56 protein-coding genes (1 of these 56 only partly in view) are annotated in these 56,562 nt (G+C 63.8%); 40 read left to right on the top strand and 16 right to left on the bottom strand.

Annotated elements, in window-relative coordinates; all coding sequences use genetic code 11:
• The 3 genes in view from larC to larB are tightly spaced (at most 20 nt apart) and all read left to right on the top strand, a layout consistent with a single transcriptional unit that may run on beyond the window.
• On the top strand, positions 1-574 hold the final stretch of the coding sequence (gene larC, locus NY78_RS18680) for a nickel pincer cofactor biosynthesis protein LarC (protein WP_043639460.1). The gene continues 749 nt to the left of window position 1, outside the view; 574 of the gene's 1,323 nt are visible here — the last part of the coding sequence; its start codon lies beyond the left edge, outside the window; its stop codon occupies positions 572-574.
• Between the two features lie 11 nt (positions 575-585).
• Positions 586-1,395: an ATP-dependent sacrificial sulfur transferase LarE gene (gene larE / locus NY78_RS18675; protein ID WP_043639457.1), complete on the top strand. Its 810-nt coding sequence runs from the start codon at positions 586-588 to the stop codon at positions 1,393-1,395.
• A 20-nt stretch (positions 1,396-1,415) separates the two neighbouring features.
• Positions 1,416-2,171 carry a nickel pincer cofactor biosynthesis protein LarB gene (gene larB, locus NY78_RS18670; RefSeq protein ID WP_043639454.1) on the top strand — a complete coding sequence of 252 codons (756 nt, stop codon included), beginning with the start codon at positions 1,416-1,418 and terminating at the stop codon, positions 2,169-2,171.
• A 145-nt stretch (positions 2,172-2,316) separates the two neighbouring features.
• Here larB and NY78_RS18665 read toward each other — a convergent pair whose 3' ends face one another.
• Positions 2,317-2,625 carry a Dabb family protein gene (locus tag NY78_RS18665; RefSeq protein WP_043639451.1) on the bottom strand — a complete coding sequence of 103 codons (309 nt, stop codon included), beginning with the start codon at positions 2,623-2,625 and terminating at the stop codon, positions 2,317-2,319.
• 312 nt (positions 2,626-2,937) lie between these two features.
• Between NY78_RS18665 and NY78_RS18660 the strand changes: the two genes are divergently transcribed.
• From NY78_RS18660 to NY78_RS18595, 15 genes are all read left to right on the top strand, one after another.
• Positions 2,938-3,633, top strand: coding sequence for a FadR/GntR family transcriptional regulator (locus tag NY78_RS18660; RefSeq protein WP_043639448.1), 696 nt, complete (start codon positions 2,938-2,940; stop codon positions 3,631-3,633).
• Positions 3,634-3,843, top strand: coding sequence for a hypothetical protein (locus tag NY78_RS24875; protein ID WP_156180990.1), 210 nt, complete (start codon positions 3,634-3,636; stop codon positions 3,841-3,843).
• A 181-nt stretch (positions 3,844-4,024) separates the two neighbouring features.
• Positions 4,025-4,387, top strand: a complete 363-nt coding sequence (locus NY78_RS18655; protein WP_043639446.1) for a hypothetical protein — start codon at positions 4,025-4,027, stop codon at positions 4,385-4,387.
• Between the two features lie 146 nt (positions 4,388-4,533).
• Positions 4,534-5,571: a heat-inducible transcriptional repressor HrcA gene (gene hrcA, locus NY78_RS18650; protein WP_043639443.1), complete on the top strand. Its 1,038-nt coding sequence runs from the start codon at positions 4,534-4,536 to the stop codon at positions 5,569-5,571.
• A gap of 76 nt (positions 5,572-5,647) precedes the next feature.
• Positions 5,648-6,178 (top strand): nucleotide exchange factor GrpE, encoded by a 531-nt coding sequence (locus tag NY78_RS18645; protein WP_043639440.1) that lies wholly within the window; start codon positions 5,648-5,650, stop codon positions 6,176-6,178.
• Positions 6,179-6,298: 120 nt separating this feature from the next.
• Positions 6,299-8,206 (top strand): molecular chaperone DnaK, encoded by a 1,908-nt coding sequence (gene dnaK, locus NY78_RS18640; RefSeq protein ID WP_043639437.1) that lies wholly within the window; start codon positions 6,299-6,301, stop codon positions 8,204-8,206.
• Between the two features lie 161 nt (positions 8,207-8,367).
• Positions 8,368-9,819: a penicillin-binding protein activator gene (locus tag NY78_RS18635; RefSeq protein ID WP_231584041.1), complete on the top strand. Its 1,452-nt coding sequence runs from the start codon at positions 8,368-8,370 to the stop codon at positions 9,817-9,819.
• A 20-nt stretch (positions 9,820-9,839) separates the two neighbouring features.
• Entirely contained in the window at positions 9,840-10,124 is a 285-nt protein-coding gene (gatC, locus tag NY78_RS18630) for an Asp-tRNA(Asn)/Glu-tRNA(Gln) amidotransferase subunit GatC (protein WP_043639431.1), read from the top strand.
• An 88-nt stretch (positions 10,125-10,212) separates the two neighbouring features.
• A complete protein-coding gene (gene gatA / locus NY78_RS18625) occupies positions 10,213-11,679 on the top strand; it encodes an Asp-tRNA(Asn)/Glu-tRNA(Gln) amidotransferase subunit GatA (protein ID WP_043639428.1) in 1,467 nt (488 codons plus the stop codon).
• 232 nt (positions 11,680-11,911) lie between these two features.
• Positions 11,912-12,979, top strand: coding sequence for a tRNA-specific 2-thiouridylase (locus NY78_RS18620; RefSeq protein WP_043639426.1), 1,068 nt, complete (start codon positions 11,912-11,914; stop codon positions 12,977-12,979).
• Positions 12,980-13,021: 42 nt separating this feature from the next.
• On the top strand, positions 13,022-16,021 hold the full coding sequence (locus NY78_RS18615) for a glycosyltransferase family 39 protein (RefSeq protein WP_043639423.1): 3,000 nt from the start codon (positions 13,022-13,024) through the stop codon (positions 16,019-16,021).
• Positions 16,021-16,650, top strand: coding sequence for a D-glycero-alpha-D-manno-heptose-1,7-bisphosphate 7-phosphatase (locus NY78_RS18610; protein ID WP_043639421.1), 630 nt, complete (start codon positions 16,021-16,023; stop codon positions 16,648-16,650). The genes NY78_RS18615 and NY78_RS18610 overlap by 1 nt, the downstream gene beginning before the upstream one ends.
• Positions 16,647-17,864, top strand: coding sequence for a flippase (locus tag NY78_RS18605; RefSeq protein WP_043639418.1), 1,218 nt, complete (start codon positions 16,647-16,649; stop codon positions 17,862-17,864). The genes NY78_RS18610 and NY78_RS18605 overlap by 4 nt, the downstream gene beginning before the upstream one ends.
• A 184-nt stretch (positions 17,865-18,048) precedes the next feature.
• Positions 18,049-19,161 (top strand): phosphotransferase family protein, encoded by a 1,113-nt coding sequence (locus NY78_RS18600; protein WP_043639415.1) that lies wholly within the window; start codon positions 18,049-18,051, stop codon positions 19,159-19,161.
• 1 nt (position 19,162) lies between these two features.
• Positions 19,163-19,741 (top strand): adenylyl-sulfate kinase, encoded by a 579-nt coding sequence (locus NY78_RS18595; RefSeq protein ID WP_043639412.1) that lies wholly within the window; start codon positions 19,163-19,165, stop codon positions 19,739-19,741.
• Between the two features lie 48 nt (positions 19,742-19,789).
• Here the strand turns inward: NY78_RS18595 and NY78_RS24870 are convergent, their stop codons facing one another.
• Complete coding sequence (locus tag NY78_RS24870; RefSeq protein ID WP_156180988.1) at positions 19,790-19,939, bottom strand: hypothetical protein; 150 nt, start codon at positions 19,937-19,939, stop codon at positions 19,790-19,792.
• A gap of 10 nt (positions 19,940-19,949) precedes the next feature.
• Between NY78_RS24870 and NY78_RS18590 the strand changes: the two genes are divergently transcribed.
• Positions 19,950-20,276 (top strand): hypothetical protein, encoded by a 327-nt coding sequence (locus tag NY78_RS18590; protein WP_043639409.1) that lies wholly within the window; start codon positions 19,950-19,952, stop codon positions 20,274-20,276.
• A gap of 285 nt (positions 20,277-20,561) precedes the next feature.
• Here NY78_RS18590 and NY78_RS18585 read toward each other — a convergent pair whose 3' ends face one another.
• From NY78_RS18585 to fumC, 3 genes are read right to left on the bottom strand one after another with little or no spacing between them, the layout of a single operon-like run.
• Positions 20,562-21,434: a DUF1848 domain-containing protein gene (locus tag NY78_RS18585; protein ID WP_043639406.1), complete on the bottom strand. Its 873-nt coding sequence runs from the start codon at positions 21,432-21,434 to the stop codon at positions 20,562-20,564.
• Entirely contained in the window at positions 21,431-22,717 is a 1,287-nt protein-coding gene (locus tag NY78_RS18580) for a D-serine ammonia-lyase (RefSeq protein WP_043639403.1), read from the bottom strand. The genes NY78_RS18585 and NY78_RS18580 overlap by 4 nt, the downstream gene beginning before the upstream one ends.
• Before the next feature lie 48 nt (positions 22,718-22,765).
• Positions 22,766-24,166 (bottom strand): class II fumarate hydratase, encoded by a 1,401-nt coding sequence (gene fumC / locus NY78_RS18575; protein WP_043639400.1) that lies wholly within the window; start codon positions 24,164-24,166, stop codon positions 22,766-22,768.
• Between the two features lie 180 nt (positions 24,167-24,346).
• Between fumC and miaB the strand changes: the two genes are divergently transcribed.
• From miaB to NY78_RS18520, 11 genes are all read left to right on the top strand, one after another.
• Complete coding sequence (miaB, locus tag NY78_RS18570; protein WP_043639397.1) at positions 24,347-25,687, top strand: tRNA (N6-isopentenyl adenosine(37)-C2)-methylthiotransferase MiaB; 1,341 nt, start codon at positions 24,347-24,349, stop codon at positions 25,685-25,687.
• Complete coding sequence (locus NY78_RS18565; protein WP_043639395.1) at positions 25,680-26,174, top strand: bifunctional nuclease family protein; 495 nt, start codon at positions 25,680-25,682, stop codon at positions 26,172-26,174. Before miaB ends, NY78_RS18565 begins: the two co-directional genes overlap by 8 nt.
• Before the next feature lie 2 nt (positions 26,175-26,176).
• A complete protein-coding gene (locus NY78_RS18560) occupies positions 26,177-26,842 on the top strand; it encodes a histidinol phosphate phosphatase domain-containing protein (protein ID WP_043639392.1) in 666 nt (221 codons plus the stop codon).
• A gap of 593 nt (positions 26,843-27,435) precedes the next feature.
• Complete coding sequence (locus NY78_RS18555; protein WP_043639389.1) at positions 27,436-29,493, top strand: hypothetical protein; 2,058 nt, start codon at positions 27,436-27,438, stop codon at positions 29,491-29,493.
• 129 nt (positions 29,494-29,622) lie between these two features.
• Positions 29,623-30,207 (top strand): LemA family protein, encoded by a 585-nt coding sequence (locus NY78_RS18550; protein ID WP_043639387.1) that lies wholly within the window; start codon positions 29,623-29,625, stop codon positions 30,205-30,207.
• Positions 30,208-30,263: 56 nt separating this feature from the next.
• Positions 30,264-31,196, top strand: a complete 933-nt coding sequence (locus NY78_RS18545) for a TPM domain-containing protein (RefSeq protein WP_231584040.1) — start codon at positions 30,264-30,266, stop codon at positions 31,194-31,196.
• 9 nt (positions 31,197-31,205) lie between these two features.
• On the top strand, positions 31,206-31,838 hold the full coding sequence (locus NY78_RS18540) for a TPM domain-containing protein (RefSeq protein ID WP_043639384.1): 633 nt from the start codon (positions 31,206-31,208) through the stop codon (positions 31,836-31,838).
• Between the two features lie 129 nt (positions 31,839-31,967).
• On the top strand, positions 31,968-32,351 hold the full coding sequence (locus tag NY78_RS18535) for an encapsulin-associated ferritin-like protein (RefSeq protein ID WP_043639381.1): 384 nt from the start codon (positions 31,968-31,970) through the stop codon (positions 32,349-32,351).
• Between the two features lie 139 nt (positions 32,352-32,490).
• Positions 32,491-33,300: a family 1 encapsulin nanocompartment shell protein gene (locus NY78_RS18530; RefSeq protein WP_043639379.1), complete on the top strand. Its 810-nt coding sequence runs from the start codon at positions 32,491-32,493 to the stop codon at positions 33,298-33,300.
• A 582-nt stretch (positions 33,301-33,882) separates the two neighbouring features.
• Positions 33,883-34,092, top strand: a complete 210-nt coding sequence (locus NY78_RS18525; protein ID WP_043639376.1) for a TOBE domain-containing protein — start codon at positions 33,883-33,885, stop codon at positions 34,090-34,092.
• Positions 34,093-34,123: 31 nt separating this feature from the next.
• Positions 34,124-34,333, top strand: coding sequence for a TOBE domain-containing protein (locus NY78_RS18520; RefSeq protein ID WP_043639373.1), 210 nt, complete (start codon positions 34,124-34,126; stop codon positions 34,331-34,333).
• A gap of 88 nt (positions 34,334-34,421) precedes the next feature.
• Here the strand turns inward: NY78_RS18520 and epsC are convergent, their stop codons facing one another.
• The 4 genes from epsC to nifU are packed head-to-tail and all read right to left on the bottom strand — an operon-like array spanning position 34,422 to position 38,385.
• Positions 34,422-35,369: a serine O-acetyltransferase EpsC gene (epsC, locus tag NY78_RS18515; RefSeq protein WP_043639370.1), complete on the bottom strand. Its 948-nt coding sequence runs from the start codon at positions 35,367-35,369 to the stop codon at positions 34,422-34,424.
• Positions 35,369-36,298: a cysteine synthase A gene (gene cysK / locus NY78_RS18510; RefSeq protein ID WP_043639367.1), complete on the bottom strand. Its 930-nt coding sequence runs from the start codon at positions 36,296-36,298 to the stop codon at positions 35,369-35,371. The genes epsC and cysK overlap by 1 nt, the downstream gene beginning before the upstream one ends.
• A gap of 57 nt (positions 36,299-36,355) precedes the next feature.
• Complete coding sequence (nifS, locus tag NY78_RS18505; protein ID WP_043639365.1) at positions 36,356-37,540, bottom strand: cysteine desulfurase NifS; 1,185 nt, start codon at positions 37,538-37,540, stop codon at positions 36,356-36,358.
• Complete coding sequence (nifU, locus tag NY78_RS18500; protein WP_043639486.1) at positions 37,537-38,385, bottom strand: Fe-S cluster assembly protein NifU; 849 nt, start codon at positions 38,383-38,385, stop codon at positions 37,537-37,539. Before nifU ends, nifS begins: the two co-directional genes overlap by 4 nt.
• A 249-nt stretch (positions 38,386-38,634) precedes the next feature.
• Between nifU and NY78_RS18495 the strand changes: the two genes are divergently transcribed.
• From NY78_RS18495 to proC, 4 genes are all read left to right on the top strand, one after another.
• A complete protein-coding gene (locus NY78_RS18495; RefSeq protein ID WP_043639362.1) occupies positions 38,635-39,012 on the top strand; it encodes a fluoride efflux transporter FluC in 378 nt (125 codons plus the stop codon).
• 112 nt (positions 39,013-39,124) lie between these two features.
• Complete coding sequence (locus NY78_RS18490) at positions 39,125-40,360, top strand: DUF190 domain-containing protein (RefSeq protein ID WP_043639359.1); 1,236 nt, start codon at positions 39,125-39,127, stop codon at positions 40,358-40,360.
• 84 nt (positions 40,361-40,444) lie between these two features.
• Positions 40,445-40,861, top strand: coding sequence for a nucleoside-diphosphate kinase (gene ndk / locus NY78_RS18485; protein WP_043639356.1), 417 nt, complete (start codon positions 40,445-40,447; stop codon positions 40,859-40,861).
• A 4-nt stretch (positions 40,862-40,865) separates the two neighbouring features.
• Positions 40,866-41,666, top strand: coding sequence for a pyrroline-5-carboxylate reductase (gene proC, locus NY78_RS18480; protein ID WP_043639353.1), 801 nt, complete (start codon positions 40,866-40,868; stop codon positions 41,664-41,666).
• A 76-nt stretch (positions 41,667-41,742) separates the two neighbouring features.
• On the opposite strand, the gene NY78_RS18475 is transcribed toward proC, so the two are convergent.
• The 5 genes from NY78_RS18475 to NY78_RS18455 form a co-directional block, all read right to left on the bottom strand.
• Positions 41,743-41,949 carry a cold shock domain-containing protein gene (locus tag NY78_RS18475; RefSeq protein WP_043639350.1) on the bottom strand — a complete coding sequence of 69 codons (207 nt, stop codon included), beginning with the start codon at positions 41,947-41,949 and terminating at the stop codon, positions 41,743-41,745.
• Positions 41,950-42,096: 147 nt separating this feature from the next.
• Positions 42,097-43,035 carry an adenosylcobinamide-phosphate synthase CbiB gene (cbiB, locus tag NY78_RS18470; RefSeq protein ID WP_043639347.1) on the bottom strand — a complete coding sequence of 313 codons (939 nt, stop codon included), beginning with the start codon at positions 43,033-43,035 and terminating at the stop codon, positions 42,097-42,099.
• A 503-nt stretch (positions 43,036-43,538) separates the two neighbouring features.
• A complete protein-coding gene (locus NY78_RS18465) occupies positions 43,539-44,096 on the bottom strand; it encodes an epoxyqueuosine reductase QueH (RefSeq protein WP_043639484.1) in 558 nt (185 codons plus the stop codon).
• A 14-nt stretch (positions 44,097-44,110) separates the two neighbouring features.
• Positions 44,111-45,574 (bottom strand): Rne/Rng family ribonuclease, encoded by a 1,464-nt coding sequence (locus NY78_RS18460; protein ID WP_043639481.1) that lies wholly within the window; start codon positions 45,572-45,574, stop codon positions 44,111-44,113.
• Positions 45,575-45,630: 56 nt separating this feature from the next.
• The gene (locus NY78_RS18455; protein WP_231584039.1) at positions 45,631-46,533 is read right to left on the bottom strand and encodes a radical SAM protein; all 903 of its coding nucleotides are present in this window, start codon (positions 46,531-46,533) and stop codon (positions 45,631-45,633) included.
• Between the two features lie 141 nt (positions 46,534-46,674).
• On the opposite strand from NY78_RS18455, the gene NY78_RS18450 reads away from it, so the two are divergent.
• From NY78_RS18450 to murJ, 6 genes are all read left to right on the top strand, one after another.
• Positions 46,675-47,580 carry a tRNA (adenine-N1)-methyltransferase gene (locus NY78_RS18450; protein WP_043639341.1) on the top strand — a complete coding sequence of 302 codons (906 nt, stop codon included), beginning with the start codon at positions 46,675-46,677 and terminating at the stop codon, positions 47,578-47,580.
• Between the two features lie 32 nt (positions 47,581-47,612).
• Entirely contained in the window at positions 47,613-49,256 is a 1,644-nt protein-coding gene (locus NY78_RS18445; protein ID WP_043639338.1) for an ATP-binding protein, read from the top strand.
• Between the two features lie 71 nt (positions 49,257-49,327).
• Positions 49,328-50,593 carry a phenylacetate--CoA ligase family protein gene (locus NY78_RS18440; RefSeq protein WP_043639336.1) on the top strand — a complete coding sequence of 422 codons (1,266 nt, stop codon included), beginning with the start codon at positions 49,328-49,330 and terminating at the stop codon, positions 50,591-50,593.
• Between the two features lie 25 nt (positions 50,594-50,618).
• Positions 50,619-51,878, top strand: a complete 1,260-nt coding sequence (locus tag NY78_RS18435) for a ChaN family lipoprotein (protein ID WP_043639334.1) — start codon at positions 50,619-50,621, stop codon at positions 51,876-51,878.
• Between the two features lie 5 nt (positions 51,879-51,883).
• Positions 51,884-52,729, top strand: a complete 846-nt coding sequence (gene mutM, locus NY78_RS18430; protein ID WP_043639332.1) for a bifunctional DNA-formamidopyrimidine glycosylase/DNA-(apurinic or apyrimidinic site) lyase — start codon at positions 51,884-51,886, stop codon at positions 52,727-52,729.
• 76 nt (positions 52,730-52,805) lie between these two features.
• Complete coding sequence (gene murJ, locus NY78_RS18425; protein ID WP_043639329.1) at positions 52,806-54,341, top strand: murein biosynthesis integral membrane protein MurJ; 1,536 nt, start codon at positions 52,806-52,808, stop codon at positions 54,339-54,341.
• A 1-nt stretch (position 54,342) separates the two neighbouring features.
• Here murJ and NY78_RS18420 read toward each other — a convergent pair whose 3' ends face one another.
• Together NY78_RS18420 and NY78_RS18415 are read right to left on the bottom strand one after the other, a co-directional pair.
• The gene (locus tag NY78_RS18420; RefSeq protein ID WP_043639326.1) at positions 54,343-55,296 is read right to left on the bottom strand and encodes a sialate O-acetylesterase; all 954 of its coding nucleotides are present in this window, start codon (positions 55,294-55,296) and stop codon (positions 54,343-54,345) included.
• Positions 55,297-55,348: 52 nt separating this feature from the next.
• Positions 55,349-56,356: an acyltransferase family protein gene (locus tag NY78_RS18415; protein WP_043639324.1), complete on the bottom strand. Its 1,008-nt coding sequence runs from the start codon at positions 56,354-56,356 to the stop codon at positions 55,349-55,351.
• Positions 56,357-56,562 lie beyond the last annotated feature (206 nt).

The raw sequence follows: 56,562 nt of genomic DNA, 5'->3' as shown, positions 1-56,562 counted from the left end.
CACCCTGGTCGACGAATTCACCGACACGCCGGCCCTGGCGACGGAAAAGACCGGCTACGGCATCGGCCACCGGGACTCGGCCATTCCCAATGTCCTGCGGGTGCATTTGGCCCGGCCGGCCTCTTCCCCGACCACCGGTTCGACTGCGCCGGCCCGCCTGCTCCAGTGCAACATCGACGACATGACTGCCGAGATGCTTGGCGTGGCCATGGACGTCCTCATGGAGAGCGGAGCCATGGACGTGCATTTCATCCCGATCCTGATGAAAAAAAACCGCCCGGCCACCTGTTTGTCGCTGTTGTGTTCCGTTGCCGATGAGGAGCGTTTCAAGGAACTGCTTTTCCGCCACACCACCACGCTTGGCGTCAAAAGCTTTCCCCTGGACAAGACCGTGCTGGCCATCGCCTTTGAGCGCCTGGACACCCCGCTTGGGACCGTGACCATGAAACACGCCATGAAAGACGGCCAGGTGCTGCGCTCCAAGCCGGAGCTGGAAGATTGCCGCGAGCTGGCCAGACGTCACGACCTGCCTCTGACCGAAGTCTACGCCCGCATCGCCAAAAGCGGGAAATAGCGGAGCACACCATGTCGTTAGTCCTGACCACCGATCAAAAATACCAGGCCCTACTCGAGGCGCTGCGCGAGATGGGCTCAGCCGTGATCGCGTTCTCTGGCGGGCTGGACAGCACCCTTTTGCTCCATGCCGCCCGGCAGGCCCTGGCCGACAAGGTCCTGGCCGTCACCGTGGTCGCCGCCTATACGCCCGAACACGAGCGTGAAGAGGCCAAGACCACGGCCCAAACCATGCAGGCCCGCCACCTGCTGCTGAACGTCCCTTTTCCCGAGGCCATACGCAACAATCCGCCGGAGCGTTGCTACCTGTGCAAGCTCAGCCTCTTTACGCGCCTTACGGCCGTGGCCAGGGCCGAGGGCATCCCCTACGTCCTGGACGGCACCAATCTGGACGATCTGGACGACTACCGTCCGGGCCGCAAGGCCCTGGGCGAACTGGGCATCCTAAGCCCCCTGCTGGCCGCGGGCCTGACCAAACAGGACATCCGGGACCTGTCCCGGGTCCAGGGTCTGGCCTGGGACAAGCCGGCCGGGGCCTGCCTGCTCTCGCGCCTGCCCCACGGCACACGCATCGAAGAGGCCGAACTGCGGCGCATCGATCAGGCCGAAGGTTTTCTACGGGAGTTGGGGTTCACGGCCGTACGGCTTCGCAGCCACGGCGACCTCGCCCGCATCGAAGTGCCCCGCGACCAGGTGGCCGTAGTGATCGAAGCCGACCGGCAGCACGGCATACAGGCCCGATTGACAGCGCTCGGCTACCGCTACGTGGCCGTGGATCTGGCCGGCTACCGCATGGGCAGCTTGAACGAACCCGCCTCGTAGGCGTAAAGCAAGAGAAGAGCATGGATACGCAAGAGACGTTAAAGCAACTGCTGACCGCCGTGAAAGACGGCAGCCTGGATGTGGAACAGGGGATGGAGCAGTTGCGCGATTTTCCCTGCCTGGACCTGGGGCACAGCCGGATCGACCTGCACCGGAGCCTCCGAAACGGCTTCCCCGAAGTGATCTACGGCGAGGGCAAGACCCCGCAGCAGGTGGGCGAAATCTTCCTGCGCATGCGTGAACACGCAAACGTCCTGGCCACCCGCGTTTCGCCGGAGATGGCCGAACATGTGCAATCCGTCTGTCCCCAGGCCGACTACGATCCATTGGCCCGCACCCTGACCCTCGTTCAGGGCGAGATCACGTTTCGGGAAGGGGAAATCGCCATCGTTACCGCCGGCACCTCCGATCTGCCCGTGGCCGAGGAGGCCCGGGTGACCTGCCGGATGCTCGGCAGCCGGGCCTTTGTCATTTCTGATGTGGGCGTGGCCGGCATCCACCGGCTGCTGGACCGGCTCGATACGATTCGCCAGGCCCGGGTGATCATCGTGGTGGCCGGCATGGAAGGCGCGTTGGCCAGCGTCGTCGGCGGACTGGTGTCCCAGCCCATTGTGGCGGTGCCCACTTCGGTTGGCTACGGCGCATCCCTGTCCGGGCTTTCGGCCCTGCTGGGCATGCTCACGTCCTGCGCCAGCGGGGTGACCGTGGTCAACATCGACAACGGCTTTGGCGCGGCCTGCGCCGCCTGCAAGATCAACAACCTCTTCCCGGCCTGACGCCGGGACGGCCACAAGAAAAGGGCCAGGGGGCACGCCGGCCCTGGCCCTTTTCCTTTTGGCCGGCCGCGCTGCCCCGGCCAAAGCGCGGCAACACGCCGGCCGGTCCCAGCCCGTCCCCGCGCCCTGCGGGACGCCCCGAGCCCTAGGACTCGAAATCCACGACGCGACGCTCGGCCACCACCTTCTTGACGAATTCGACCACTTCCAGATGCAAGGGATCGACGGCGTAGGCGTTCAAGTCTTCCTTGGTCTTAAACGTGGTGTAGAGCACAAGGTCCGTGGCCGGCACGGCCGCGAAAATCTCCTGCCCCTCGGCCACCCGCATGTCCAACACGAGGGGCAGCTTGGCCGGCAGCGCCAGGAGCCGGGCCTTCATTTCTGCGGCATTGGCGGCTTTGTCCCGGCCTTCGGCCGTGTCCTTGAGGGTCCACATAACAATATGCGTGATCATGCCTGTCTCCTGGATCGGTTTTTTTCCACCCTACCGGGAAAACGCCCGGGAATCCAGGGCCGTTTCCCTAGGCCGCCCTCCACGGCGGCCAGCAAACACATCAGTGGCGGCCGAACCCAGAAGCGCTTTGCCGGGGGCTGCGGCCAACGTGCCTGACAGCGCCCTCAGGCTTTCGATGCCCTCTAGCCCGCGCAGCACGAAGAGGGTGCCCCTTGCCCCCAGCCGCCTTGCGCGCAAAAATGGTCCCAGCCCTCTTGACAGCGACCCGGGGCGGTCCTAAAAACCAACAGCCATTGAGGAGATCATCAGACGATGCCTTCCCGCTTAAGTCCCGTGCGCTCGCGGAAACTCTGCGACCTCGTCATCCAGCAGATCCAGGAAAAAATCTCCCTGGGGGTCTTTGCGCCGGGGACCAAGATTCCCACCGAACCGACCCTCATGACCCAGCTTGGCGTCGGCCGTTCCACCGTGCGCGAGGCCATCCGCGTGCTGGTCAGCGCCGGGTTGCTTGAAGTGCGCCAGGGCGACGGCACCTACGTGCTGCGCGGCTCCTCGGGCAAGGAGCCCCTGGAATACCGCCTGCGCCGGGCAACCGCCCGGGAAATTCGCGAAGTGCGCCGCATTATCGAAGTGGAGACGGCCAGACTGGCCGCCGCCAACCGCACCGAGACCGACCTCGACACCATGCGCGACTGCCTGGTCCGCAAGAAAGCCGCCGTGGCCGCCAGCGACACCCATGGCTATGTGGCGGCCGACATCGCCTTTCATTCCGCCGTGGCCGCAGCCAGCGGCAACAGCCTGCTGGCTGATCTTTACCGCAGCTTCTGCATGGTTTTCCAGGATTTTCTCGATCACCTGATCGCCGACGTCGGCGTCAACCGCTACCAGGACCATATCCACAACGGTCTGCTCGACGCCATCACCAATCAGGATGCAGACGCCGCCGCCCGCTTCGCCATGGACGGCATCGACCACTTCACCAGCGATATCACGGCCCTGGAGAAATAAGTGGCAACACTGTTTTTCATGGCTGACAATCATCAGATGATATGCTGGAATGCGATGCGGGTAGAAGAACCTCCGGCGGCCAAAGGGGTAGACCCCTTTGGAAACCCACCTGGGGTTTGTTTGTTTGGCCTTGGCGCGTTGCCCGGTCACTGCACGAACATTGCGCCGGAAAAGACGGGAAAAGGCTGGAGCCAGGAAGAGACCTCGTGAAAATACGCAAGGAATTTCTGACGCCTACCGCCATTCCGGTCAACCGAGGCCCGCAGCGGCCTCAAAACGCTGTTTTTTGCTTTGTTCATAATCGTCAGATGATATGACTTTAGCCGATCTTCGGCCGCCCATGCCATTCCCGAACCGGCGTTGTCGCCTGTTCATACATAACGGAGTTCCCATGCGTCTTTCCAGGTCCCTTGTTGTACTCCTGTTCACGGCCTGTCTGGGGTATTATGCCGTCCTGGCCAATGCCGCGCCGTCACGCCGCGCCCTGGCCGAGACATCCTCCTCCCTGGCCGATCTGGGCCGGATGCTGCCCCGGTTGTCCCTGCCGGCCACGGCCGTGCTGACGGCCCGGGAGGGACTGTCCGAACTGCGCCGGGTGGTCCAGGCCTCGCCGCTTATGCACGACACCCGCCCGGCTGAAGATGTCGCTCGCAAAGCGCACGCCGCCCTGTGGGCTGAGCTGGATTCCGTGCTGCGCACCGGCCGCGACGAAATCCACCCCGATCCGGCCGGTCTGCTGCCCGGCCAGGACTGACCCCGGCCCGGCAAGAGGGCGTTTTAAAAATCGGATAGTATTTCCGTGCGATAGCACTCATTTCTCCGCCTCTCCCTTGACACGCCCCCCTTCGGTTGTTACCCGTTTGGCACTCGAATGCGACGAGTGCCAAACAGGGAAACGCCATGCCTCTTGCCGAACGCGAACGGGAAGTCCTGACCACCATCATCGAAGCGTATATCACTTCGGCCGCTCCCGTTGGCTCCAGGGTCGTGTCCAAGCTCAGTTCTCTGGGCTTGTCGGCCGCCTCCATCCGCAACATCATGGCCGACCTCACCGAGACCGGCTATCTGGAACAGCCCCATACCTCGGCCGGACGCATCCCCACGGCCAAGGCCTTTCGCCTCTATCTCGACCAGGTCATGCGCCTGTCGCCGCTCGGCGACGACCAGAAGCGGCGCATTATCGACAACCTGACCCTGGCCGGCCTCGAACTCGACGACGTCCTGCGCCAGGCCTCGCGCCTGCTGTCCGGCCTGTCGCTCCAGGTGTCCATGGTCATTGCCCCCAACCCGGCCGGAGCGCGGTTTAAGCGCATCGATTTCTCCCTGCTCAATCCCGGGCTGGTCATGGTGCTGTTGGTGCTCCAGGGCGGTCTGGTGCGAAAGCGCGTCATCGAGACCGCGCCGGATGTCACGCCCGACGATCTCGTGGCCTGCTCCAATTATTTGAACCATCTGTTCACCGACCGGACCCTGGACGAAGTCCGCACCCGCATCGTGCGCGAGATGGACGAGGCCCGGCGTTCGCTCAATGCCCTGTGCCTGCGCGCCCTGACCATGGCCCGCTCGGCCTTTGAGCAGGAACGCGCCCCGGCCAGCGAAGTCATTGTGGACGGGACGCCCAATATCCTGTCCCAGCCCGAATTCACCGACGCCGAGCACATGCGCGAACTCATGCGCGTCCTTGAAGAACGCACCATTCTGCTCGATCTGCTGGACAAAACCGTAAACGGTCTTAAAACGGTCATCATAATCGGCGACGAGTCGGATCAGGCTGCCCTGTCCGAACTGGGGGTCATCACCGCCCCCTACGGCACAGGTTCGCGCACCTTGGGGGCCATCGGCCTTATCGGTCCCCGGCGCATGGATTACGCCAAGCTTGTGCCGGTGGTGAACTACACCGCCAGCACCCTGACCCGGCTGCTCGACCGGCATTTTTAACAAGCACCATCCGCGTCGCGACGCCCCGGCGCAGGCCGGCCTTTTGTTGCGCCCAAACGCTCGTTGTGGAGGAATCATGGTCCCTGAGGAAAAACTGCCCGACACCGAAACCGCGTCCGAAACCCCGGCCGAGGCTGCCCCGGCCAGCCCGGAGGAAGCCATCGAACGCCTGCGCGCCGAACTTGCCGCCGAGGCCGACAAGCGCCTGCGCGCCTTCGCTGAAACGGAAAATCTCAAGAAGCGGCTCATCAAGGAAAAGGAAGAGTTCCAGAAATACGCCACCGAGAGCCTGGTTTCGGAACTGCTCCCCGTCCTCGACCACCTCGATCTGGCCCTGGCCCACGGCCGCACCAGCGAAGTCTGCAAGGACTTCATGGTCGGGGTGGATATGACCCGAAAGGCGTTCGTCGATATCCTGGCCCGACACGGCGTGACGGAATTCGGCACGGCCGGCGAGCCGTTTAATCCCGAATCCCACGAGGCCCTCGGCGTCGCCACCGTCGCCGGACTGCCCGACGATGCCGTGGCCCAGGTGGTCCAACGCGGCTACATGCTGCGCGGCCGCTTGTTGCGCCCGGCCAAGGTCATGGTCAACAAAGCGCAATGAAACGTTTTTTCAAATAGCCCCTTTACTCAGGCAAATCGGGCCTTATATTTTCGCAGTCCAGCCAAAACATTCGCCTAGCGGCGCAATATCATACATGAAATTCAAGGAGGAAAGGCTGTTATGGGTAAAATAATCGGGATCGACCTCGGGACCACCAACTCCTGCGTCTACGTTATGGAGGGCAAGGACCCGAAGTGCGTCACCAACCCCGAAGGCGGCCGGACCACCCCGTCCATCGTGGCCTTTACCAAGGAACGGCTGGTGGGTGAAATCGCCAAACGTCAGGCCGTGACAAATCCCGAGCGGACCATCTACGCCATCAAGCGTCTCATGGGTCGCCGCTTTGACGCGCCGGAAGTCACCCATTGGCTGACGCACTGCCCGTATAAGATTGTCGAAGGCCAGGGCGGCGACGCCTATGTCGAGGTTGAGGGCAAGAAGTACAGCCCGGCTGAAATCTCGGCCATCATCCTCGGCAAGCTCAAAAAGGACGCCGAAGCCTACCTCGGCGAGCCGGTCACCGAAGCCGTCATCACCGTGCCGGCCTACTTCAACGACGCCCAGCGCCAAGCCACCAAGGACGCCGGCCGCATCGCCGGCCTTGAGGTCAAGCGCATCATCAACGAGCCCACCGCCGCTTCCCTGGCCTATGGCTTCGATAAAAAGGCCAACGAAAAGATCGCCGTCTTCGACCTTGGCGGCGGCACCTTCGACATCTCCATCCTGGAAGTCGGCGACAACGTCGTCGAAGTGCGCGCCACCAACGGCGACACCTTCCTGGGTGGCGAAGACTTCGACCATCGCGTCATCACCTACCTGGTCGAAGAGTTCAAAAAAGAGAGCGGCATTGACCTGTCTCAGGACCGGATGGCCCTGCAGCGGCTCAAGGAAGCCGGCGAAAAGGCCAAAAAGGAACTGTCCACGTCCATGGAGACCGAGGTCAACCTGCCGTTTATCACGGCCGATGCCTCGGGTCCCAAGCACATGATGGTCAAGCTCACGCGCGGCAAGCTCGAATCCCTGGTCCATGATCTGGTCCAGCGCACCATTGAGCCCTGCCGCAAGGCCCTGGCCGATGCCGGCCTCAAGGCTGCCGACATCGACGAAGTCGTGCTCGTCGGCGGCATGACCCGTATGCCGCTGGTGCAGAAAACCGTGCAGGACTTCTTTGGCAAGGAGCCCAACCGGTCGGTCAACCCGGACGAAGTCGTGGCCATGGGCGCGGCTATTCAGGGCGGCATCCTGGCCGGCGACGTCAAGGACGTGCTGCTGCTCGACGTCACCCCGCTGTCCCTTGGCATTGAAACCCTCGGCGGCGTCTTTACCAAGCTGATCGAGCGCAACACCACGATTCCGACCCGCAAAAGCCAGGTGTTCACCACGGCTGCCGACAACCAGCCCTCGGTGTCCATCCACGTCATGCAGGGCGAACGGCCCATGGCCGGCGACAACATGACCCTGGGCCGGTTTGAACTGACCGGCCTGCCGCCGGCGGCCCGTGGGGTGCCACAGATCGAGGTCACCTTCGACATCGACGCCAACGGCATCGTCAACGTCTCGGCCAAGGACACCGGCACCGGCAAGGAACAATCGATCCGCATCACCGCGTCTTCGGGCCTGTCGGAATCCGACATCCAAAAGCTCATCAAGGATGCCGAGTCCCATGCCGAGGACGACAAGAAGAAGCAGGCGCTCATTGAAATCCGCAACCAGGCCGACACCCTGGTCTACACCACCGAGAAGTCCCTGGCGGAACTCGGCGAGAAGGTTGACGGCGTGACCCGGGGCGAGATCGAGTCCAAACTCAACCACGTCAAGGAACTGCTCAAGGGCGAGGACAGCGACGCGATCAAACGCGCCACGGACGAACTGTCCCAGGCCTCCCACAAGCTGGCGGAAAAGCTCTACCAGCAAAAGGCCGAAGCCGGCGGACAGCCCGGCGGTCCCGAAGCCGGCGCGACCGGCGGGCATCAGGGCGGCAAGAGCGACGACGACGTGGTCGACGCCGACTACACCGAAGTGAAATAGCGGGCATCCCGGCGCGGACTTGCCTTCGCGTCCCATTGCGCGTAACGAGAAGCCTGACCCGTCCCCTTGGACGGGTCGGGCTTTTTTCATGCCCTTTGGACACGACGGCCCGGCCGCCAAACCCCGGTTCGCCCATGCACGCCACAATCAAAAAAAATCGCTTGCTCCCACGCCTTCTGGCGCGTCTTCTCGTATGCAGCCTCCTTGTCGCCCTGTCCGGTTGCGCCGGGATGTTCTCCGGCTCCCAACAGGCCGAGCCGCCGGCGCCGCCAACGCCGCCGGTCGCTGTCGTCCAGCCCGAGCCAACGCCGCCGCCCAAGCCCGCCTACGTCAACTCCGTGGCTGTGCTGCTGCCGCTTGGCGGACCGTTTCGAGAATTCGGCGGACGGGTCCAAAAAGGCATCCAGGCCGCCCAGGATAACCTGGCCAAGGCCGGCACGCCGCTTGACGTCCATATCATCGACGCCACCCAGCCGGGCTGGGTCGAGGCCGTGCGCAACCTCCCCCCCGAAATCACTGTTGTCGGCGGCCCCATGCACCGGCTGACGCTTAAGGAACTCGAAACCGCCGGCATGCTCCAGACCCGGGTCTTCCTGGCCTTCATGCCGTCTCTGGGCGAAGCCCGGGAAGGTGTTGACGCCTGGCGCTTTTTCCCCAGCGCCGAAGACGAGATCGACGCCCTGCTGCGCCTGTCCGCCAGCGATTACGGCATCAACCAGTTTGCCATCCTGCGCCCCGGCGACCGCTACGGCCAGACCATGGGCGACGCCTTTGCCGTGGCCGCCTCCAAGCTCGGGGCCCAGATCACGGCCACCGGCGTGTACAACCCCCAGGAACCGGCCGGCTGGCAAGCCACTGTCGCGGACATGCTGCGCACCGGCGGCGGCCGTCCGGGCTTCGGCGCCGTGTTCATACCCGACGAATGGGCCAGGGCCGACAAGGTGCTGCCGGCCATCTTCAGCAACAAGGTCGAGGACCTGCTCATCCTTGGGCCGCAGCTGTGGACCGAGGCCCTGTACCGGGCCGCGGCCAACAAGAGCCAGATCAATATCCAGAACTACCGCCTGGCCGTGTGCCCCGGGGCCTGGTGGCCGGAGAATCAGGGACAGGCCACCCAGCAACTCGTGACCGCCATGCGCGCCGCCGGCGATGAACATCCCGACATGTGGGAAGCCGTTGGCTTCGATTTTGCCCGCATGGCCGCCCGCCTTGGCCGGTTGCCCCAGGGCTCGCCGCCCCAGGAAGTCAGCTCCCGTCTGGCCCAGGCCACCACGGGCATGGATTTCAGCATGGCTCCGCTGACCTACTCGCCCGACGGCAAAGCCCACGTCGCCATGTATTTGTTCCGGCCCTCGGTGACCGGTCCGGTGTTGCTTGATCCCGAAGGGTTCCGTCAGCGCTTGAACGCCATCCGCCAGAAAGCCCTGGAGAATCCGGCCCCGGAAACGGAGCAGTCCTATTCCCCGAATCCGGCCCCGGCTGCTCCGGCCCAGCCGCTGCAAGGGACTCCGGCCCAACCGGTGCAGGGGACTCCGGCCCAGCCCATCCCGTCTGCGCCAGCCCAGCCTCTTGGTCCGGTGCCGTCCCATCGACAGGCCATTCCCGTCTCTTAAACCGCAAGGAAGCTGCGTCCATGACGATACATCCCGATCAGGTGGCCAAGGTGGCCAAGCTCGCCAAACTGCGCCTTGACGACGCCAAGCTCGAACGCTTTGCCGGCCAGATGGACGACATTCTGGCCTACATGGAAACCCTTGGCGCGCTGGATACGACCGGCGTCGAGCCGCTGTACAGCCCGGTTGGCCACGAAACGCCCATGCGCGCGGACGTGGCGACCAAAACCTGCGCCCGGGACCAGATCCTGGCCAATGCCCCGGCCACCGACGGACAGTTTTTTATCGTGCCCAAAATCGTGTGATTGCCGCAGGGCCGCACCCGGCCCATGTCTCTCGACGTTGCCGCCAGCCGGCCTCATTCATACGAGCCACTGCATAAAGGGATTTCTCATGTCCGAGCTCACCAACCTGACTCTGACCCAGGTGCGCGACAAGCTGGCGCACAAGGAAATAAAGGCCGCCGAGGCCGTGGCCGCCTGTCTGGCCCGCATCGAAGCCACCGAACCGGCGCTCAAGGCCATTTTGCACCTCGACGCCGAGGCCGCCATGGACGCGGCCAAGGCCCTGGACGCCGCCGGCCCCCAGGCCGGCAAACGCCTGTGGGGCGTGCCGGTGCTGGTCAAGGACGCCATCTGCGTCAAAGACGCGCCCACCACCTGCGGCTCCAGGATCCTGGAAAATTTCACGCCGTTTTACGACGCCTCCTGCATTGAAAAGCTCAAGGAGGCCGGGGCCGTTATCCTCGGCAAGGCCAACATGGACGAGTTCGCCATGGGGTCGTCCACGGAAAATTCCGCCTACAAGGTCACCGCCAACCCCTGGGACGTCACCAAAGTGCCCGGCGGGTCCAGCGGCGGTTCGGCCGCAGCCGTTGCCGCCGGCCAGTGCTACGCGGCCCTTGGCACCGACACCGGCGGCTCCATCCGCCAGCCCGCCGCCTTTTGCGGCACGGTCGGCATAAAGCCCACCTACGGCCGGGTGTCGCGCTATGGACTGGTCGCCTACGGCTCAAGCCTGGACCAGATCGGACCACTGGCCCGCACCGCCGACGATGCCGCAGCCATCCTCACGGTCATCGCCGGCCACGATCCCAAGGATTCCACCTCGGCCCCGCGCGAGGTTCCCGATTTCGAGGCTGCCCTGACTGGCGCAACCGACCTCGCCGGCCTGACCATCGGCCTGCCCGACGAATACTGGGGCGAAGGCGTGGACGACGAAGTGCGTCAAGCCTGCGCCGCCGCCGTGGATACGGCCAAGGGCCTCGGAGCCACGGTCGTGCCGGTTTCCCTACCGCACACGCCCTACGCCGTGGCCACCTACTACATCGTGGCCATGGCCGAAGCCTCCTCCAATCTGGCCCGCTTCGACGGCGTGCGCTACGGCTACCGCGCCCCGGAAGCCCAGACCCTGGACGAACTCTACGAACTGTCGCGCTCCAAGGGCTTTGGCCCCGAAGTCCAGCGCCGCATCGTGATCGGCACCTACGTGCTCTCGGCCGGCTACTACGACGCCTATTACCGCAAGGCCGCCCAGGTCCGCCGGCTCATCCGTCAGGACTTCCTCACGGCCTTCGAGAAATGCGACGTGATCTGCGGTCCCACCTCGCCCTTTGCCGCCTTCCCCATCGGCCAGATGACCGACGATCCGCTTCAGATGTATTTGAGCGACATCTTTACCATCTCGCTCAACCTCGCCGGCCTGCCCGGCCTGTCCATGCCCGTGGGCCTCGGCCAGGCGTCGGGTATGCCGATTGGCATGCAGCTCTTCGGGCCGGCCTTTGACGAGGCCGCCATCCTGCGCACAGCCAAAGTGCTGGGCACCGCCCTGCCGCCGCTGCCACAGCCGACTGGTATGTAAGAGGAAAGAAGGGAGAGTGCCTCCGGCGGCCAAAGGGGCTGAGCCCCTTTGGAATCCCCGACCGGGGGATACTGGCGGGTAAGTACATGCCGCGCGTTATGAAGACGCAAGGGACACCACCTTCATCTAAAGAACATGGACACTACTGGAATAATGATGGGATTCCAAAGGGCGGCAGCCCTTTGGCCGCCGGAGGCTTTCTCCCTGCCCACCAAGATGGCGGCCTAGCTCCATGCGACTGGCCGTTGCCCTCTCCGGCGGGTCAGACAGCCTGCTGTCCCTGGGGCTGCTGCGGGCCGCCGGCCATGACCTCCTGGGCCTGCACGCCCATTTCCTGCCGCCGGGCGAAAAGGCACGCGCCCTGGCCGCAGCCATCGACGCCCAGTGTCGGGTGCTTGGCGTGCCCTTTGCCGCCGTGGACCTGTCGCGGGAATTTCGCGCCCAGGTCATTGATCCCTTTATCCACGCCTACGCCGCCGGCCTGACCCCCAATCCCTGCGCCTCCTGCAACCGGACCATGAAGTTCGGCTTGCTCCTTGATGCGGCCCGGGAAAACGGGGCCACGCACATCGCCACCGGCCACTACGCCCGCATCGAAGCCACGCCAACCGGGGCAGCCCTTTGGCGCGGAGCCGATGCCAGCCGCGACCAAAGCTATTTTTTAAGCCTCGTGCCGGGAAAAGCCCTGGGGCAAGCCGTTTTCCCCCTGGCCCGACGCCGCAAGACCGACAACCCGGCCGCCCTGGCCGCCCTCGGCCTTGCCCCGCCGCTGCCGGCCGAATCCCGCGAAGTCTGCTTCGTCCCCGGCGACGACTACCGCGCGTTTCTCACCGCCTCGGGCGCTCCCTTGTCTGGCCCCGGGCCGATTGTCCTGGCCGACGGCGTCCGACTGGGAACGCACAACGGCCTATGGCAACACACCATCGGCCAACGCAGAGGCCTTGGCATCCCCTACAGCGAACCACTGTACGTCCTGGCCAAGGATGCCCGGTCCAACACCCTTATCGTCGGGATCAAGGCCGAGCTTTCGGCCACCGCCTGCCGCACCGGACCGGCCAATATCCTGACGCCGCCAGCCGAGTGGCCGGACGAAGTGCTGGCCCAGACCTGCTACCGCATGCCCCCGCGCCCGGCCACGGCCCGGCTTGACGCCGCCGGCGGACTAGCCATCGTCTTTGCCGAACCCGTCGCCCGCCCAACGCCCGGACAGGTTGCCGCCCTCTATGACGCCGCCGGCCGGGTGCTGGCCGGAGGGGAAATCCAGGACAGCGGCCTTGTGTTCCCGGGAAAGCTTGGCTAAATGGCCTTGACCCCACGCCATGGGGTCGGGACACCTGCCTGTATGCCAACAACTGACCATCGCCGTTTGCACCTCTGCCTGCTTCTGCTGCTGCTTGCGGCAGCGGTCTGCCTGCGTCTGCCCCATTTGGGCGATCCGTCGCTGTGGTGGGACGAGTTCATTACCCTGGGGACGGCCTTGTTGCCGGTGGACCGGATGGTCCACACCCTGACCGTCATCGGGCCATCGGATTTTGGCGGCGAGTTTTTCCCGCCGCTCTATCACCTGATCACCCGCGCCGTGTTGGTTGTGAGCCACGACGACGCTGTCCTTCGCTGCATAAGCGTGATCGCCGGCACAGCCAGCATTGCCGTGGTCTACGGCTTTGTGGGCGAGCTTTTCACCCGCCGCGCCGGCCTGTTCGCTGCCGCCCTGACCACCTTTTGCGTCTATCACATCCACTATTCCCGGGAGCTTCGGCCCTACAGCCTGTTTACGCTCCTGGGGCTGGCCTCCCTGTGGACGCTCTACCGCGCGCTGACCCGGGGCGGGCTTGGCAACCATGCCGCCTATGTCCTTTGTACGGCGGCCATGTGCTACAGCTCGTCCATGGGCACCACCAACATCGGGGCCGAGGGACTGTTTACGGCGTTTTTCCTGATCCGGGGGGTTGCGACCCGGGAACTGTCCCTGGGCCGGGCCATGCGGAAAGGTCTGGCCCTGGCGGCCTGCGTTTGGCTGGTCGGGCTGTGCTACCTGCCGTGGCTGCCGGCCTATCGCAACATCTTCGCCCTGCTGCGGCTGGAAAAATCGCCCGGCATCCCGGCCGATTTCGTCCTCACCGTGCTGTCGGAATTTTTCTCCTACGCCGCCCCCAAACGCGGCCTGCCCTGGCTGCCCCTGGCCCTGACCTGCCTTGTCGGCCTGGGCGTGGCCCTGCGACGGCAGTATCGCACCGGGCTTGTGCTGCTCGCCCTGTTTGCCCTCATGCCCGTGGTCGCTTTTCTGGCTGCCGGAACCAAGCTAGAGATCAGTTCCCGCTATGTGTTTAACGCCTTTTTCGCCTTGGCGGCCCTCGGCGGCCTCGGCATCGACGCCATATGCAGCCGCACACTGCGCTATCTCGACCTGACGCCGGGCCGCATCGCCCTGGTCGCGCCCTTGGCCGGGCTTGGCTGCTGCCTGCTGTTAAGCGCTGCCGATTTCGCCTCTTTGCCAACGTATTATCGCCGCGAGACGTCGTACAACAAAGAGCTGGCCGACTATCTCGTCTGGAACAAAAACAACGTCGAGTATCTTTTTCTGCAGAGTAACCGCAATCCCAAGCTCATTACCAACTGGTATCTCCCGGGCGTCTATAGAAATCTCGCCCATTATGTGCCCAAGGGCTACAAGCGCGCCTACCACATCATCCAAAGCGACCTGACCCCGGCCGCCCTGCCCTTTCCGCCGCACAAAGCGGCCAAGTTCATGGATTCAGCCGTCTACCGTTTGGGACTGGTCAGCGCCGCGCCTGTGACGCTCTTTCCCGACGCCGCCGGCACGGCCCGCTACACCGACGCCTTCGATACCTACCGCTTCTACGCCGACTGCGACGAAGCCGTGAATATCGCCCCGGAAAGCCGCTATCACACGCTCACCCACTACGATTACGACAAACCCGGCCATGTCCTGTACCGGTTTGTCGCCGCCCCGGGCACGGCCTTTGCCGCCGGCCGTTTGTCCCTGGATTTTTCCGCCACGTTTAACGAGGGCATTGCCTCGGATTCCCGGGTCGTTGTTTCCGTCGCGGTGGGCCAGGGGGCGTTTGCCCCCCTGGATGTCGTCACCGGCGAGGCCTTTCTCGGCGCAGACGGCGTCCTTATTCCGGCCAACCACGAGAAACGCCGCTTCATCAAACGCTCCTTGGCCCTGCCAGACAGCGTCGCCGGGGCAACAGTCCTGCGCCTTCGCATCGACTACGGCCCGGTGGCCAACCCGGGCGTGGTCGAAGTCTGCGGCCTGGAACTCTCTGCCGGCCTGACCGGCTCCCCCCAAGGGGACAACCCGGCCCTGGCTATGCTCAAGCGAGTGGCCGCCAACAACGCCCTGGCCGCCTGGAAACCCGGGCAAAATCTCATTGGCGACGCGCTCTTCGCCTTCCCGACCAGCCCCGAACTGCCCCAGGGACCGGCCAACCCGGCTGCGGCCCTGCCCGGATTCCTGGCTGCCCATCCCGGCCTCGCCCCGGTGTTCACCATCCAGGACGCCAACGGCCAGCCGGCCTATCAGTGTTACGACCCGGCCCTGAACCAGCCCTTCGTGCCCCTGGCCGAGGACCGTCCGGCCACCCTGACTCAAGACAACGCCGGGAATATCTTCGCCGCCCTCAAGCTTCACGGCGCGTTCAATCGTCCCCGGCTGTCGCTTGGCGGCAAAACCGTCGGCATCGGCGTCCTGGCCCCGGCTCCCTCGACCCTGCTGCTTGATCGGGACGGCGTCGGCGTCCTGCGCTTCGAGCCGAGTTTCGCCCACGAGGCCGACGCCCTGGCCGCCTTCCCCATTGCGCTCAACATCAAGAAAAACGACGACGAGGACTGCCTGTCCTGCAAGGACGCGGCCCCGTGCTCGCTGACTGTGCCGATAAGTTCGACCTATCCCATAAAACTGCTGCGCATCCTGGCCTATCCCCGCGTTTTTGCCGACAAGGCCGGCCAAAATACCGTACGCATCTCCTTTTCCAGCGACGGCAAGACGTTCACGCCGCTGGATACGCTCAAAAGCAACCGCAGCGGTTTTTGGGAAGGCCTCATGGTGCGCCGCGTTTCTGTCCTGCGTTTCGATCGGCCCATCCACAACGGCTTTGTGCGCTTTGACTTCTCCGGCCCCGGAGCCCAACTCTGGTCGCGCGACGACACCCGGATGCGCATCGAGGCCGTCCTCGACGCCAGCGCCTTTACCGGTCTCACCGTCCCTTCCGCCACTTTCCAGGCCGAGCTTCGGGACAACGCCGGCGCGCCGTTGGAGATGCTCCTTTCGCCCGACCTGCTGCCCTACCGGCCAACCCTCCAGGACAATTTCTGATGCCGGCCGCCATCCGGCATATCCTGCTCGACCGCGACGGCACCGTCATCGTCGACCGGCACTATCTGGCCCGGCCCGACGGCGTGGAACTGCTTCCCGGCGCAGGCCAGGCCCTGGCCCGCTTGGCCCGGACCGGCGCGGACCTCTATCTGGTCACCAACCAGTCCGGCATCGGCCGTGGCTATTACGCCGAGGCCGATTTCCAGGCGGTCCAGACCCGCCTGCTGGAGCTCCTGACCCCGTATGGCGCGCCGATCACCTCCACGGCCCATTGCCCCCATGCCCCGGGCAGCGGTTGCGACTGCCGCAAACCGGCCCCAGGCCTGTTTACCCGTCTGGCCGCCGCCTATGGCCTGGACCCGGCCGCCACGGCCGTTATCGGCGACAAGGCCTGCGACGTCGCCTTCGGTCTGGCTCTTGGCGCGCCGCTGACCATCCTGGTAACCACCGGGCATGGGCAGCGGGCGGCACATGCCCTCGGCCTGCCGCCACTTGTTGACCCCTGGCTGGAGCTTGCCGATCGCAAACCCGACTGGCCCCATGTGCTGGCCCGGGATCTGGCCGCTGCCGCCGATTTTCTGTTGGCCGGCCGGCTTGCTCTCCATGCAGCCCCCAAGGCCGCCCCGTGAGCCGCGCCCTGGCCAAGGCCCTGACCAGCCAGTGGGCCGCCACCCTCTACGCCGCAGCCGTGTCGGTCGGGCTGACCTTTCTCCTTGGCCGGATTCTTGGCCCGGCCGGCTTTGGCCAGTATTCCTACATCCTGACCCTGGGGTCGCTTTTTGCCATTCTCCAGGACGGCGGTTTTTCCACCCTGATCTTTCGTGAAACCGCCAAGGCCGCCCTGACCGCCGCCCCGGGCCGGCCGAGCCTCATGGCCATGGGCCTGGGCCATCTGTTGGGCGTGACCGCCCTGGGCTTATGCCTGATCCCGCTTTTCCCGGACGGCGAACGCCTGCCCCTTGGCGCGGCCGTCCTTTACTATGGCCTCTTTTGCGCCACATCCTTGGTCTCGTCCGAACTCAAAGGCCACAATAATTTTGCCGCCGAAGCCCTGTGGCGGGCCGTCACCCGCACCGCTACAGCCCTGGCCGCCGGCTGCGCCCTGCTTTTCCCCAGCCCCGGCCCAACCGCCGTTTTCCTGGCCCTCCTGGTCGGACAGGCCGTGGCCCTGGCCACGCCCTTTGCCCGACCGCTGCTCGTGGTCCCCAAGCTCCACTTGCACCGCGACATCTACGGCCCCTGCGCCGCATTTCTGTGCATCTCTGCGGCCACCACCATTTATTTCCGCTGTGATATCGTCCTGTTGCGCCAGCTCACCAGCGATCCGGCCGAGGTCGGCAACTACGCCGCCGCCTACCGCCTGATCGAAGGCGTCATCATGCTGGCCACGCCCTTGGCCCACATTTTCTTTCGCCGCCTGCGCGTCACCCTTGACGACGCCGCCGCCTTTGCCCGCTCCTTCCGCCTCATGCTCGGGGTCATGGTCGCCCTGTCCCTGTGCGCCACGGCCGGCGGTCTGCTCCTTGGCCCGTTTATCCTCACCCTGGCCTTTGGCGACAAATACGCCGCCGCCGTGCCGCTGCTCTCCTGGCTGTTGGCCTCGCTGCCCTTTATTCTGCCCAACTACGTCCTGACCCAGGCCCTCGTGGCCCTTGGCCGGGAACGCTACTACGCCGGCGTCACCATCCTTGCCGCCGCCCTCAACATCGGCCTCAATTTCCTGCTCATCCCCCACCTCGCCGCCAAAGGCGCAGCCCTGGCCACCGTTTGCACCGAAGCCGCCCTGTGCCTGGGCCTGGGCCTGGCCTTCGTCAAATGGGGCTTTCGCGCCGTCGAGAAATAGTAAAAAGAGAGAAGAACGGGGCGCTGCCCCGGCCCCGCCGGGGGGAGTGTAGCCCCCGGCCCCCTCGATGGGGCAAAGGGGGGCTGGCGAGGGTTGCATTGGCGGCACATCCTGGCTAGTTATCGGCCTAAGCCTGTAAAAGAGACGGGAACGGCACGGCTGCCGTGCCTGCAGGGAGAGGCCAATGCGCAAGGGAACCGAGGAGAAACCGGCCATCGCGGTCCGCCCCGAAGCCGTGGAGCAGTATCTGAAAGAAGCTTTCGGCCCGGACGCCCGGATGCTCGGGGCCTGCGAGATGGGTTCCGGCGGCCAGGGCATGAAGGAATTCGGTTACGGCAAGCCCGTGTGTCTGGAGTTCGAAGTGGGCGGGCAGGTGCGCCGGGGCGTGCTGTCGATCATGCGCGGCGACAAGTACGGCCATCAGTACTACTGGGACCGGGCCGCCATTCTCATTTTCCAGTTCGAAGCCGGCGGGACCATGGAAAAACACGTGCGCCCCATGGCCCTGGGCTATTTCGACCAGGATGACCGGCTCATTGCTGTATCGAATCCAAAAGAATTCTTCATCATAAGCGAAAAGGCCCCGGGCTACGACTACTACCTGGATTTGCAGCGCATTCAGAAAACCGGCCTGGAAGACCGCGACCTGAAGATGGCCCGCGCCTTTGCCGTCTGGCTGGCCCGGATCCACAGCGCCAAGAAAGACGACGCCGACCTGTACCTGCGCCGGATACGAAATCTGATCGGCGCGTCCGAATGCATCTTCGGGCTGGTGGACGCCTACCCGCACCCCTACAGCCTCTTTCCCCCGGAGCGCTTCTGCGCCCTGGAAAAACGCATCATCGACTGGCGCTGGAAGCTGCGCGGCTACACCCACCGCTTAAGCGAGGTCCACGGCGATTTCCATCCCTGGAACGTGCTCATCCAGGAAGACGGAGATGTTCGCGATTTCGCCGTCCTCGACCGCAGCCGGGGCCAGTGGGGCGAGCCGGCCGACGACGTGGCCACCATGAGCCTCAATTTCGTGCTGTTTGGCCTCTACGGCCATGCCAGGCTGACCGGGGACTTCGAGCGGCTCTATATGACCTTCTGGGAAACCTACTTGCGCGCGTCCGGCGACGACGAGCTGCTTTCGGTCATTGCGCCCTTTTACGTCTTTCGCGGACTGGTCATTGCCTCGCCCCAATGGTACCCGGGTCATCCCGAAGAAGTGCGTCGGGGACTCCTGCGGTTTCTGGAAAACGTCCTTGGCGACGACCGCTTCGATTGCCAGCATTTCAACCGATACATGGAATAATATGCCAGCTGTCCTCTGGTTCACCGGGCTGCCGGGATCGGGCAAAAGCGCCCTGGCCAAGGCTGTCGTCCAGTACCTGCAACTGGCCGGGACCGAAGCGACCTACCTGGAACTCGATGCCCGGCGCAAAGCCTATTTCCCCAAGCCCACCTATAGCGAAGCCGAGCGCCATACGGCCTATAAACACTTCGCCGACGAGGCCGCCGGGCTCTACCGCCAAGGCAAAAAGCTCATTATCATGGATGCCTCGGCCCCGCGTCTGGCCATGCGCGCCTATGCCCGCTCGCTTATGCCCCATTTCGCCGAGGTCCACGTGCGCTGTTCCCTGGCCACGGCCATGGCCCGGGAAGCGGCCCGGCCCGAAGGCAAGGTCATGGCCGGACTCTACGCCAAGGCCATGATGCGCAAAGCCACCGGCCGCGATTTCCCGGGCCTGGGCCAGGTCATCGGCGTGGACGTGCCCTTTGAGGAAGACCCGGCCGCCGAGTGCGTGGTGGACGCCGAACACCTGTCCATCGAAGCCGGGCGCGACGTGGTGCTGCACTTTCTACGGACCTGGCCGGCGCTTGGCAGAGGTTAGAGAAAAAGGGGAATGCTCCGGCGGCCGGGGGATGATCCCCCGGACCCCTCAACAGGAAAAGAGAATGCGGCCAACGCGCATATCGACTTTCAAAAAATCATCAAATTCGATTGGTTCCATGACAACTCCGAAATGATCGTCCATTGTTGTAACCAGCCTGTTCACTTGGGGCACTTCTCTTGCAATACTGCCGGCCATGGAGGGTCCGATGTCCGAAGGCCCCACGAGACACTGCCCTGGCTGCGGCCAGACACTGCGTTTTCCGTCCCACATCGGCGGCATGCTCATGGCCTGCCCAGTGTGCGGCCATCGCTTTGCCTCGCCATTTAAGCTGGCTGGCGCATCCGCCGCCGCCGCGCCGCTGACCGCGCCGCCACGCCTAGACCCCGCTCCCGAAACCGTTGCCAAACCAGTTGCCCAGCCCGCATTGCCGGATCACACGCCCGTACCGCCCGTTCCCGGCGATCTGAAACCTGTGCGTCAAAATACCCTGGCCGCCCGGGTCGCCGCCAAATATGCCGCCAAATCGTCGTAATTTTTAGCAAGAGGGATAAGGGGGAGTGCCTCCGGCGGCCGGGGGCCTGAGGCCCCCGGCCCCCCCGAAGGGGTAAAGGGGACGGTGTTCGCGTAAGGATGGACGGAAGCGGGAAAAAGAAATCTCGCCGGCCGGCCAGCGTCCCTCTTCTTTTTGCTCTTTATTCACCCACACCCCTGTGCCCACCCGCACCCTCCCCTTATCCCCATTTGCAGGGGTCCAGGGGGCTACCCTCCCCCCGGCGGGGTTCGGGGCAGCGCCCCGATTTTCTTCCCACGCAACGTCTCACAAGATCACAGCGTCAGCATCGTGACGCCCGTAGTGCTCCCGGGCGCGGTCGAAGCTGGTGGTGGCGTAGCAATAGGCGCAGCCGAACAGGCAGCGGTCGTAGGCCCCGATGTCGCGGCTGGGGGCGCAGCCGCAGCGCAGCCGTTGGCCGGCGTCCTTGGCCGGGGGGATGGCGCGGCCGGTGCGTTCGCTGATCCAGGCGGCGTCGATGCAGTGGGCGGCCGGGATGCCGGCCGTCTCGAAATATTCCGGCTGGCAGCAGGTGGCCAGGGCCATGCCGTGGCTGGCGGCCATGTCCCGCAGATCGACAAGCAGACGCAGACGGTCCTCGGGCGCGGGGTCCAGGGGGGCGAAGCCGGCTTCGGCCAGGGCGGCCATACGCTTGCTGGTCTTGCGGTAGGGTTCGACGAAACTGACGACGACCCGGTCGGTGTGGCCGGCCAGCGCTGCGGCCAGCCGGGCAAAGGTGCGGCGGTGCCAGTCCGGCGGCATGGCCGCGGTCAGGACAATGGGATCGTAGCGCCAAGTGATACGCCCAGGCAGGACCTCGGCCAGACGGGCAAAGGTCGCAAGCGACGCGTCCGGTTCCGGACATTTGGGATCGAGCGCCCGGGGGTTGTCCAGGAGGGTGTAGAGAAAAAACGGCTCGTGGCCCAGGGCGAGGATTTCAGGCAGATGGGGCAAAAGCGGCCGGGGATCGCGGGTCCACAAGACCAGGGCGTCGACGTCGGCCGCAGCCAGGGAGACGCGGGAGACCTGGGCGGCGTTGAAGGGATTTCGCACCTCGCAAAACCCGGCGCGAAGCCGTCCCATCAGCCAGCGGGCGTAGAAGGCCGGAATATCGGTGCGGCGGCTGGCGCTGATGATCACGGCCGCGTCCCGGCCCGGGCGAGCAGGGCGGCAAATTCGGCGTCCGGCAGCAGGCTGCCGCCCGTGGCCCAGCAAATATGCGTGGCCGCCCTGCCGGCCAGGGCCGGCAGATTGGCCCGGCGAACGGCCAGGGGACCGGCCAGGGCTGCGGCGGCTGACGGTTCCAGGCGAAGGGCCTCGTCGTTCCAGGCCTCGGCCACATGGCCAAGCAAGGCGGCGTCGCTGACGGTATGCGCGCCGTCAAGGACAGAGGCCATAAGCCGGCAAACGAGTTCTGAAGGGCGCGACACGGCCAGCCCGTCGGCCACGGTCCGGCCGGTCAGGCCATACACGGCCGCGCTGACCCCGCCGTGGCGGCCGGTGGCCAGCCCCAGGAGCAGGGCCGGGGCCTGCGTCGGTTCGACGAAATAGGCCTGGGCCGCATCCCCCAGGACCAGCCGGGCGCCAAGGGCGATGCCGCCCGGCGCGCCGCCCACGCCGCAGGGCAGATGCAGGCACAGGGGATGCTCGGGCGAAACAGCGATGCGGCAGGCAGCCAGCTGATCCGGCAGCCGCAGTCCGGCCACGGCGTAGCCGAGCAGCAGATCCAGGGAATTTTCGTCGTCAATGAAATGCCGGCGCGGCGATCGGGCCGCCTCTTCCCGGGCCACGGCGCAGGCTGCGGCATAGTCCCCGGGGTGCTCGACCACGGTGGCCCCGACGCGGCGCAGTTTCTCCTTTTTCCAGGCCCGGGCCTCGGCCGACATGTGGACCGTGACGCCAAACCCCAGGCCCCGGCCGAAAACGCCGATCGACAGGCCCAGATTGCCTGTGGAGCCGACCGACAGGGTGTGGCCGGCAAAAAAATCCCGGGCCGCCGGCTCTCCCAGGCGGCGATACTCGTCGCGCGGGCCACTGAGCAACCCGTCGGCCAGGGCAAGGGCCTCGGCCACGGCCAAAACGGCATGCAGGCCGCCCCGGGCCTTGACCGATCCGACCACAGGCAGGGCATGGTCGGCCTTGAGAAAAACCCGGTCCCCGGCCGGCAGCCCGGCGGCGTGCAGTCGACGCTCCAAGACAGGCACAGGGACCAGGGCGGATTCCACGCTGCCGCCGGCCGGGGCCAGTTCGGGAAACAGTTCGGCCAAAAGCGGCGCAAACCGCTCCAGGCGATCCCCGGCAACCTCAATGTCGGCGCGCGTGACCGCCAGGGAACCAGCCACCGTCACAAGAGGAGCGCGGCCGGGATTGGTGAAAAAGACCGATTGTCCGGCGCGAAGAGCGGCTTCGAGGGCGTTGTCCATACCGACGCCATAGCCCAAAGTTGCTTGGCCGCCAATGCCATAAGGCGCCTATTCCCGGGCCACGGTAGGTCCGGTCATCCGCGCGGGAACCACCACCCGGTCAAACTCCTCGACCGTGACATAGCCGAGATCCAACGCGGCTTCCTTGAGCGTCAGATCATGCGTTTGGGCATGGTGGGCGATCTCGGCCGCCTTGTCGTAGCCGATGACCGGGGCCAGGGCCGTGACCAGCATGAGGGAGCGGCCGACCAGATCGGCGATGCGCCGACGGTTCGGTTCCAGGCCGGCTATGGCAAAGCGGCGGAAATTGTTCATGGCGTCGGCCAGAAGCCGGATCGACTGCATGACGTTGTGGATCATAAGCGGCTTGTAGACGTTCATTTCCAGCATGCCGCCCGCGCCGCCAAGGGACACGGCCAGATCGTTGGCCATGACCTGGGCCGAGACCATGGTCAGCGCCTCGCACTGGGTGGGGTTGACCTTGCCGGGCATGATCGACGACCCGGGCTCGTTGGCCGGCAGCGACAACTCGCCAAGCCCGGCCCGGGGGCCGCAGGAGAGCAGCCGGATGTCGTTGGCGATTTTATACAGGGCCACGGCCAGGGTCTTAAGCGCCCCGGACAGGTGGACCAGGGCGTCGTGGCTGCCCTGGACCGTGAACTTGTTGCGCGCCGGCACAAAGGGCAGACCGGTCAGGCTGGCGATGGCGGCGATGGCCGCCTCGTCAAATCCGGGTTCGGCATTGACGCCGGTGCCGACGGCCGTGCCGCCCAGGGGCAGGGCATAGACCTCGGCCAGGGCCGCCTTGATGCGCCGCACGGCGTCGCTTATTTGCCCGACATAGCCGGAAAATTCCTGGCCAAGGGTCAGCGGCACGGCGTCTTGCAGATGGGTGCGGCCGATCTTGACGATGTCTTTCCAGACCTCGGCCTTGGCCGCCAGCCCATCGCGCAGGTTGATGGCCGACGGGAGCAGATGCTCAACAACGCCCATGGCCGCGGCCATGTACATGGCCGAGGGGAAATTGTCGTTGGTGGACTGGGCCATGTTGACGTGGTCGTTGGGATGCACCGGCTGTTTGGAGCCAAGGGGGGTGCCGGCCAGCTGGCAGCAGCGGTTGGCAATGACCTCGTTGACGTTCATGTTGAACTGGGTGCCGCTGCCCGACATCCAGACCCGAAGCGGAAACATGGCGTCGTGGGTGTGGGCCAGCACCTCGTCGCAGGCCGTGACGATAAACCCGGCCAGCGCAGCCGGCAGCCGGCCCTGATCGCGGTTGACCTGGGCGGCGGCTTTTTTCAGAACGCCATAAGCCCGGATCATCTCCCGGGGCATCCGTTCCTCGCCGATGGTGAAATACTCGATGGCCCGCTGGGTCTGCGCCCCCCAGAGTTTGTCGGCGGGAACGGCGATGTCGCCCAGGCTGTCGGATTCGATGCGCTGGTCCATGGCTGCGGTCCTCCTTGGCGGCGGGATGCTCCGGGAAAAGGGTTTCGCAAACGCACAACTTCCCCACTATGGAACATACATGCCTGCCACGAGGCGGGCAAGGCCGATCCAAAACAACCGGCGAAAGGCCCTCCCCTCCCCCTTTACCGCCGGCCCGGCGTGCATTATGGCTCTTGCGCCATGAAATTTCACGTCACCACCATGGGCTGCCAGATGAACGTCGGCGACGGCGACTGGCTCACCCGCGCCCTCACTGCGGAAGGCTTCACCCCGGCCCCTGATGAAGAGGCCGAACTCTTTATTCTTTTTACCTGCTCGGTGCGCGACAAACCCGAGCAAAAGGTCGTCAGTGAGATCGGCCGCATCGCCGACCGGCATCGGGACAACCCCAATGCGTTTATTGCCGTCGGCGGCTGCACCGCCCAGCAGCTCGGCACGGCCCTGTGGCAACGCTTTCCCATGGTGCGTCTGGTCTTTGGCACCGACGGCATCGCCGCCGCGCCGCGCGCCATGGCCCGGCTGGCCGCCGAACCCGGCCTGCGCCTGTCGCTGCTCGACTTCACCGAATCCTACCCCGAGCGCGACCAGTCCTGGCCGCAAGACAACCTCCCTCCCCGAGCCTTTGTCTCCATCATGCAGGGCTGCGACAACTACTGCTCCTACTGCATCGTGCCCTTTGTGCGCGGCCGGCAAAAATCCCGCAGCCGGCCCTCGATCATCGAGGAATGCACCAGCCTGGCCCAGCGCGGCGTGCGCGAGGTGACGCTCCTTGGTCAAAACGTCAACAGCTACGGCCTGGATGCATCCGGCGACGGGACAGGCTTTGCCGCGCTGCTTGACGCCGTGGCCGCCGTACCCGGCATCGAACGCATCCGCTTCACCACCTCGCACCCCAAAGACCTGGACGATGCGGTCATCGCCCGGTTCGCCTCCCTGCCCGAACTGTGCCCGGCGCTCCATCTGCCTGTGCAGTCCGGCTCCGACGACATCCTGGGCCGCATGGGCCGGCGCTACGATACGGCCGCCTATCTGACCCTGATCGAAAAGCTGCGCCGCGCCCGGCCTGACATCGCGCTGACCACGGATTTCATTGTTGGCTTTCCCGGCGAAACCGAGGCCGATTTTGCCGCCACCCTCGATCTGGTGCGCAAGGTAGGATTTGAAAGCGGTTTCTCCTTCATGTACTCTGACAGGCCGGGAACAGCCTCCGAGCGGCTGGAGCCAAAAATCAGCCAGGAGGTGAAGTCCGCCCGGCTGGCCGAACTCCAGGCTCTCCTCGACGAACGTCTGGCCGCCTCCCTGGCCGCCCGGGTCGGACAGACCGATACCGTGCTGATCGAGGGCGTCAGCCGGCGCGACGGTCCGTCAGGGCCTTCCTGGCGGGGCCGCGATCCTGGCGGACGCATCGTCAACCTGACCCTGCCCGGGTCACAGGACGCCACTGGCCGGCTGGTGCGGGTGCGCATCGTCCAAGCCAAAAAGCACTCCCTCATCGGGGAGGCGGAGGCCGACCATGATTGAAATGAAAGTCTTCGGGCTGGCCCTGGATGAAGATTCCCAGGTGCCGGTGCTGATCCTCAAGGATTTGGAGGAGAAAAACGCGCTGCCGATCTGGATCGGGGCCATGGAGGCCATGGCCATCTCCCTGTCCTTAAACGACGTGGAGCTGCCGCGTCCCATGACCCACGACCTGCTGCTGACCATGATCCACAAACTCGACGCCCATGTGGTGGCCGTCCATGTCACGGAACTGACCGAGGGGACCTACTACGCCGACATCGAAGTCGAAGTCGAAGGCGGCATCCGGCGCATCGACAGCCGCCCCTCCGACGCCATCGCCCTGGCCCTTCGAGCCAAGGTCCCGATCCTGGTGGCCGAAACGGTCATGGAGCAGGTGGCCAAGGAATCCAAGGAGGCCTCGGTCGTGGCCTTTTCCAGCGACGACTCGGACAAGTGGACGGAGTTGCTCGAAAAATTCGATCCAAACGACACCAAATACAAGATGTGAACATGATTGACCTGCACACCCACACCACCTTTTCCGACGGGGTCCTCATTCCGGCCGAACTGGCCAGACGGGCGGCCAAGGCCGGTTACCGGGCCATGGCCATGACCGACCATGCCGACCACTCCAACCTCGATCTCATCGTCTCCAACATCAGCCGGTTTGCGGCCGAGACCGGGGCGTTTCTCGGGGTAACGGTGCTGTGCGGCGTGGAGATCACCCATGTGCCGCCGCCGCTTATTCCCCAGCTCATAGACCGGGCCAGGGCGGCCGGGGCGCAGCTTGTCGTGGTCCACGGCGAAACCATTGTGGAGCCGGTGGAAACCGGCACCAATCTGGCGGCCATCGAGGCCGGCTGCGACATCCTGGCCCATCCGGGACTGATTACGCCGGAAGAGGCCGAACTGGCCGCCGAACACGGCGTGGCCCTGGAAATCACCACCCGCAAAGGACACAGCCTGACCAACGGCCACGTGGCCGTTCTGGCCCGGCGTTTCGGGGCCAGACTGGTCATCAACAACGACGCCCACGAACCGGGCGATCTGGTCAACCAGGAACGTCGCAAAAAGGTGGCCCTGGGCGCGGGACTGACGCTCGAAGAATATCTGCAAGCCGAGTCCAACTCCCGCGACATCGTTTCCCGCATCCTTGGCCGGGGGCGCGCCGACTAGCATTGCCGCCGCGCCATGCGTTTCATGGACGCCACACAGGCACAGGCTCACTCCCCGCCAACGATCCCGCCTCAATTTTCCGCAACCTCCTGCGACGCGTTTCATTTTTCAAGGACATGGCCCGGACCAACACTCCGGGCCATGTCCTTTTCATCACAATACCCACCACGCTCTTTGCAAAATGCGCGTATCCCACTTGAGCGCTTTCCTCTTCCAGCCAACCTCGAATGGAGAAAGCATCGAACGATCTCCCCATACTCTTTTTGATGAAACAGCTAAAAGGGGGCATCCTCGTCTCCGCAGGCTCTTGACCAAGACGTGGAACCTTACTAAAGAATATGTTAATCAAATAGAGTCTTCCCTGGCTATATGTTAGCAGCTTGAATTTCATTCCTTTATTTTAAAATATCATGGATGCACGGGAGAAACCTCACTATTTTGAACTGAATAAGCACAACGCCAGCGAGAGGAGACGCATCATGGCCAAACACCTGCATGTCCCGTGTTCCCGCGTCCTGGCCGTATCGTCCGTCTTCACACTCTGCCTGCTTGCAGGCTCTGACGAGAACAACGACAGAGGGAGGAGACGCATTATGCTCAAATACCCGCATGTCCCGTGTTCCCGCATCCTTGTCATATGGTCCGTCCTGACGCTCTGCCTGCTCGCAGGCTTGGTGCAACCTGCCAAGGCAGCGACCTGGAGCCTTCTCACACCGTCGCCAACCGGCAACACCCTCTACGATGCTTACAGCCCCGACGACGGCGCCACCATGTACATTGTGGGCGACGGCGGCCTGATCCTCAAAAAAATCGGCGCAACCTACAGCCAGATGGAGTCGGGCACCCTCGCCCCGCTCAAGGGCATCCACGGCCGGGGGCCAAACGACATCTGGGCCGTGGGCGGCAGCCAGGCCACCGGCGCCAACACCGACCCCATACGATCCGTGTTGCTCCACTTTGACGGAACAGGCTGGTCGGCCACCACACCGCCCACCTATTCCTCGTATCCCGATCTCTACCCTGTCAATGACGTCTGGGTCTCCTCCACCGGCCAAGCCTATGCCGTCACCAGCGTCTCCGGCGCACCGGTCAAATGGAATGCCGGGCTGGCCAAATGGGAATTCGAAAACGTCACGATACCGGCCGGCAAACACAGCGACTATACACTGAGCGCCATTTACGGTTTTGCCGACGACGACGTCTACGCCGTTGGTTCCTATGGCACTATCCTGCACAGGGACAACAACGGATGGACTATCGTTGCCCAGTATGAATCTTCGGGGTGGATGACTACCAACCTGCTGCAAACTGTCTGGGGACCGTCTGCCGCTGCCGTTTTCGCCGGCGGCAACTACGGCCAACTCTACCGGTTGCAGCCCTCGGTTTCTTCCGACTGGGCGCAGGTCAACCAGGGTGACGGTTCCTGGATGACCCCGGTCAATATGCTGGCCATGCATGGCACGGGTCCCAACGACATCTGGTTCGTCGGAGCCGGCGGGGCCATTCAGCACTGGACCGGAAGCATCGACAATCTGACCAAATTCACCGACGAAGCGGGCAAGACCCGCAACACCCTCTGGCCGAACGGCGATGGGCAGTACTTCTTCGGCGGCTCTCTCGGGTTGATGGAGCGTTTCGATCCTACCGGCGGGACCCGCCAAACCCTCAATACCCCCCCAGCCGTCAATACCCCCTGGAAGACCGCCGTCTTTTCCGGCTATCTCTGGCTCGCCCCGCAGTATACCGACGCGGCCACCGGCATTTACGCCTGGGATGGCGGCCGGATGACGAAGCACCCCATTGCCGGCTTGCCGGATAATTCCAGCATCAAGACATTCAAGGCCTTTTCTCCCACGGACATGTGGTTTTCCTCCATTGATTACGGGACGTTCAACGCCACCATCAAACGAGGCAACGGCACAGCCTGGACCGATTGGACCATCCCGGGCACGGGCGGCTACAGCGCCATCCTTGATGTGGCCAAGACGGCCTCCAGAGGCTACGTTGTCCTCGTAAACAGCAATGCGGCAGGCCAGCCCTGTGTTGTCGGCAGCGAATTCCCGACCTGCCTGCAAGGCGGATCAGAAGTTTACCAGTACGCCGCCCTGGCGGCCTCGCCCAACGGCGACGTCCACGCCGTGGGCAAGGGCGGACAGGTGGCCCTGTGGCGAAATGGGGCCTGGAGCGTCTCCATCGTTGGTCCAAACGGCGATGATCTGACCGCCGTGGCCGCCGCCAACGGCATGGTCGTGGCTGTCGGCGTCAATGGCAGCGCCTTTTATTCCACCGACGGCACGACCTGGCAGCCGGTGGCCGGCATTCCCCGCCAAGTGGCTTCCGACCCCAGCGTTCCGCTCGAATTCTTCACGGCTGTCACCTACGCCGGGGACGGCGTTTTCTGGGCCGCGCTCAACACCTCCAGCAGCTATACCGACGGCGGCAAGGGATTTCTCTACCGCATCCAAAACGGTACAGGCGCCCTGGTCCAGGGCGGTTTCTCCAGCCCTCTAAGCGGTCTTGGCGCTTCGCAAAGCCAGTCGGCCGCCTTTGCCGTGGGCGACAACGGCGTCATCTGGACCACGAATCCCAATTTCAAGGAAAGCGCCGCGACCACAACAAATCCCAGTATGTACCTGCTCCTGGACAATTAGCCTCCGGTCGGTCGCCGTGGCGGGTGCGTCCCAGCCACGGCGACCGACCCCGTAATTCCCCCGCCTTGCCTCCGCCTGCCGGCCGTCTTATAAGCAGCCTATTGCTGGAACTTGTTCAAAGGAGCACCCATGACCAGAATCTTCGGCGCCCTTGCCATATTGCTGACGCTTTTTGGCCTTACCGGCTGCGGCTACAACCAGATGCAAACCAACGAGGAAGCGGTCAAAGCCGCCTGGGGCAATGTGGACGCCGCCCTGCAACGCCGCCTGGACCTCATTCCCAACCTCGTGGAAACAGTCAAAGGCTACGCCAGCCACGAAAAAGACACCTTCACCGCCGTCACCGACGCCCGTTCCAAGGCCGGACAGATCAAGCTCACCCCGGAAACCCTGGCCGATCCGCAAGCCATGGCCGCCTTCCAGCAGGCGCAAGGCCAGATGCAGTCCGCCCTGTCGCGCCTTTTAGCCGTGGCCGAGAACTATCCGCAACTCAAGGCCGACCAGAACTTCCGCGATCTCCAGCACCAGCTCGAAGGCACGGAAAACCGGATCAACGTGGCCCGGCAACGCTACAACCAGACCGTTGAAATCTATAACAGCTCCATCCGCACCTTTCCCAATTTCATCACCAATTCGCTCATGCTCCATTTAAAGCCCAAGGAATACTACAAGGCCGATGATGCGGCCCAGACGGCCCCCAAGGTCAAGTTCTAGCCTGATGCGCGAACGCTGGGAGGCGGCCCGGCCGCAGCCCGGCCCAAGGAGCGATGATGCGACGACCCTCGATCAAAGCCGCCGCCGCGGCGCAAATCCTCCCCTCTGGCCAGGGTCCGATCGGAGCGAAGCGGCTAGGGAGATGGCCCGGGCTGGCCGGCCTTGGCGCCCTGTTCGCCGTCCTGGCTCTGCTCGCCGCCACGGCCCTGGCCCTTGGCGTGCCCCGCCTGCAGGGACGGGTCAACGACACGGCCCGTCTCCTCTCGCCGGATGCGGCTGCCCGCCTGGACAGCCAACTCGCCGCCTTCGAGCGCACCGACTCCACCCAGGTGGTGGTGCTGACCATCCCGTCCCTGGAGGGCGAGCCGCTTGAGGACTACAGCGTCAAGGTCGCCCAGGCCTGGGGCATCGGCCAGAAGGGCAAGGACAACGGGGTGCTCCTTTTGGTCAGTAAAAACGACCGCAAAGTGCGCATCGAGGTGGGCTACGGCCTGGAGGGCCGCCTCACCGACGCCCTGACCGGACGCATCATCGACAACGCCATCGTGCCGGCGTTTAAGGCCGGCAATTTCGACGCCGGCATCGAAGCCGGCGTCAAGGGCATCATCGAAGGTTCCCGCGGCGAATACACGGCTCCCCCGGAAACCGAAAAATCCTCCGGCCATGACGACAACGCCTTTTTCGGGCTGTTTATCCTGGCCATGATTCTGACCGCCCTGCTTTCCGGGATGCCGGCCCTGGCCCGGGCCGGCATCTTCGGCGTGGCCCTGCCGGTCCTCGGGGCTTTTTTTGCCCTGCCCCTGGCCATGCTGGCCCTCCTGCTCGTGGGCGGCGTCGTGCTTGGCCTTGTCGGGCCGTTTCTCTTTCGGGGCGGACGCGGCGGCGGCGGCGGTTTTTTCATCGGCGGCGGTGGCACGTCCGGGGGCGGCGGCGGATTTTCCGGCGGCGGCGGCTCGTTTGGCGGCGGCGGCTCGTCGGGAAGCTGGTAGGAGATGACCATGCGAAAGCTTGTGGATACGTTTTTATCCCCGGCCGACCGGGATGCGATTGTGGCGGCGGTTGGCGCGGCCGAGAAGCGGACCTCGGCCGAGTTCGTGCCCATGGTGGTCGGGGCCAGCGACGACTATCCCAAGGCCGATCTGGCCTGTGCCGTAGTTGTCGGGTTGACCGCCGGCCTGCTCCTGTGTCTGGCCTTCGGCACGCGCAACATGTGGTTTTTTCTCCTGTTCTTTGGCCTGTTCGCCCTGGTCGGTTTTGAGGCGGCCAAGCGCCTTCCGGCCGTAAAGCGTCTGTTCGTCGCCCGGGACCGGGCCTGGCGCGAAACCCGGCAGGCGGCCCAGGCCGCCTTTATCAACCATGGCCTGACCGAGACCAAGGCCCGAAACGCGGTCCTCATCTATGTCTCGGTCTTTGAGCGGCTGGTGGTCCTGCAGCCCGACACCGGCCTGGTCGGCAAACTTGATGCCAAGGTCCTGGATGCGGCCACCGCCGCCCTGACCCAAGGCATTGCCCAGGGCCGCCAGACCAAGGCCCTGACCGCCTGTATCGACACCCTGGCCGAACGTCTCGCCCCGCACTTCCCGCCGGCTGCTAACGACACGAACGAACTGAAGAACCTGATTCTCCTGTGACGCGCCAGCGTCGCAATTGACGCCAAATTTGCTGCGTCCAGGCGTTGCATTCGCTGTGGGCTGTGGCATAGTTGGCTCCAAACTCGGCAACCCGGTGGGACCACCGACCGGGTTTTCCAAGGAGGAGTCATGGATCAGTATCACGAGCCTGTCGCCGAACTTTCGCCCCTGGATCGGGATTTCGTCCGGGCGCTCTCGAGCCTCAAAGAAGAAATCGAAGCCATCAACTGGTACCACCAGCGGGTGGCGGCGGCTTCCGATCCCCAGATCAAGGCCATCATGGCCCATAACCGCGACGAGGAAATGGAACACGCCATCATGGGCCTGGAATGGTTGCGCCGCACCATGCCGGGCTGGGACGCGGTCATGCGCACCTATCTCTTCACCACCGGCGACATCACCGCCCTGGAGGACGCCGCAACAAGCGAAGGCGTAACCGGCGAAGCGCCCCAGAACGCCCGCTCCGCCGGCTCCGGTTCGCTTGGCATCGGCAGCCTCAAGGGAACCCGCTAACCACGTTTGGGAGACGCATCGTCCTGGACGGCCGGACTGTGTGCCAGGTTGGAACCCGCTCCAGATACGGCAGACGCAGTGTCCCGGACCGCCGGACTATGCGCCAAGTGGAACCTGCTAACCACGCATGGGAGACGCCATGGATATTTTAAAACGCGATCTCGCCCCGATAACCGCCGCCGCCTGGCAGGCCGTAGACAGCCGCGCCCGCCAGACGCTCACCACCATGCTGTCCGGCCGCCGGGTGGTGGACGTCGCCGGCCCGCTTGGCTGGGAATTCGCTGCCGTGCCGCTGGGGCGCATCGAATACGCCAAGGCCCAGTCGGTCTCCGGCATCACCTACGGCCTGCATCAGGTCAAGCCGCTCGTCGAGGTCAAAGTCCCCTTCACCCTGGACATCGCGGAAATCGACAATGCGGCCCGGGGCGGCAAGGACATCGATCTGGCCGCCCTGGACCAAGCCGCCGAAAAGCTGGCCCGGTTCGAAGAGGAGGCCCTTTACCATGGGTTTGCCCCGGCCGGCATCAAGGGCTTGTCGGAAGTCTCCAGCCAAACCCGGATGCTGGTTTCGGGCGATCCCGAGGACATTGCCGACAAGGTGTCCAAGGCGCTCACCGCCCTGCGCAAGACTTCGGTCGAGGGTCCCTACGCCCTGGTGGTGGGACCGGAAATGTGGGTGGCCCTTTCCGGCCACGTCCGGGGCTACCCCTTGTCCCAGTATCTGGAAACCATGCTTGGCGGTCAGGTCATTGTCAGTCCCTTTATCGAGGAGGCCTACGTCCTCTCCACCCGGGGCGGCGACCTGGAAATGACCCTTGGCGGCGATATTGCCATCGGCTACGCCTCCCACGACACCGAGAAAGTGGCGCTGTTTTTCCTGGAGTCCTTCACCTTCCAGGTGCTTGATCCGACCGTGGTGGTGCGCCTGGATTTTACGGCCGAGAAATAACACCTGCCCCCGGCTCAGGGCGATGCAGACATGCCGGCCGGTTCCAATCACCCCAGTCGCCCTGGTCAGCCGTCGGCCGAGCATGTCTGAAAGGTACACAGGCCTCCCTGGCCGGGCAGACGGGCGCGTCCTGTCCGGCCAGGGTCGAAGCCGTCTCCAAACAACAGGGCAGAAACCTCTGCTACGCGCGCGCCCATGCGCCGGCCTTCCTGTCTCATTCTCGGACTCCGCCATCCCGGATTGACGCACCCGGCATGGCACTGTCAGCCAAACGGCCGGCCCGACGCGCTGCCCAGTCGGGCACAGGAGCAGGCCCCTCCCTCACCAAATTTTCATCACAATTATCTGAAATACAAAAACAAAACAACTTGAGTCCCAAATTGTCCCAAACAATCACGAAACTTAATTCCGTGATCCTTACAAAGCTAATTATCCACTATTATTAATGTTAAAAGAAACACTACTCACACGAAAAAAATAATTTGCGTGTGAGTAAGATCCGCCTTATTGTCTCCTCAAGCAACAAGGGTTCGCCACATAGCCGTCCCCAAACAAACTTCAATCGCCCAAGGAGGCCGCACCATGAAAGTCAGCGCCCGCAATCTGATCCCCGGCACCGTCAAGAAAGTCACCATCGGCATGGTCAACGCCGAAGTCGTCATCGAAGCCGCCCCCGGCGTCGAGATCGTTTCGGTCATCACCAAGGAATCCGCCGAGGCCATGGGCATCAAAGCCGGGGCCAAGGTCAAGGCCATGGTCAAGGCGTCCAGTGTCATGATCGTCTCCGAGTAATTAAAACTCTTACCCCAAAAGGATAACTCCCATGAAAGTCAGCGCCCGCAATCTGATCCCCGGCACCGTCAAGAAGGTCACCATCGGTCTGGTCAACGCCGAAGTCGTTGTCGAAGCCGCCCCCGGCGTCGAGATCGTTTCGGTCATCACCAAGGAATCCGCCGAAGCCATGGGGCTCAAGGCCGGGGCCAAGGTCAAGGCCATGGTCAAGGCCTCCAGCGTCATGATCGTCTCCGACTAGGCATTCCCCTGCCAATGCCGAAAGCCCGGCCGCAACGCCTGTTGCGACCGGGCTTTCGTGTGTCCGCCGGGCTGGGGAAAAAGACGGGTCAGATGCCCGCGCCGTCGCGGATAAGCACGCCGCCAGGACCTTGCTGGGCAATGCGCGCCCCGGCCGGAACGTCGTCCACCACCCAGACATTGCCGCCGATGACCGCACCCTTGCCAATGGTGATGCGCCCCAGGGCCGTGGCCCCGGCGTAGATCACCACATCGTCCTCGACGACCGGATGGCGGGCAATGCCCTTGACCAGCACCCCGGCCTCATCCTTGGGAAAACTCTTGGCCCCAAGGGTGACGCCCTGATAGAGCCGCACGTTGTCGCCGATGATGCAGGTCTCGCCGATGACCGTGCCGGTGCCGTGGTCAATAAAAAACCGCCGGCCGATGGTGGCCCCGGGGTGGATGTCGATGCCGGTGCGGGAATGGGCCATCTCGGAGATGATGCGCGGAATGAGATCCACGCCAAGCTTGTGCAACTCATGAGCCACCCGGTGGTGGGTGAGCGCGGTCAGGCTCGGGTAACAGAAAATCGTCTCGCCGGGGGAACGCGAGGCCGGGTCGCCCTCATAGGCGGCCTGGGCGTCCTCGGCCAGGGCCTCGCGGATGTCGGGCAGGCGCATGAGGAAATCCCCCACCAGCCGCTCGGCCCGCTCCTGGCATTCCTGGCAATTGCCGGCCTCGTTTATTTCGCAAAAAAAACAGTGTCCGCGCCGGACCTGATCGGTCAGGAGCTTGTAGACCGCGTCCAGGCTGGCCCCGATATGAAAGCGCATATTTTCCGGCGCGACGTCGGAATGGCCGAAATAGCCGGGAAAGATCGCGCCGCGCAGCCGTTCCATGACCTCTTCCAGGACCGCCACCGACGGCATGGGCTCGTCATGCAGCGGCCGATGGTAGACCTTCTGGTAGGAGGCCTCCTCGCACAGCATTTCCGTGACCCACTCCACCGGCGTACGCCGTTTGGGGCGGGGCAGCCGGATCGAATCGGCAGGCATCAGACCCCCTCGGTAAAAAGCGGCGTGGAGAGATAGCGCTCCCCCGTGTCGCAAACGATAAAAACGACCACCTTGCCGGCATTCTCCGGGCGCTTGGCAATCTCCAGGGCGGCATAGGCATTGGCCCCGGACGAGATGCCGCACAAGATGCCCTCCTCGCGCAACAGCCGCCGGGCCATGGCCATGGCCGCCTCGTTTTCCACGGTGAAGACTTCATCCACGAGGCTTCGGTCCAAGACCTCGGGAATAAAACCCGCGCCAATGCCCTGGATGGCGTGGGGCCCCGGCTTGCCACCGGACAGCACCGGCGAGGCGGCCGGTTCCACGGCCACGGCCCGAACTGCCGGCTTCTTGGCCTTGAGCGCCCGGGCAACGCCGGTAATGGTGCCGCCGGTGCCAACGCCGGCCACAAAGATATCCACTGCGCCGTCGGTGTCTTCCCAGATTTCCGGGCCGGTGGTCTGGGCATGGGTATCCGGGTTGGCCGGATTGGCAAACTGCATGGGCATAAAGGCCCCGGGAATCTCGGCCACGAGTTCGCGCGCTCGTTCGACCGCGCCCGTCATGCCCTTGGCCGCCGGAGTCAGCACCAATTCGGCCCCAAATCCCTTAAGCAGGGTGCGCCGCTCCACGCTCATGGACTCGGGCATGGTTAAAAGCAGCCGGTAGCCGCGCACCGCGCACATAAAGGCCAGCCCGATGCCGGTATTGCCCGACGTCGGCTCCACCACCACCGTGCCTGGCCCGACGCGCCCCTCGCGCTCGGCCGCCCGGATCATGGCCACGCCGATCCGGTCCTTGACCGACGAACACGGATTAAACGATTCCAGCTTGGCCGCCACCCGGGCCGAACAGCCCTCGGCCAGCCGTGTGAGCCACACCATGGGCGTCGCGCCCACCAGTTCGGTCATGTCATTGTATACGTGCATGATGACTCCTGTTGCCCGGACGCAGCCCTGGAGCGTTGCCAGGACTGCGTCCCGACATTAGCAGGTGCAGGCAGGTTTGGCAGCGTCTTCTTCGCGAAACGGCGACATGCGCCGCAGGGTTTCGATGATGCCCGGCAATTTCTCCAGCACCAGATCCACGTCGGCCTCGGTGGTGTAACGCGAGAGGCTGAATCGAATGGAACCGTGGGCGTAGGTGAACGGCACGCCCATGGCCCGCAGCACGTGGGAGGGTTCGAGGCTGCCCGAGGTGCAGGCCGAGCCGGAGCTGGCGCAGATGCCGTACTGGTCGAGCATGAGCAGGATGGCTTCGCCTTCAACGAACTTAAAGGCAATGCTTGTGGTGTTGGGCAGCCGATGCTCGGTGTCGCCGTTTATCTGGGCATGGGGCACGGCGGCCAGGATGCCGGCTTCGAGGCGGTCGCGCAGGGCTTTCACCCGGGTGTTTTCCTCGGCCATATGCTCCTTGGCCAGGGTCATGGCCTTGGCCAGGGCAATGATGCCGGCGGTATTCTCGGTCCCGGCCCGACGGCCGCGTTCCTGGTGGCCGCCGATGAGAAACGGGCGAAACGGCGTGCCCTTGCGCACGAAAAGGACGCCCACGCCCTTGGGGGCATGGAGCTTGTGGCCGGAGAGGACCAGCATGTCCACGGGCAGTTTGGACAGGTCGATGGCGACCTTGCCCACGGCCTGGACCGCGTCGGTATGGAGCAACACGCCGCGCGCCTTGCACAGGGCCGCAATCTCGGGCAGCGGAAAAATCACGCCGGTTTCATTGTTGGCGTACATGATGGAGACGATAGCCGTATCCTTGCGGATGGCTTGGCCCAGTTCATCAAGGTTCAGCCGGCCTTTTTCGTCCACGCCGAGATACGTCACCTCATAGCCTTTTTCTTCCAGATGCTTGGCCAGACTGAGGACCGCCGGATGCTCCACCCGGGTGGTGACGATATGGCGCTTGTCCGGCTGGGCGGCCAGGGCGCTTAAGATGGCGGTGTTGTCGCCCTCGGAGCCGCAGGAGGTAAAAATCAGCTCCTCGGGCTGGCAGCCAAGCACCCCGGCAATGGCGCTTCGCGCCTCTTTGAGCTTCGTCCCGACCTGGCCGCCAAAGGAATGCATGCTCGACGGATTGCCGTAATATTCGGACAAAAACGGCAACATCTCGGCCACAACTTCCGGAGCCACCATGGTCGTGGCGTTGTTGTCGAAATAAACCGGCTTCATTTTCCCGCCCCCTTGACCGTGATGGCCGGATCGACCAGTTCCTGCAACCGCTTCTGGACGAATTCCGTCAGCGTCACGTTGCTGCTCGGACAGCCCTTGCAGGCGCCGCGCAGGGAAACGAAGACCGTGGTGCCGTCAATGTCCACCAGTTCGATGTCGCCGCCGTCCTTTTTCAGGTTCGGACGGATTTCCTCTTCCATTACCTTGGTCACGAGCTTGACCCGCTCCAGATTGGTCATGGGCCGCTTCACCTGCAATTCGACCAACGGCTTGGCCGCTGCCTGTCCCAGTTCCTCGGCCAGGATGCCGGCCAGCTTTTCCAGGCAATCGCCGCAGCCGCCGCCGGCCTTGGTGAAGTCCGTGACCTCTTCGACGGTGGTCAGCTTGTTTTCCCGGATGGCCCGGCGAATCTGGCCGTCGTAGACGCCGAAGCACTTGCACACCAGCTCGCCCTCAGGCTCATGGGCCGGGGCCTTCTCGCCCAGATAATCGGCCAAGGCCGCTTCCAAGGCTTCCTGGCCCATGACCGAACAGTGCATCTTTTCCTTGGGCAGCCCGCCCAGATCGTCGGCGATGTCCTTGTTGGTCAACGCCCGGGCTTCCTCAATGGTCTTGCCCTTGAGCAGTTCGGTCAAAACCGAACTGGAGGCAATGGCCGAGGCGCAGCCGAAGGTCTGAAACCGGGCGTCCTCGATGACCCCGGCGTCGTTGATCTTGAGAAAAAGCTTGAGCGCGTCGCCGCAGGCCAGCGAGCCGACCTCGCCCACGGCATTGGCGTCCTCAAGACTGCCGACATTTCTCGGATTGAGAAAATGATCCCTGACTTTATCTGTATATTCCCACATAGTGACCTCCGTTTCATCGGCTGTGGGCCGATTGGCGCAACGCCAGTGTATGCCGCAAAGGGCAACTTGCGAAAAGGGGCGGGGCCCGTTTTTTTCAAAGAGCGGCAGGAAATTCATACCATAACGATGAGGTTCGGATAGTCAACCGCGCTCTTTACGCTTTTTCGCCCCGGGCGTATGGATTAACCGGAAATCATCCGGCCCGGCCCGATGCGTGATGCCTGAAGTCTCTGTTGCGGAGGAAGCCTTATGTTCGAAAAACTGGCCCTCGTCGCCCTGGCCGGAGCGGCCGGCACCCTGGCCCGCTACTGGCTCTCCGGGGTGGTCTACGAAGTGGCCGGCCGGGATTTTCCCTGGGGCACGGCGGTCGTCAATATCCTCGGCTGCTTTCTGTTTGGCCTGGTATGGGAGCTTGGCGGCGAACGAATGCTCTTGCGCACCGAATCCCGCCTTGTCCTGCTTACAGGCTTCATGGGCGCGTTTACAACCTTTTCCACCTTCATTTTTGAAAGCAGCGCCTTTCTGGAAGACGGCCGCATCCTGCCGGCCCTGGCCAATGTGGGTTTTCAGACCGTGTTGGGATTTGCCGCAATGTTCGGCGGTCTGCTGCTTGGCCGGCTGTTATAGGCTCGAGGCCGTAAGACCGGATCGTTGCCCCAGGCCCCGCCGCCCCCCGGTCCCTCGGGCGAGTCTGAAGCAATGCTCTGTTTTATTGGGATACTGATGGAGGTATAACACAATGTCGGAATACGTCGAAATCGAACTGGTGCGGATCTATTGCGGCGAATCCGACCGCGTGGACGGCCGGCCGGTCTATGAACTGCTGGTGGAGGAAGCCCGGCGGCACGGTGCGGCCGGGGCCACGGTGCTGCGCGGTGTACTCGGATTCGGGGCCGGCAGTCTGGTGCATACCGCCAAGATTTTGCGCCTGTCCGAAGACCTGCCCATGGTCGTTGAAATCGCCGACCGCCCGGATCGCATCGAGGCCCTGCTGCCGCGCCTCGAGGCCCTGGCCAAGGGCGGACTGATTGCCCGGCTGCCGATGACCGCCCGGTTCCATTGTCCGGTGCGGGTGCGCGACGTTATGGCCTCTGATGTGGCCACCGTCGGCCCGGACGCGCTCCTGGCCGATGTGGTCGACCTGCTCTTGGCCCGAAACGTCAAGGCCGTGCCAGTGCTGGACGCCGGACGCCGGGTCCTTGGCATCGTGACCGGCGGCGATCTGCTCACCCGGGGAGGGCTTGCGGCCCGGCTCTCGGTCTACGGCCTGCTCCCCCGCGGCGCCCGGGAAGAGGCCGCCGCCCTGCTCTCCGGCCGCACGGCCCGGGACGTCATGTCTGCGCCGGCGCAGACCATCGGCGAATTGGCCAGCCTGCGCGAGGCCTCCCAGCGCATGGTCAAAAAGGGACTCAAGCGTCTGCCGGTGGTCAACGAGGCCGGGGAGCTCATCGGCATCGTCAGCCGGGCCGACATCCTGCGCGCGGCCGCCAAGGTGCCGGCCGGGACAGCCGTTGCCCTGCCGCGTTTCACGGCCGGCCTGTTGCAGCAGGCCCGCGACGTCATGTTCACCGATGTGCCGACAGCCGGCCCGGACGACGCCCTGCCCGGGGTCGTGGCCAAGCTCGTGGCCTCGCCGCTTCGCCGGGTGGTCGTCGTGGACAAATCCGGCGCGGTTGTGGGCATCGTCCACGACGGCGACCTGCTCGCCCGGTGCGGGCCGGAGCGTAAACCCGGACTTTTTCAAGCGCTTTTCGGCAAAAAGCCGGCCGACGACGCCTGCCCGACCGGCACGGTGCGCGAGGTCATGCAGCCAACAGTTCACAGTGTGCCCGAAGACGCCTCGCTCATGGACGTGCTGCAAGCCATGCTCGCCCACCACGTCAAACGACTGGTGGTCACGAGCGATGGCAACCGCCTCGTCGGCATGGTGGACCGGGAGACGCTTTTGCAGGTCATTGCCGGCCGGACGGGATAGATTTGCCTTGCCGGCCGATTCGCGGTAAGGCCCGCCTCGCCGGGCTTTACCGTCCGCAGCCAAAAACCAGCAAGGAGCCATACCATGGAACGTACCCTTTCCATCATCAAGCCCGACGCCGTTGCGCGCAATCTGTCCGGAGCCATTCTCAAAATGATCCAGGACGCCGGCCTCAAAGTCGTGGCCATGAAGATGATCCAGCTCTCCGCCGCCGAGGCCGAAGGCTTTTACGCCGTGCACAAGGAACGCCCGTTTTTCCGCAGCCTGGTCGATTTCATGATCTCCGGCCCGGTGGTCGTGTCCATCCTCGAAGGCGACGACGCCATTGCCAAGTACCGCAAGCTCATGGGCGCCACCAACCCGGCCAATGCCGAGGAAGGCACCATTCGCAAGTGCTACGCCCTGGACATCGAGAAGAACTCCGTCCACGGCTCCGACGCCCCTGAGACGGCCGCCTTCGAGACTGCCTACTACTTCAGCACGCTTGAGATGGTGGGCTAAGGCCATGGCCGCCGTCATCGGATTTCTCGGCGCGGGGAACATGGGCGCAGCCATCATAAAAGGTCTGGCCGCTGTCCCCGACGTTTCGGCCGTGGCCTACGACGTCGATGCCGCCAAGGTCGCGGCCCTGGCCGGCGAGAAGCTGGCCAAGGCTGCAGTCACCCCCGAAGATCTGGCGGCCGTGAGCGACTACCTCGTCTTGTGCGTCAAGCCCCAGTATCTGGCCGGGGCCATGGCCCAGTTGACCCCGCATCTGGGTCCGGAAACGGTCATCGTGTCCATCGTGGCCGGCGTGACCATGGCGAAACTGCGGGAACTCTCCGGCGGCAAGTGTCCGGTGGTGCGGGTCATGCCCAACACCCCGGCCCTGGTCGGCGCGGGCCAGTTCGCCCTGTGCCTGGACGATCCGGCCCTGGACGCCGGCCAGAAGGACTTCGTCGCCACGCTCTTTGCCGCCCTGGGGCGCACCTCCGTGCTGGAAGAAAAATTCTTCGACGCCTTCACCGGTCTGGCCGGTTCCGGTCCGGCCTACGTGCTCTACTTCATGGAGGCGCTCATCGAATCCGGGGTGCTCATGGGCTTTGCCCGGGACAAGTCCACGGACATCGTGCTCGGCCTGTTCGAGGGCACGGCCAAGCTGGCGGTTGAAACGGGCCTGCATCCCAGCGTGTTGCGCGAGATGGTGACCTCGCCGGCCGGCACCACCATCGAGGCGCTCATGCACCTCGATCGCAAGGCCGTGCGCGCGGCCATTATTGACGCGGCCGCAGCCTCCAAGGACCGCTCCGCAGCCCTTGGCGCATAATTCGACGCATAATCGTAACAAAGCCCCCGTCGGAAACATCCGACGGGGGCTTTTCTTTTGTATCGCTTCGCTGCAGTTACGCAGGCCGCACTACATTCGTAGCCTTGGGTCCGCGTTCACCCTGAAGGATCTCAAAGGATACTTCCTCGCCCTCGCGCAGCGTGCGAAATCCCTCGCCTTCAATGGAAGAGTAATGGACGAAGACGTCATCTTCGCCCTCGCGCATGATAAATCCATAACCCTTTTTGTCACTGAACCACTTCACGGTGCCTTCGAATGCCATACGTCTGCCCTCCTGAAAAAATCGTACTTTATCTCCTATCACCCAAAATGGAATGTCGTCAATAAAAAACCATTTTCGTGTGTATTAAATAAACAAAGCAGACCGAACGACTGAGGATTGGATGAGAACAGCATTCAATTCCGACGACTATACAAACAAGACGAGAATGCTTCGCAAAGAAACAGTTCCCACCACAACAATACATCCTGTAAACAATACCAATCTGCTCAACAATCGGTAACGCTGGGCGTCCCAAACCCCGACGGACGGCCCGAGACGGGGCTTTTCAACCAGTTGCCCGAAATATCGCGACGGACCGCCCATGCCGCCGCCGCACAGCCAGGCCGCAGCAGCCATGGGCCAGCCGGCATTGGGGCTGGCGCTGGCGGCGGCATCGCGGGCGATATCGGCCAGACGCACGCCCCGCCCAAGGCCCAGCAGGCCGGCCGCCAGCCACATGGCGGCTGCGGTGAGCCGGGCCGGCAGCCAGGCCAGCACATCGTCGGCCCTGGCTCCGAACCAGCCGAAATCCGTGTAGCGCACTGTTCGATAGCCCCACATGGAGTCGGCCGTGGACACGGCTTTATAGGCCCACAATCCGGCCGGACCGGTCAGGGCCAGCCAGAACAGCGGCGCGACAAACCCGTCATTGGCGTTCTCGGCCACGGATTCGGCCAAGGCCCGCCACAGGTCCGGCGCAGAAAGCTCCGTCACGTCCCGGCTGACCAGCCCGCCCACAACAGTGCGGGCGGCTTCAATGTCACCAGCAATCAAGAACCGTGCCGCTTTCCGGCCCTCGGCCAAGAGGCTCCCCAGAGCCAGACCGGCAACGGCGAAATAGAGGGCGCACAGCGAGCCAAGGAAAGGCAGCCGGCATGCCGCCCAGACCAGACCGGCGCTGCCGGCAGCCACGGCTATGACGCAGACGGCTCCCCAAAGGCGATTACGCCAGCCCCGCCGGTCGGCCAGGGCGTCGCAGCGGGCATAGCACCAGCCGATGGCCCGCACCGGATGAGGCCAACCGGGCGGGTCGCCCAAGAGCAGGTCAAAAATGACGGCCAAGGGGAGCAACAGCAGTGGATTCATGCGGTTTTCCAATCATTGTGGTGGTGATGCGACAGATGGAGTCCACGATCAGGCGACGGCCCGGCCCTGGACTCCAGGAAAAATGGAAACGCTGTCTTAAAAACAAGGCCTCGTCTCAAGTATCGCCAACAGGGGGCAGCACAGCCGCGCACAGGCAAATCCAACGCCCCCGGACGGGCTTCCAAAGAGCGCTGCTCTTTGGTAGCCGGAGTAACGGGGATGTCCGTCAAGCCCGTATTACAGCCGCCCTGATCCGCAACCGACCACATTGCCTGCCCGCGCCACGACCCCCTTGAACACGTCTCCCGTTGCAGGTGTCCGGGGGATCATCCCCTCCGGCCGCCGGAGCAACGGTGGTCCTGCCAAGGGTCTGCTTCGGTCGTTCCGGTCCAGAGCCCACCGGATTGCCGGCCACCGCCAACAATCCCTTGAAAAACTTCTCCCATCAAGGGGTCCGGGGGGATTATCCCCCCGGCCGCCGGAGGCACTCTTTCTCTTCGCTCTTACCCAATATCCGGCGGGCGGCGCAGTTTTTTGGCGTAGCGGTCGAGTTCGCTGAGGATGCAGCCGCAGTAGGGCTGGCGGTAGATGTCCCACTCCCGGGACAGGGCAATGCCCTCGTCCCAGTGGACGCGGTAGTCGGCGTAGGCAAAGGGCAGGCCATGGCGGTCGGCCGCCTCCTGGCCAAGGGCAGTGATGGCGGCGTGGTCCTGGTATTTGCTGTAGAGGAGCGAGGAGGTGAAGGCGCGGCAGCCCAGTTCCCGGGCCTTGGCCGCTGTCCGGTCCAGACGCTCGGCCCAGCATGGCCGGCAGCGTCCGGCCGGGTCGGCCAGGGACCGGACCATGTGGGGCACGGGATGGTAGTCGTCGATGAAAAGTTCGATCCCAAAACGCGCGGCCACCCGGGCCGCGCCGTCTCGGCGACGCAGCCACTCGGCGGCGGGCTGGATGTTGTCGTTGGCAAAAAGCCCGACAACATCCAGGCCGGCCTCGGTCAGGCGCAAAAGCGGGGCAATGGCGCACGGGCCGCAGCAGATATGGAGCAACATCCGGTCGGCCATGGCCACACGACGGCTCAGAGCGCGAGGATGTTGATCTTCTTTTTAAATTCCTCTTCCATGGCCGAAAGGCGCACCCGCTTGTTGTTGAGCATGTACAAGGCGAGTTCCTCGGACACCTTGGCCGTGACCGAGTCCTGGCCGGTGTCTTTGCGCAACTGGCGGTAGACGTCTTTGAGCACGGTGAGCGCCTGCCACTCGTGGTTGCGGCGCTGGCCGGAACCGTTGCAGCAGGGGCAGGGTTCGGAAGTGATGGACAGGGCCGAAGACCCCAGGCGCTGGCGCACGATTTCAAGCAGGCCAAAGCGGGAGATGCGGCCCACATCCGTGCGCGCCCGATCGTTTTTAAAGGCCGCCCGCAAGGTTTTTTCCACCTCGGCTACGTGCTTTCGGTCCTTCATCTCAATAAAATCGATGACCACCTGGCCGCCGATGTCGCGCAGGCGCAGTTGTCTGGCGACTTCTTCCGAGGCCTCGATGTTGGTCTTAAGGGCCATCTCGCGGAAATTCGATTCGCCGCCGATCTTGCCGGAGTTGATGTCCACGGCGGTCAGGGCCTCGGCGTGGTCAAAGACCAGCACCCCGCCGCTTGGCAGGGTCACTTCCCGGCCATAGAGCTGCTCGATCTGCTTGCGCAGATTGAAGCGGTCCCACAATGGAATATCGATGTCGTTGTGCTGTTTGACGATGCCGGGACGACGCGGATAGACCAGGGCCGCCATTTCGGACACGCGTTTGGCGGTTTCCGGTTCATCCACCCAGATTTCGCCCACGTCGTCGGTGAGGTAGTCGCGCACGGCCCGGGAGGACAGGTCCAGCTCCTGGTAGATCAGGCTCGGGGTGTCGGCGGTGGTGCCGCGCTGGCGCACTTCCTTCCACAGACGCTTCAAGTACGACAAATCGCGCTCAAGCGACGTCTTGGACTGGGACAGGGCGGCGGTGCGCACAATAAGCCCCAGCCCCTCGTCGAGCTTGAGGCCGGAAATGACTTCTTTAAGGCGCTTGCGCTCGGCCTCGTCCTCGATCTTGCGCGACACGCCCCGCTGCTCGCGCCCCGGGGTCAGGACGAAATAACGGCCGGGCAGGGAAAGATAGGTGGTTAAAAACGCGCCCTTATGGCCGGTCGGCTCCTTGACCACCTGGACAAGCAGCTCCTGATTCTTTTTCAGCGCCTTCTGAATGGGCGGATATTTGGGCCGACGGTCGCCGCCGGACTGCACGATCTGGTAGTACTCGGGGTGGACTTCGTCGATCTGCAAAAAACCGTTTCGATCCGCGCCGTAATTGATAAACGCCGCTTGCAGGGCCGGATCGATGTTATGGATCTTGCCCTTGTAGATATGGCCCCGGGTCTTGGCCTGATGGACCATCTCCACGTAATATTCAAGCAGCAGGCCATCTTCGGCCACGGCCACCTCGACCTGTTCGCCGGGCAGCACGCTGATAAACATTTTCTGCTTGCGTTTCTTTCCTCTGCTCATTTCCATGAAACTCCCTGCCAGGACGCAATCGTCCGGGCAAAATTTTGTTTATCCGGTCATCCGGAATAGAAAAAATCATCCTCACCTGGCTGTCTGCGAACCGAACCGGTCCGCAGGAGGGCGGCAAGGGCCTGGCGCACCTGCGTAACAGGCACGTCGAGTCCGGCAGCCAGCCCTTCCTCGGTCTGGGGGCGACGGGCCACGGAGGCGGCGATGCGGGCCGCAAGCTCCTCCGAATGCCGGCCGATCAGGGCCGTCGGCCCGTGTCCGGCAGCGTTGCCGGACACGGTCGTTGCTGCGTCGGCACTGCCGAGGACCTCGCGAAAACGGTCGAGGACCTCGCGCGAAACAGCCGACGCGCCGGCATAGGCTCCGGGCCGGGACATGGTGACGACATCCACCCGGGTGGGCGCCAGTTCCCGGCAAAACCCCTGCAAAAGCTCAAGGTTTTCGGCCGTATCATTGAGACCGGCCAAAAGAAGCACTTCGAGAAAGATCGATCCGCCGTACATGGCCCGAAAATCGAGCAGGCCCCGTCGGATGGCGTCCAGGCCGATGGCGGCCTGGGGGCGGTTCAGGCGACGGTACTCGGAGGCGACCAACGTGTCCATGGAGGGCAGGACCAGGTCGGCGGCGCACAGTGCTCCCCGGACGTCCGGATCAGGGGTCAGGCTCGAATTGGTGAGCACGGCCACAGGGATGTCGGGGAAAAGTTCTTTGGTCCCGGCGATGATGTCGCCGAGGTCCGTATTGAGGCAGGGTTCGCCAAGTCCCCCCAGCGTCACGACGTCGGGCATGGCGTGGCCGGCAGCCTTCCAGGCTGCCAACTCGTCCAGGATGCGCCTGGCCGGAACATAGGGCTTTCGGACGGTGGTCAGGGCCTCGGTGACGCCGGCCTCGCAGTAGAGGCAATCAAACGTGCAGATCCGTGCGCCAAGCAGGTCCAGGCCCAGCGACACGCCAAGGCGACCCGATCTGACCGGGCCGAAAACATACTGCAGAGGGTTCGTGGCGCGATCCTCCTTGCCGCGGGCACACTTGACAGGCGCGTCCCGGCATGGTCAAGGGCCTCGACCCAATATACCACGACGGGGTGACATGTGAAACAGGGCGATTTGATACTTCTGGTCTCTCCCAAGGGCAAGCGATATCTGCGGCGTTTTGACCCGGAAACCGTGCTCCATACCCAGGAAGGCATGATCCGGTTCAGCGACGTGGAGCGCGCCGGCAGCGGCGGCGCCGTGACCACCCACATCGGCCACGTCTTTCGCATCCTGCGTCCGTCCACCTATGATCTGATCAAAGGGGTCAAACGCTCGACCCAGATCATGTACCCCAAAGAAATCGGCTACGTCATTTTAAAATTGGGCATCGGCCCCGGGGTGCGGGTGGTGGAATCCGGCAGCGGCTCAGGCGGCCTGACGCTGGCCCTGGCCTGGCACGTGGGCGACACCGGCCGGGTCTATACCTTTGAAAAACGGCCGGAATTCTACGCCCTTTCCGGCGAGAACCTCGACGCCGTGGGCCTTGGCCACCGGGTTTCGCGCCACAACTGCGACATCGCCGAGGGCTTTTACCCGGATTCCGTGACCAAGGGCGATCCGCAAACCGACCCAACCGATGCCGACGCGCTCTTTCTCGACGTGCGCACGCCCTGGGATTATCTGGACCAGGCTGCGGCCGTGGTGCGTCCCGGCGCGCCGGTCGGGTTCCTGCTGCCCACCACCAACCAGATCAGCGAACTGCTCTGGGCCATGGAGAAGTCCCCCTTCGAAGACATTGAGGTGCTGGAAATTCTGGTGCGCCGCTACAAGCCCGTACCCGAGCGTCTGCGCCCCGAAGACCGCATGGTGGCCCACACCGGATTTCTCGTCTTTGCCCGCCACGGCGGCCGGGACGTGTGCCCCCCGCTGCCGCCGGCTGATTTCCCCGACTCCCTCGACGCTCTCGACGCTCCCGGACAGACCCAGGCAGACGCGTCGCACATTCCCGGCCCAGCCGATTGACCTCCAGGGGGGATGCGGCTAAGGGTATTAGCATGGCAAAAGATGTACTGTGCGCCGACACCCCCCTTTCCCTGAAACGGCTGCTTGACCCCCTGACCAGCCTGCTCGGGATTCCGGTCACCGTGCGATCCGCCGGCCAGACTTCGGTGTGGCCGGACCCCGGGACCGAGGCGCATAGCATCCTGCACCGGGAGTTTGCCGATCGCGGCCCCTGTCCATTGCTTCAGGACGCGGAGATTCCATCAGACGGCAGCCCCCCCCATGTCCTGTGTCCGTTGGGCATGACCTTGCGCCGGTTTGCTCTGCCGCTTCGTGACGGCGCCTCCGGTGTCCTGACCCTTGGCCCCTACTTCACCAATCCGGCCGACCGGCAGGATCTGTTCGGACGCAGCGCCGCCGCCGACGCCGCCCTGCACCTCGTTCCCTGTCTGTCGGCGGAGCGCCAGACCACCTTGCAGGCGTTTTATCAGGAATTTGCCGCTTTTGCCGGTTCAGCCGCCAAGGCCGGCGCGGCCAAGGAACTGTTTCTGGCCAACATGAGCCATGAACTGCGAACACCTTTAAACGGCATCATGGGGATGCTGAGCCTTCTGCTGCAAAGTGAGGAAGACCAGCGCCGCCGCCAGTTCCTGGAACTGGCCATGAACGCCTCCAACCAGCTGCTCGGCGTCATAAACGCCCTGCTCGACATGACCACCATCACCGCCGGCCGCCTGACCCTGGCCGAGGAAGTCTTCGACCTGCGCGCCACCCTGGGGGCGCTTTTTACCATGTGCGGCGAGGACGCCGCCGCCCGCGGTCTGGATTTTCAGGCCGTCGTCGCCGACGATACGCCGCAGTTTCTGGTCGGCGACGCCCAGCGCCTGCGTCAGGTGCTGCTCAACCTGATCCACAATGCGCTCAAATATACCGAGCGCGGCTCTATCGCCGTCCGGGTGTCGATTGAACCGGCAGACGCCGGCCCGGCCGACGTCGTACCCGTCCGTTTCGCCGTGCGCGACACAGGCATCGGCGTCTCCCCGGACAGGCAGGCCGGCATTTTCGAGCATTTCACCATCGGCGAACCATTTCTGAGCAAACGCTACGCCCAGGCAGGCCTGGGGCTGGCCATCTCCAAGGAGATCGTGGAGAAAATGGGCGGCAGCCTGCGCCTTGAAAGTACGCTGGGCCTTGGCAGCGAGTTCTTTTTCACCGCCAGGCTGCGCCGCCCCTCGCCCCAGGATCCGGTCTTTCTGCATGACGGGACCCAGGCCGCGGGCGAGTGGAGCGCCTCCCTGTGCCAGGGAGCGGTCATTGTGTACGCCGAGGACGACCCCGTGGCCCAGCTGCTGGTCCGCCGCATTCTTGAAGATCGGGGATACGCGCCGATCATCGCCACATCCTGCGAACAATTGTTCGAAATCCTGGGCGCCCGGCCCGTGGATTTAGTGCTCATGGACATCCAGATGCCCGGTCTGTGCGGCCTGGAATCCACCCGCCGCATCCGCAACGGTTTCGTTCCGGGTCTGCCCCGGGACATCCCCATCGTGGGGCTTTCCGCTTCTTCCACGCCGGAAGACCGCCGGCTCGGCCTGGACGCCGGGATGACCGATTACATTGCCAAACCCGTCACCCGGTATGAGTTGCTGGCCGTGGTCCAGCGAACTTTATCGGGAAGAGCGCCTCGGATTGCTTGATCTTTGCATCTGGGCGCGCTATAAGGCCTCTCTTTTTCCCACCACGGGATTTCGCTCCAAGGAGACCCGTCATGACCCGTAAGGACCGCACCGAGGGCATTTTTTCCCGCCGGGAAGTGCTCGACGAATCTGAACGCCGGCAATACTACCAGATCCAGATCAAGGATCTGCTCTCGTATGCGTACCGGTATTCCGAAGACGTCAAAAAGCGCTTTGACCGCGCCCAGTTCCAGGCCTCGAAGTTCAAGACCCTCTCGGACCTCAAGCACATACCCATTCTGAAGAAGAAAGAACTCATCTTTCTGCAGTCCATGGGTCCACGCCTGGGAGGGCTGCTCACCAAGGACATGGGCGAGTTGCGGCGGATTTTTCTGTCCCCCGGACCGATCTTCGACCCCGAGGACCGCGAGGACGATTACTGGGGCTGGACCGAAGGCTTTTACGCCAGCGGCTTCCGCTCCGGCGACCTCGTACAGGTGACTTTCAACTATCATCTCACGCCGGCCGGCCTCATGTTCGAGGAGCCGCTTAAAAACCTGGGCTGCGCCGTGGTCCCTGCCGGTCCCGGCAACTCGGCCACCCAGCTCGAAATCATGCAGAAGCTGCGGGCCACCGGCTATGTCGGCACCCCGAGCTACCTCATGCACCTGGCCCAGAAGGGCGAGGAGATGGGGCTCAATCTGCGCAAAGACCTGTATCTGGAGGTGGCCTTCGTCACCGGTGAAAAATTCTCCGAAAAGCTGCGGGCCAATCTGGAGAAGAAGTTCGACATCATTATGCGCCAGGGCTACGGCACGGCGGATGTCGGCTGCATCGGCTACGAGTGCTTCCACAAGACGGGTCTGCACATCGCCAACCGGGCTTTTGTCGAAATCTGCCATCCGGACACGGGCATTCCGCTCAAGGACGGCGAGGTCGGCGAAATCGTGGTCACGGCCTTTAACAAGACCTACCCGCTGATCCGTCTGGCCACGGGCGACCTCTCTTACATCGAGCGCGCCCCCTGCCCCTGCGGCCGGACTTCGCCGCGCCTGGGCTCCATTGTCGGACGCGTGGACACCACCGCCCGCATCAAGGGGATGTTCGTCTACCCGCACCAGGTCGAGCAGGTCATCACCCGCTTCGAGGAAATCAAGCGCTGGCAGATCGAAGTCACCAACCCCGGCGGCATCGACGAGATGAACCTCATCATCGAGGCCTCCAACTTCAAACGTGAAGAAGATCTGCTCCACAAGTTCCGGGAGAAGATCAAGCTGCGTCCAGGACTGACCGTGGTGGCCCCCGGCACCCTGCCGCCGCAGATCAAGCCCATCGAAGACAAACGCAAGTGGGATTAGGCCAGCGCGCCGGACGTCAAACGGCATGAACGCGCCGGCCCGTGCAATCGCTGCCTCTTCGGCCCTCCGGGGCGCGGGAATCCCCCGCGCCCTGCGGGCCGTTTTTGTGGCCGCCCTCTTGCCCTTGGCCGCTCTCGGCGCCGGGTGTGTGGCCAAGCACACCACACCGCCGCAGTTCGCCCCGGAAACCCTTGTCGACGCAGGAGCCGCGCCGCTGCCCCCGGCCGTTTTTGCCCGGGATATCGCCGGAGCCGACTACATGCTCCTTGGCGAAGAGCACCCCAATCCCTGCGACCACCTGGCTCAGGCCGCCGTCATCCGCCGGCTGGCCGCTGCCGGCGTTTTCCCGGCCATAGGGCTGGAAATGGTCCCGGCCGACCGGCAGCCCGTCCTGGATGCCTTCAACGCCGGTTCCCTGTCCCTGGCCGACCTGCCGCAGGCCCTGGACTGGAAAACCACCTGGGGCTTTGATTTTGCCCTCTATGCCCCCATTTTCGAAGCAGCCCGGGAATATCAGCTGCCCCTTTTCGCCTTGAACGCTCCCGCCGGACTGGCCAAAGAGGTCGGCCGTCTGGGCCTTGACGCCCTGCCCCCGGCAAAGCGGGCCATGCTCCCCGGGGCCATCCTGCCGCCCCACCCGGCCCAGGTCGAGGAATTGCGCGTGTTTTTTGCCCAGCACGGCCCCATGGGCAAACCGCCCCCCGACCCCGCCAAAGCGGCTGTGCCCGGCCGCGACCCTTTTGACAGCTTCCTCGCGGTCCAATCCCTGTGGGACACCCAGATGGCGGCCCGGGCCGTCCTGGCCCGCAGCCTGACCGCCCGCCCGGTGGTGGTCATCGCCGGCGCCGGCCATGTGGCGAACGGCTGGGGCATTGCCCGGCGGCTGGCGGTCTACGATCCGTCGGCCAGGACCGTCACCGTTGTTCCCTGGCGCGGCGGCGAGGCCCCGGACCCGGATGAAGCCACGTTTTTTGCCGCCTGTCCGGCCATCCAGAAAAGCCGGCTCGGCATGACGCTTTCCCATGACCAGCCCGCCCCGGGCCAGCCTGTCCCGCCGCTGCTCGTAACAACCGTGGCCCCGGGCTCTGCCGCCGAGACCGCCGGGCTGCTGGCCGGCGACGCCGTCACTGCGGCCGGGAAACATCCGGCCACCGATCTGGCCGTGCTGCATCAGGCCGCCATGGAAGCCGCCAAGGCCGGTGATCCCCTCACGCTGACCGTCTCCCGGGCCGGCGAAACGCTCACCATCACCATCCCGCTCGCCGCGCCGCCGGCCGGAAAATAACCGCCATGCCAGAACTTCCCGAGGTGGAAACCATTGCCCGCGCCCTGGCTCCGGGCCTGACCGGCCGCGTGGTGACCGGGATCGACGTGCCCGACGCCAAGGTTCTGGCCGGACCGGCCACCCGGGCCGCTTTTGCCGCCGCCGCAGTGGGACGCATGATCGAATCGGTCGGCCGCCGGGCCAAGCTGCTGCTCATTGCCCTTGGCCCCAGGCCCCATATTGCAGGGGATAGCCCGATTGTGCTGGCGCTCCATCTCAAAATGACCGGCCGCTTCCACATCGCCCCGTCGGCCGACGCGCCCCCGGCCCATGCCCGGTTGCTCGTCCACCTGGGCGACGGCAATGCCCTGGTTTTTTCCGACATGCGCCGGTTCGGCACGGCCCGGCTGGCGACCCCGGATGCGCTGGCCGCCTGGAAATTCTACGCCTCTCTTGGCCCCGAGCCCTGGGATATGACGCCCGAGGCCTTTGAGGCGGCCCTTTGCCGCAAGACCACCCGCATCAAGGCGGCCATTCTCGATCAGACCGTCATAGCCGGCGTCGGCAACATCTACGCCGACGAATCCTTTTTTGCCGCCCGCATCCGGCCCGACACGCCGGCCAAGGACCTGACCCCGGCCAGACGCCGGAAACTGCTTGCCGCCATCCAGGCCGTCATCACCCGGGCCATTGCCGCCGGCGGCAGCACCATTCGGGATTACCGCACACCCGACGGCGTGGAGGGCGGCTTCCAACACCAGTTTACCGTCTACGGCAAGGCCGGGGAGCCCTGCCCGACCTGCGGTAAGGCCCTTATTTCGATCAAAGTGGCCGGACGGACGTCGACATTTTGTCCGCAGTGCCAGAAGTGAACATTTACCGAATCCAAGGAGAAATGTGGGGATGCGTCTTTATACCATAAAGAATGCATCCCCACAGAGATAAACCATGTCGCACCACGTCAGACAGATCGCCAAGGACGCCTCCATTGTCGGGGGCGCGACCTTGTTGTCCCGAATCCTGGGTTTTTTCCGGGATATGATCCTGGCCTATGTCCTGGGAGCCGGCATCTCCGCCGACGCCTTTTACGTGGCCTACCGCCTGCCCAACATGATGCGCCGGCTTTTTGCCGAAGGTTCCATGACCATGGCTTTCGTGCCGGTCTTTTCCCGGCTCCGGGAAGAAGTCGGCGATGAAAAAGCCTTTGCCATGCCGCGCTCGGCCATGGTCTGGCTGCTCCTCATCCTCGGTGTCCTGACCACCCTGGCCATCATCTTCGCCCGGCCGCTGACCAGGCTCATCACCCCGGGCTTTGCCGACAATCCGGCCCTGTTTGAACTGACCGTGGACCTCACGCGCATCGTCTTCCCCTATATCATCGAAATCTCGGCCGTGGCCCTGTGCATGGGCGTGCTCAACTCCTACGGCCACTTCCTGGCGCCGGCTCTGGCCACGTCCGAACTCAACACCATCATCATCGTAGGGGCCGGCGTGGCTTGGCTGTTTCACCTCGACGTCGCCCACACCCTGGCCTGGTCGGTGGTTATCGGCGGCCTGGGTCAGGTGTTCATGCAGCAGCCCCAGATGAAGAAATTCGGCTTTTCCTGGCGCGGCCCCTGGTCGTTTCGCGACAAAGGCGTGGCCCGCATGGGCCTTCTCATGCTGCCGACAGCCTTTGGCGCAGCGGTCTACCAGCTCAACATCGTCATAGGAACGCTGCTGGCCTCCTACCTGCCGACCGGCAGCATCTCCTATCTCTATTACGCCGACCGGTTGGTGCAGTTTCCGCTCGGCGTGTTTGGCGTGGCCGTGGGCACGGTGGCCCTGCCGGGTCTGTCCAAGCTGGCCTCGTCCGGAAAGATGGAGGAATTCACCGCCACCTTAAACGCCTCCCTGCGCCTGACGCTTTTCATATGTCTGCCGGCAGCGGCCGGGCTCATTGCCCTGGCTGATCCCATGGTGCGGGTGCTGTTTGGTCGCGGGGCCTTTGGCGAACACGCCATTGCCGCCACGGCCGGGGCCCTGGTGGCCTACGGCGTGGGGCTGCCGGCCTTTGCCTGCGTGCGGCCCCTCTATTCCGCCTACTTCTCCCTGACCGACACCCGCACCCCGGCCATCACTGCCGTCGTGTGCCTGGTGGTCTATGTCGTCACCGGTCTGGCGCTCATGGGCAGCACCGGGCATGTGGGACTGGCCCTGGCCACGTCAGTGTCGTCCTGGGTCAATGTGGCGATCTTGGGGATCATCTTGCGGCGAAAGCTCGGGGGCACGTGGTTTCGCCCCGGGCGCACCACGCTTGTAGGCACGCTCTTAAGTATTGGCGTAGGCTTTGGGGCCTATGCCACGGCCAGCCGGCCCTACCTGTCCCTGATCCTCATTTGCGGCTGGGCTGTGGCCTATATGGGCGTCGCCTCGCTCTTTCAGGTGGAAGAAGCCAGGATGCTCACCGACTTCGCGCTGCGGCGGCTGCGCCGCAACATCTAGCTTACCGACCGCTTGCGCCCCCACCCGGCCTGGGCAGGCCGCGTACCGTCTCCAGGAGCAAGGCGGCAAATCGCTGCCGCCCGGCATCGGTCATGTGGTACCCGTCAAAGCGTTCGGGCACGGCCGTGTCCGTATCCGGCCCGGCAAAAATCCCCTGGGCGGGGTTCACACTATCGGCCTGGGCTTGGCGTATTTCGGGGCAGATTTTGGAACAGGCAGCCGGGTCCGCATCCGGACAGTCGAGTGTCTTGTGCCGGCTGACCTGGGAAATGAGAATGGGCGCGGCGATCCCCATACGGCGCAGATCGTCAAAGAGATTGTGCAAACCCAGCGCATAGCGCCACCCCTGCATGGCGACGAGACAGTCCGCTTCGCCCTGATGGTAGAGCACCAGATTGACCTCAAGGCCCTGTTCCTTGAGCTGATCAAGGGTGTGCACAAGCAGGGGGCGCAAATCGCCGTGGCGGGACCAGTTGTAGACCGAAGACCCTTGTTTCGCCAGATTGACGACGAGGGCACTGTCGAAGAGTCCCTGCTCCACGGCTGCATCGACAAAATCCAGCACGACACTGGCCCGCTCGCCCGATGTACCCAGCAACGGATTTTTTGCGACAAAGCATCGACCATCAAAAAAATTGCCCACCCGGCTCAGCGGGACATACTCGCCAAGCGCCCCATTGGCCACGTTCGATTGGCCAAGGACCAGAAGCACGAGGGGCTTTTTCCCCACGAATTCCCGGCACGACGCCATTTCCCGGCCCTGCGTGTCGCCGTACCCCATGATTTCGTCCGCATCGGAAAAATGCGGTATGCGGCGGCTGACTGCTTCCTGGGCCTGCTCAATACGCAAATCCGCCGCTACTTCGATGCCTGCCAAAGTCAACGCCCCAAGGGTCGCCAGCAACAGAACAGCATCCGCTACGCGCCGCAGACGGCCGCGGGTCAGCCTAGTCATGCGCCAATCCGCTTGGAGACACAACCAAGCCCGAAGTCCCACGCCGCAACCATCAGGAAAACTTCCGCTTCAAATAATTGTGGATGGAGGCATCAAGACGCCCCAGCCCGTAGCCCACAAGGAGGATGAGGCCCAAAGCGATCAGGGCGTGGCGATTATCCAAGGTCCAGCCAAAGTGGTAGACGAGCCAGGAGAAGAAGACCCCGACAATAAGTGCGTGGGTGAGATAGACGGCATAGGCGTAATCGCCCCATTGCCCTATGGCTTTGATCCAGGGTGTCTTGAAATGATTTTCGAGCTTGACCAGGGACACGATGGTGACGGCGCTGCACAGGCTCCAGGTGAGGAGTTGCTTCATGTTGTACGGTTCAAGCTTCCAGATCTCCGAAGTGATCACGGTTGTGGCAGCGCTGGCGATAATTGCAGCAACGTAGATCGGCCACCAATCAAAGCGGAGATGTTTAGCGACATAATACGATAGCGCTCCAGTAATGAAGTAGATATTGACAAAAGAAACAAACAAACGTTTCCAGGGCGGCAAGACATAAAATGTAGTGATGCCTGAAGCATAATAAGCAATAAAAATAACTGCAGCCCACACCAATAAAAAAGGGACAAAATAGCGACGCAGCTTCGAAAACGAAAAAGGTGTTATAATAATGTAATATCCGATTTCATAAATGAGCGTCCATTCTATTTTGAGTGGATAATCCACAAATCCGACCGGCAGCAAAGTCACAGCTAAAAACATATCATGCCCAGGCAGTTGGTCAAAAAGAATATAGCGTAATGCAATGGCTATGGTACAAGCGATAAGAAACGTCGGATAAACCCGGAGCATTCGCCTGACAAGAAAATTCTTATAGCCAATATCAATAAGGAAACTCATTATGAAGCCAGATATGCTAAAAAATATAAATGCTTTACACATAAATATTTCTGGAATGGCATGGAAAATTGAGTTTCCAACATTATTAACAAGCGTCATATAGACACCAATGTGAATATAGACAACCATTAACATACCGATAATTCGCAAAATCTGAATGGAATACATCATAGACAAGATCACCTGACGGCACTACATAGGCCGATTCTTCTCATGTTAGGGTATGTGTCAAGCCGTGAGGCCACAGCTTCCGGCGAAGTCGACAAATATCGTGTGCCCCAAAGGGACGTCCGCCAGCTGCTTCTGTCGTTGCCGGGCAATAGACTTACCCAGAACCTTCCGATTATCTTCCCACACCATTGGATACAGCCGCGACG

This window comes from Desulfovibrio sp. TomC (assembly GCF_000801335.2).
Lineage (GTDB): Bacteria > Desulfobacterota > Desulfovibrionia > Desulfovibrionales > Desulfovibrionaceae > Solidesulfovibrio.
Note: the sequence above shows the minus strand (reverse complement) of the source record. Positions and strands in the feature narration are given on the sequence as shown.

Bases quoted from the DNA above. Each gene is read 5' to 3' on its own strand.
- NY78_RS18665 (WP_043639451.1), bottom strand. From the start codon at position 2,625: ATGATCACGCATATTGTTATGTGGACCCTCAAGGACACGGCCGAAGGC.
- NY78_RS18590 (WP_043639409.1), top strand. From the start codon at position 19,950: ATGTCCGAAGGCCCCACGAGACACTGCCCTGGCTGCGGCCAGACACTG.
- nifS (WP_043639365.1), bottom strand. From the start codon at position 37,540: ATGAAGCCGGTTTATTTCGACAACAACGCCACGACCATGGTGGCTCCG.
- NY78_RS18540 (WP_043639384.1), top strand. From the start codon at position 31,206: ATGCGAAAGCTTGTGGATACGTTTTTATCCCCGGCCGACCGGGATGCG.
- NY78_RS18535 (WP_043639381.1), top strand. From the start codon at position 31,968: ATGGATCAGTATCACGAGCCTGTCGCCGAACTTTCGCCCCTGGATCGG.
- NY78_RS18520 (WP_043639373.1), top strand. From the start codon at position 34,124: ATGAAAGTCAGCGCCCGCAATCTGATCCCCGGCACCGTCAAGAAGGTC.
- NY78_RS24870 (WP_156180988.1), bottom strand. From the start codon at position 19,939: ATGGCCGGCAGTATTGCAAGAGAAGTGCCCCAAGTGAACAGGCTGGTT.
- NY78_RS18595 (WP_043639412.1), top strand. From the start codon at position 19,163: ATGCCAGCTGTCCTCTGGTTCACCGGGCTGCCGGGATCGGGCAAAAGC.
- NY78_RS18655 (WP_043639446.1), top strand. From the start codon at position 4,025: ATGCGTCTTTCCAGGTCCCTTGTTGTACTCCTGTTCACGGCCTGTCTG.
- gatC (WP_043639431.1), top strand. From the start codon at position 9,840: ATGACGATACATCCCGATCAGGTGGCCAAGGTGGCCAAGCTCGCCAAA.
- mutM (WP_043639332.1), top strand. From the start codon at position 51,884: ATGCCAGAACTTCCCGAGGTGGAAACCATTGCCCGCGCCCTGGCTCCG.
- NY78_RS18565 (WP_043639395.1), top strand. From the start codon at position 25,680: ATGATTGAAATGAAAGTCTTCGGGCTGGCCCTGGATGAAGATTCCCAG.
- nifU (WP_043639486.1), bottom strand. From the start codon at position 38,385: ATGTGGGAATATACAGATAAAGTCAGGGATCATTTTCTCAATCCGAGA.
- NY78_RS18615 (WP_043639423.1), top strand. From the start codon at position 13,022: ATGCCAACAACTGACCATCGCCGTTTGCACCTCTGCCTGCTTCTGCTG.
- NY78_RS18525 (WP_043639376.1), top strand. From the start codon at position 33,883: ATGAAAGTCAGCGCCCGCAATCTGATCCCCGGCACCGTCAAGAAAGTC.
- NY78_RS18465 (WP_043639484.1), bottom strand. From the start codon at position 44,096: ATGGCCGACCGGATGTTGCTCCATATCTGCTGCGGCCCGTGCGCCATT.
- larB (WP_043639454.1), top strand. From the start codon at position 1,416: ATGGATACGCAAGAGACGTTAAAGCAACTGCTGACCGCCGTGAAAGAC.
- hrcA (WP_043639443.1), top strand. From the start codon at position 4,534: ATGCCTCTTGCCGAACGCGAACGGGAAGTCCTGACCACCATCATCGAA.
- cbiB (WP_043639347.1), bottom strand. From the start codon at position 43,035: ATGAATCCACTGCTGTTGCTCCCCTTGGCCGTCATTTTTGACCTGCTC.
- NY78_RS18580 (WP_043639403.1), bottom strand. From the start codon at position 22,717: ATGGACAACGCCCTCGAAGCCGCTCTTCGCGCCGGACAATCGGTCTTT.
- NY78_RS18530 (WP_043639379.1), top strand. From the start codon at position 32,491: ATGGATATTTTAAAACGCGATCTCGCCCCGATAACCGCCGCCGCCTGG.
- NY78_RS18600 (WP_043639415.1), top strand. From the start codon at position 18,049: ATGCGCAAGGGAACCGAGGAGAAACCGGCCATCGCGGTCCGCCCCGAA.
- proC (WP_043639353.1), top strand. From the start codon at position 40,866: ATGGCCGCCGTCATCGGATTTCTCGGCGCGGGGAACATGGGCGCAGCC.
- NY78_RS18545 (WP_231584040.1), top strand. From the start codon at position 30,264: ATGCGACGACCCTCGATCAAAGCCGCCGCCGCGGCGCAAATCCTCCCC.
- NY78_RS18550 (WP_043639387.1), top strand. From the start codon at position 29,623: ATGACCAGAATCTTCGGCGCCCTTGCCATATTGCTGACGCTTTTTGGC.
- NY78_RS18610 (WP_043639421.1), top strand. From the start codon at position 16,021: ATGCCGGCCGCCATCCGGCATATCCTGCTCGACCGCGACGGCACCGTC.
- NY78_RS18495 (WP_043639362.1), top strand. From the start codon at position 38,635: ATGTTCGAAAAACTGGCCCTCGTCGCCCTGGCCGGAGCGGCCGGCACC.
- NY78_RS18475 (WP_043639350.1), bottom strand. From the start codon at position 41,949: ATGGCATTCGAAGGCACCGTGAAGTGGTTCAGTGACAAAAAGGGTTAT.
- NY78_RS18555 (WP_043639389.1), top strand. From the start codon at position 27,436: ATGCTCAAATACCCGCATGTCCCGTGTTCCCGCATCCTTGTCATATGG.
- larE (WP_043639457.1), top strand. From the start codon at position 586: ATGTCGTTAGTCCTGACCACCGATCAAAAATACCAGGCCCTACTCGAG.
- NY78_RS18415 (WP_043639324.1), bottom strand. From the start codon at position 56,356: ATGATGTATTCCATTCAGATTTTGCGAATTATCGGTATGTTAATGGTT.
- fumC (WP_043639400.1), bottom strand. From the start codon at position 24,166: ATGGACCAGCGCATCGAATCCGACAGCCTGGGCGACATCGCCGTTCCC.
- NY78_RS18620 (WP_043639426.1), top strand. From the start codon at position 11,912: ATGCGACTGGCCGTTGCCCTCTCCGGCGGGTCAGACAGCCTGCTGTCC.
- NY78_RS18420 (WP_043639326.1), bottom strand. From the start codon at position 55,296: ATGACTAGGCTGACCCGCGGCCGTCTGCGGCGCGTAGCGGATGCTGTT.
- ndk (WP_043639356.1), top strand. From the start codon at position 40,445: ATGGAACGTACCCTTTCCATCATCAAGCCCGACGCCGTTGCGCGCAAT.
- NY78_RS18645 (WP_043639440.1), top strand. From the start codon at position 5,648: ATGGTCCCTGAGGAAAAACTGCCCGACACCGAAACCGCGTCCGAAACC.
- cysK (WP_043639367.1), bottom strand. From the start codon at position 36,298: ATGCACGTATACAATGACATGACCGAACTGGTGGGCGCGACGCCCATG.
- NY78_RS18460 (WP_043639481.1), bottom strand. From the start codon at position 45,574: ATGAGCAGAGGAAAGAAACGCAAGCAGAAAATGTTTATCAGCGTGCTG.
- NY78_RS18440 (WP_043639336.1), top strand. From the start codon at position 49,328: ATGACCCGTAAGGACCGCACCGAGGGCATTTTTTCCCGCCGGGAAGTG.
- NY78_RS18660 (WP_043639448.1), top strand. From the start codon at position 2,938: ATGCCTTCCCGCTTAAGTCCCGTGCGCTCGCGGAAACTCTGCGACCTC.
- NY78_RS18560 (WP_043639392.1), top strand. From the start codon at position 26,177: ATGATTGACCTGCACACCCACACCACCTTTTCCGACGGGGTCCTCATT.
- NY78_RS18490 (WP_043639359.1), top strand. From the start codon at position 39,125: ATGTCGGAATACGTCGAAATCGAACTGGTGCGGATCTATTGCGGCGAA.
- epsC (WP_043639370.1), bottom strand. From the start codon at position 35,369: ATGCCTGCCGATTCGATCCGGCTGCCCCGCCCCAAACGGCGTACGCCG.
- murJ (WP_043639329.1), top strand. From the start codon at position 52,806: ATGTCGCACCACGTCAGACAGATCGCCAAGGACGCCTCCATTGTCGGG.
- dnaK (WP_043639437.1), top strand. From the start codon at position 6,299: ATGGGTAAAATAATCGGGATCGACCTCGGGACCACCAACTCCTGCGTC.
- miaB (WP_043639397.1), top strand. From the start codon at position 24,347: ATGAAATTTCACGTCACCACCATGGGCTGCCAGATGAACGTCGGCGAC.
- NY78_RS18435 (WP_043639334.1), top strand. From the start codon at position 50,619: ATGAACGCGCCGGCCCGTGCAATCGCTGCCTCTTCGGCCCTCCGGGGC.
- gatA (WP_043639428.1), top strand. From the start codon at position 10,213: ATGTCCGAGCTCACCAACCTGACTCTGACCCAGGTGCGCGACAAGCTG.
- NY78_RS18445 (WP_043639338.1), top strand. From the start codon at position 47,613: ATGGCAAAAGATGTACTGTGCGCCGACACCCCCCTTTCCCTGAAACGG.